This window comes from Cyanobium sp. CH-040, from assembly GCF_024346135.1.
GTDB lineage: Bacteria > Cyanobacteriota > Cyanobacteriia > PCC-6307 > Cyanobiaceae > NIES-981.
The window spans coordinates 1-57671 of record NZ_JAGQCJ010000014.1; the positions used below are offsets into that span (position 1 = coordinate 1).

Here is a 57671-nt window from a genome sequence, read left to right on the forward strand (position 1 = left end):
CACGGCCTCCGCCTTCTGCTGCGCCGTGAACCGGCGACGGGTCTTGGTGGGGTTCGACATCGATGGACAGTCTGGTGGTCAGGACGTGACCCTTGTCGACTTGTCCTCAGAATCGGGGGAACCCCACCTGGCGCATCGAGTACACGTGAAAAGGCTCGGGCCGGTTGGTGTCGCTGGCCGGCTCGGCGGGGTTGGGGCGTCTGCCGAACAGCTCCAGCGTCTTGGCTTTGGGGGTAGCGGTGAAGGCCACGAAGGTGATGCCGGTGTCCTTGGCGCGGGCGGCCATCTGGGCGGCCAGCACGTCGTCCATGCTCACCTCGCCACCATCGTTCAGCTCGGCCAGCTCTTCTCCGCTGAGCACGGCCTTGAGTTTGGCGGCGGCCTCTCCGCTCTGGGAGCTGTGCGCCTCATCGGCGATCACGGCGAAGCGTTTGCCCTGGGTGGCCGACAGCTTGCGCACCTCCTCCAGCGCGAAGGGGAAGGTCTGGATGGTGCAGACCACGATCTTCTTGTCGCCGGAGAGGGCCTCGGCGAGCTTGCTGCTCTTGCTGCCCTCATCATTGGTGATGCTGGCCACCACGCCGGTCGTGCGTTGGAAGTCGAACAACGCCTCCTGGAGCTGGGTGTCGATCACGTTGCGATCGGAGACGACCAGCACCGTGTCGAACACCTTGCGGTTGTCGTCGTCGTGCAGTTCGGCGAGGAAGTGGGCAGACCAGGCGATCGACTTGGTCTTCCCTGAACCGGCCGAGTGCTGCACCAGGAACTTGCCTCCCGCACCCTCAGCCAGCACAACAGCCAGGAGCTTGCGGGTGACATCCAGCTGGTGGTAGCGGGGGAAGACCACCTCCTTGATCTGCTTCTTCTTGTCGCGGCTGGCCACCAGATAGCGGCCAAGGATCTCCAGCCAGCTGTGGCGTTCCCACACCTCCTCCCAGAGGTAGCCGGTGCGGTAGCCACGCTCGGGGTCGAGAGGGTTGCCGGCGCCGCCATCGTCGCCACGGTTGAAGGGAAGGAAGGTGGTGCCTGGGCCGAGGAGCTTGGTCGTCATGCGCACCTCCCGGGTGCTCACGGCGAAATGCACCAGGGCACCACTGGGGAAGGAGAGCAGCGGTTCTGGGCTCTGCCCCTTGGGCCTGGGGTTGCGATCGAAGCGGTACTGATCCACCGCATCGTCGATCGACTGCGTGAAGTCGGTCTTCAGCTCGGCCGTGGCCACCGGGATGCCGTTGAGGAACAGCACGAGGTCGATGCTGTTCTCGTTGTGAGTGGAGTAGCGCAGCTGCCGCATCACCCTCAGCCGGTTGGCGGTGTACCGGCTGAGGATCTCGGGGTTAAGGGCGAGGGCCGGCTTGAACTGGGCCAGCTGCAGCGGCTTCCTGAGGCCAAGGAGGTCGATGCCCTGGCGGAGCACGTCCAGGGTGCCGCGCTGATCCAACTGAGCCCGCAGGCGGTTCAGCAGGGTGTCGGCCGCATTGGCGCCATGATTCTTCTGCAGCACCTCCCAGGCGTCGGGTTGCGTTTCCTGGACCCAGGCCAGCAGGTCGGCGGGGAAGACAGCACGGGCTCGGTCGTAGGCAGCGGCATCGCCCTCGGCATAGAGCCAGCCATGAGCACGCAGGTGCTGAGCGATCTCGGCTTCGAAGTTGATCTCCTTGTGAAGGCTCATTGGTGCCCCACCGTGAGGGTCTTCAGCACATGCCGTAGGGCCTGCTCCAGCTGGGTCATTGCTTCAACCAGCTTCGCCTGAATGGCTGGCCACTCCTCCTCGGGCGATCGATAACCGCCTGGGAGATCAATCCGGAGGCGACAGGCACGGCGACTGTCGAGTCGCTGCCAACTGACCGGAAAGCTAATGGCGTTGTCGATCTGGGCCTGGGAGACCAGTAGCTCATCGAAGATCCGAGTGTTCTCCTCCTCAGCATCCTTACCGCGATCGATGTACAGTTCTGCTCCGCACTCGCTTTGGGTGACGACGTAATTCAGGTTCAGCCCTCGGATGCCTGAAGAGACACCAAGCCATGAGTAGGAACCTGGAGTGATGTGGGAATGAAGCTTTGCGCCGGGGTGTGCGACCAGAGCAGTCCACCAACGCTTGCGGATGTCGTATCGCTCCGCCAACTCCTGCTTGGCTCGCCCCGTTTCCTTCGCCTCTTCTGATGGGCCGACGATCAAGGTGAGGAGAGGTGCTGCAGGTGAATCGCCAATCCGCACAGCCTCGACCTTCACTAGATAGAAGTCCGCATTGCCCGACTCATTCAGCCAAGCCATGGCAGCAACGTGTTCTGGCCTAGGTTCGGAAACGATCCAGATCCCACCCCTGGCGCTTCGGGCGGTGAGGTAGGTGATGAGCTTGCCCAGGTGGTCGTGGTTGCTCTTCTCAAGTTGGTTCTCGATCACATAGGTCGTGCCATCCTCGTCCTCAGCGACGAGATCAATGCTGAACGAACCCGCTGCCTGCTCCCGATCTGCCGTGACGAGATTGAGATCGAGGGAATCGTTGAGAATGTCGATGTTCTCCTGTAACCATTGGGTGAAGTCGTACGCTTCATGTTTCCAAACCTCACGCAGAGGAACCCGTTGGAGCTTGCCGATCGATGCGTGGATCATGCGGCAACCTCAGCTGGAACGACACCACGCACGTCGATCTGGCCGCTAACGGCGGCGGAGATCAGAGCGGAGCGGCGCTCCTGCAGGAGGGCAACAGCTCTGGAAGCATCTGTCATCAGGTCATCAAGGTCCTTTGTAATAGCGGCAACCTTGTCGACGATTGCGTCTTGCTCACACAACGGAGGCAGAGGAGTGACGAGAGTTTTCACATCAGGCATTCCAATTGTCTTAAGAGTGGCCCCTGCCGTCAGTCGATCAAGCTCCGCAGTCATCGAACGCAAACGCAATAACAGGTATTCAGGCCTTAGTTCCTCACTGCAAACCCAAGCGATGAAGTGTTGGGAAACTGCCATTGGCCTAGTGGTTATGGCACAGCGGCCGATAGTTGCATCGCGTGAGAACACAACTACTCGTTCGGGCAATAGCCTAGCGGAAGAATTTTCTATGCCAAGCGAATTGATCGAGTAAGCTGTTTCGGTGATGTAGTCATGATCTCTAAGATAGCCAGTGTCATTCAGGGACACCCAGGGGATGTCGCAGTTCTGCCAGTAGGCATTAATCTTCCGATCAGGTGTATGGCCACTCTCCATGCGAGCAACGTGCTTCATTCGCTTGATCTCCCAATGCTCCGGCACCTTCCCCAGCCACTCCACCCCTGAGTCCTTCATAGGCACGTCTGGGTTCAACCCCTTGGTGACGGCATGGGAGATCGCGGCCTGGCGCTTCTCTTGGAGCAGCTCGATCAGCTGCTGCTGCTCGGCGATCAGTGCGTCGATCTTGGCGGTTTCGTGGTCGAGGAACGATAGAAGCTGGATCTGCTCGGCTTTCGGCGGAAGGGAAAGCGCAATTCGACCAATTATTCCTGCATTTAGGTTTGCAAGCCCAGTCGTAGAACTTGAATAGTAGTTAAACTGATGTCGAGAGATGTCACTATTTAGCCAGTACCAAACAAGTTTTGGAAGCAACATCGAGCAGGGTGTGATTCTCTGCATGAAGTTCGAGTAGCAACAAGACAGCGCCTCGACTTCGTCTGTGACAAGGGAAGTCTTTCCAATGTGTAGACTGCTACCGCTTGATTTTGTAATCACCAGGTCCCCAGACTTAAGGGATGCTCCTTTTTTCTCTTTCTCGGACAGATAGCGATATGCCGGCTGATCGATTACCCATAGTCCGTCAACGGTCTGCTCTGTAGAGCGCAGAACAATTGTGTCACTCCTTCCTGTCGGCTCCTCTCCCCAAACCCCACCATTATTAGCAGTCAAACAGTTCTTGAGTTGTTTGACCTCCCAATGCTCCGGCACCTCTCCCAGCCACTCAACGCCGCTATCCTTGTATGCCGGATACCTGGGAAAGCTCATGCCGACAGCCCTCCGATCATCTCCAGGATCCGATCCGTCACCTGCTTAAGCTCTGCGTCGATCACCTCCAAGGGCCGGGGTGGGGTGAACACATAGAAGTGGCGGTTGAAGGGGATCTCGTAGCCGACCTTGGTCTTGTCATGGTCGATCCAGGCATCCGGCACGTGGGGTAGCACCTCCCTTGCGAAGTAGGTCTCCACGTCTTCGGAGAGCGGCACGTTCTCCGTATCCCGCAGGCTACTGTCGGCCTGTGGCTTCCCCTTCGCCTTGCCCCGCTGGCCCAGCACCACGTTGCCGGCCTCGTCGCGCAGAGGCCGCTCCACCGTGATTGTGCGGTAGCCGAAGTCCTCGTTGCGGAAGATCTTGCTGATGGGCTTGCCGTCCTTCTCCACTTCCTCGAAGCGACCGAAGACCTGGGTGATCTCCTCGATGTGCTCAGGGCTCAACTCCTTGCGCTTGCTGCCCAGGCTCTTGCGCATCTTCTGCCAGAAGCCGCTGGCGTCGATCAGCTGCACCTTGCCCTTACGCGCTTCAGGCTTGCGGTTGGACAGGATCCAGATGTAGGTGCTGATGCCCGTGTTGTAGAACATGTCGGTGGGCAGAGCCACGATCGCCTCCAGCAGATCGTTCTCCAGCACGTAGCGGCGGATCTCGCTTTCGCCTGAGCCAGCTCCCCCGGTGAACAGTGGCGAGCCGTTCAGCACGATGCCGATGCGGCTGCCGCCTTCGCTCGCTGGGCGCATCTTGCTGATCAGGTGCAGCAGGAACAGCAGTGACCCATCGCTGACCCTAGGCAGGCCGGGGCCGAAGCGACCCTCGTAGCCCATCAGCTCGGCTTGCTTGCGGATCTCCTTCTCGATCTTCTTCCAGTCCACCCCGAATGGTGGATTGGAGAGCATGTAGTCGAACAGCAGCTCCTGAAGGCCGTCGTCGCTGAGCGTGTTGCCGAAGATGATGTTGCGGATGTCCTGGCCCTTGATCAGCATGTCGGCCTTGCAGATCGCGTAGGACTCCGGGTTCAGCTCCTGGCCGTACATCACCAGCCGGGCCAGCGGGTTGTGCTCCACCACGTGCTCCTCGCTGACGCTCAGCATCCCGCCGGTGCCCACGGCCGGGTCGTAGAGGGTACGCACCACACCCGGCTTGCTGAGGGCGTCGTCGTCTTCGATGAACAGCAGGTTCACCATCAGCCGGATCACCTCCCGGGGGGTGAAGTGCTCCCCGGCGGTCTCGTTGGATTCCTCAGCGAACCTGCGGATCAGCTCCTCGAACACGGTGCCCATCTCGGCGTTGCTCACCACCTCCGGGTGCAGGTTGATCCCCGCGAAGCGTTCGGTGACCAGGTAGAGCAGGCCGGCCTTGGCCAGCTTGTCGATCTGGGTGTGGAACTCGAAGCTCTCGAAGATGTCCCGCACGGCGGGGGAGAACCCCTGCATGTAGGCCCGTAGGTTCTCGCCGATGTGGTCCTGGTCCCCCATCAGCCGCTTCATGTCGAGCGGTGAGGTGTTGTAGAAGAGCAGGCCGGCCCTCTTGAGCAGGAACGGCTCGGGGTTCAGGCCGGAGGCTTCCCGCAGCTCCTTCTCGGCCAGCACGTCGGCCTTGGTGGCCTCCAGCACACAGTCCAGCCGCCGCAGCAGGGTGAACGGCAGGATCACCTTGCCGAAGTCGCTGCGCTTGTAGTCGCCCCGCAGCAGGTCGGCGACTGCCCAGATGAAAGAGGAGAGGTTCTGCTTGCCGGTGGGCTGGGGGCCGACTGGTGCTGAAGCTGCCGTCATGCTGCGCTGAGGAGTGGACTGAACCGAGGGACCTAGTGAGGGTGGCGTGGCCGCCCCAGCCAGCGCAACAGAGCCCCCGCGCCCCCTGCCGTTCACCACGATGCCCTTGGCCACCAGCTCGGCCTTCACAGCGTCGTAGGTGGCCTCGTCCCAGTCCAGAAGCGCCCGCAGCTTGCCGTTCCCGGCTTGGCCCTGCAGGGCCTCCAGGGCACCGAGGAACTCGTCGAGCTGCTCCTGGTCGGGCATCAGGTGGGGGGTGACCCTGTGGGCATTTTGAGGAGGCCGGACGGATCTGCCTGCGATCAGAGCGACTTTGTCGGTTCCCACTGCATGCAGATGGGCAACCGCTAATCCCTGATGGATCTCTGAACCGACGCGTCCATCCAAACAGAGTCCTGGGCCATTCTGGTCAGCATTGTTACTCTTCTGATCCATTAAATTCTCAGGCTCGGGGGCAATGACACTGCCTAAGGCCATTCAGGCCATTAAGGCACAGCGCCTTGCAAGACTGCAATTATGGCCGACCTGATCAAAGTCTCAATCCGAGGCATCGCTATAGAGCGAGTGACAAGACTCTTGAGTTAGACCTGAGGCAATTGACTATGAGGTATAGCCCCTTCTCTTGACCAGAGAAATAACGGCAGCGATAGTCTCAGTCAATTCGGATCTATCTGGGGCCGCTTATTTCTGCTAGCTTCTGGCTATTGCAGCAGATGCATCCTCGGCCGGGCGCACCCTTCTGGTCGACGACTTTTGCTGTCGGCAAATAAGCACTCTGTCCTAATTGAGCTATGACTGAACCTGGTAACGACACCTCATCTGAATCTGAAGAACACAATTCATCTTTATTTGAAGGGGAGCGTGTCTTCGACCTCTGGAAGCGAGGGGTCTTCCCCTCCCACTGGGCGATCATTCCTGTAGCAGGAAAGGACACCTACGTCTCAGGCTGGCAGAACGAAGCACTGTCTGAGAAGCAGTGCGAGTCTGAATACCGCGCCAAGAGCGCCTATCGCGGGCTCGGGGTGGTCACCGGTCGCCTCTCCCATGGCCTGGTGGCGATTGACATCGATGGGCCCGAGGCTGACGCGAGGCTGAAAGCCGTGCTCGGGGATGCCTACGAGCCGCTGGGCGAGGAGACGACGATGTCGTGGACGTCTGGAAAGCCAGGTCGGAGGCAGATTCTGTACCGGCTTCCGGAGTTCTTGTATAAGGAACTGGATCACGTCAATAAGTTAGTTTTGCGTCTGGACGGCACTTGGGGGCTGGAGCAGGACGACCTCCAGACCCGCAAGGCGGCTGAAAACGACTACGAAGAGGTCGTTATACGCTTCAACAAGTGCCAGAGCGTTCTTCCAAACAGCCCGCATCCAGATACCAAGAAGCCGTACCGGTTCCTGAACTACAACGGGGGCAAGCCTGCTGAGGCCCCAGCCTGGCTGTGCGATGTGATGGGCTCGTTCCGCGAGCCTGTGGAGTTCCTCTCCGAGGAGGATCTGCGTGACCTGACCGACGAGGTTGGAGAAACCCTGCTGCCGCCGCCTCAGATCCGAGGCTGGTTCTTCAAGAAAGACGGCCCGGTCCAGAACGCATTGATACCGAGGCTGGAGGATCTGATCTTCAAGCACCCGAACTTCAAGAGGTGGAAGCCTCGCGGGGGTTCCCGGCCTCAGATGATGAACTACTGCCCCTGGCATGGTGGCTCGTCGGGGACAGCGTTCCAGTTCAACCCCGAGAACGGTTGCTGGGACTGCAAAGCCTGCGGGGTTGGTGGTGACGTCCTCGACTTCGTCCACAAGGTGGAGACCGGGGACATGGCTGTGGGCAAACCCACGGGCCCCGCCCTGGAGAAGTACGTCCAGCGGATCGTGACCGAACTCGGGTTCCACTACCCGGATGATGCGCTGCCGGTGCAGAAGACCACCGAGGTGCCGAAGGTCACCATGGGGGCGGATGAGTTCCTTGAGCAGTTGCTCAAGATCTACAAGGACAACAAGAACCCGGCTGTCCAGTTGGACAAGATGGCCCTGCTGGCGCTGGAAACAGGACGCCGGATGTCTGGCTTCCAGTGCATGGAGGCTCTCAACGAGTACCGCTACTTCAAGAAGAGCGAGGAGGCCAACAACGCTGAGTGGTGGGAGGGGGTCCAGAGACTCAACCCGGTGATCCCCGATCTACTGGTGAAGCCCTCCCAGGTGATCCTCCATGCCGCAGGCGGGCTCGGGAAGACCTCAACCTGCCTGGCCCTGGTCAGAGCGATCCTGAACCGCAAGACGATGAAGGTCCGGGGCCTCGATGTCGAGGCAGCCGAAGGCAACGTCCTCTGGATCAGCAACGACCAGTCGGTCGGAAAGCTGCTGCAGGACTGCGAGGACAATGATATTGACTACAAGTCACATCGGTTCATTGTCAAGAGCTACTTCCAGCTCAACCATGTGCAGAAGATGCGGGAGTGGATCCTCAAGTACAAGCCAATCTTGGTGGTTGTAGACAGCCTCGGGAGTGCCTCCACCCGCATGCAGGCCGAGGAGCACAAGAAGGCGTTCGCCATGCCTCTCTACGAGTACGCCGCGATGAACGGCAGCAACGACGAGGACGGCTTCCCGGCGACCTGCTTCTTGTGGATCCACCACGACAACGCTCAGGGAGAGCTTCGGGGGACCCGCTACCTGGCCGCAGCGGTGGATGAGACCTGGCACCTCCGGAAGCCCACGGACGAGGAGCTGGAGAGCCTCAGGGAGCGGGGCAGGAAGGCGGAAGCCTGCCGGATGATCCAGATCGGGAAGTCCAGGCTCGGGAGGGAGGGGGACCTGTTGGTCAGCGAGAGGAATGTGGACTTTGAGTTCACGTTGGATGACTACACGCCAACGCAGAGGAGGGAGAACAACGGGCAGGGGGATCCGGATCCTTACACGATGGTGCTGAAGGTCTTGAAAGACAGGACCGAGGATCCGGAGAATGATCCAATGACGGTCGCTGAGATCTATGACGAGATCAAGTCGATGTGTATCGGGCTCGGGTTGAAGGTCCCTTCAGACAGGAGCGTGAGGAACTGGGTCGGCCGGTGGGTCAAGAAGGGGCTGGTGAAGGAAGGGAAGAAGCGGGTCTCAGGTGAGAAGGGGCGGCCAGCCCCCACCTACCGGGTCAACAGCTCCTCCCCCCTATATATGCACGATTATGAAGGTATTTTTTCCGAAAATACCCCAAATCAATTGGGGGAGAAGGGAAGTGATTTTCGGAACGACCCCAATTTCGGAAAGGCAGATCTTTCCGAAAATGCCCCTGATTCCGAAAATCCCGAGGACGTTCCAAGCGTCTCGGGTGGGACTCCCGAGACCGGTCAGGCATTTTCGGAAAGGGCGGCCGAAACCAGTGAGACCTGGGAATCGTTCCGTAAATCAGATCCCACGCCCCGCAATGGATCTCAGGCAATTTCGGAAAAAGGAGCGGTAGAGGCACATATAGGGGGGTCTGGCCCCGAGAACGGCGAGTTCTACCCGGATGGGGTCACCCCGGTCTGGACCCCTGGTGGGGCGCCCATGACCGAAGACCAGTTCATGTGGGAGTTCTTCTACGACGACATGCTTCGAGATCTGGAAGCGGAGCGGCGGGCTGAAACCAAGAATGGGGAGGCTTTGACACAGTCGAGCTGTGGGTGAAAAATCCCAATCCTGCCTCGATAATCAGTCATATCCATCGCGCTGAGAGTCGATTCCAGACTCAACTATTGACTCGGTAAGAGGGTTGTTGGTTAGAAAGAACTCGACTCAAACGGCCAGTCACTGGACTTAGATGTCAAGAGTTGAACCGCAGGGTCATCAATTCCTGTCGAGCGACTGCATTCCACGCCCTTGAGAAGTTGACAAGATCATCATCAAGGTGTTATCAATGAGCCCTGTTGTCTCAGGCAGTCTCACCCACGGATTGGCCTCCATTGACTCCTCAGATGTCCAAGCAACACTGGCGAGTTGTTGTTATGATCGAAACACCAACTCCTTGAGCCTGCCATGCCCAAGGTCTGTCGATCGGGCCAGGCTCGGACACTGACGCCCGCTGAGCTTGAACGGCTGGTGATGGCGATTCCATCCATGCCTGTACGGACCCTCTGCCAGGTCATGCGCTTCACAGGATCGCGGGTGCGGGAGACGACGCTCCTCACTTGGGCATGCCTGCATCACGATCGCATCGTCTTCAGGCGCGTGACCACCAAGACCAGCACCACCAGGGAGCCCCTGATCGGGCCGAGGCTGGCTGCTGAGCTCGTGGCCTACAGGGAGTGGTGGTGCACACTAATCGGAACCGCTCCAAGGCCCTCCGAGTACGTTTTCCCTTCCAGGACATCTACGACACAGTCGATCAGCCCTCAGGCGGTCGACAAGGCCCTGCGGAAGGCCATCAGGGTGGCAGGTCTGCCAACTGGTTGCAGCACCCACACTTTCCGGAGAAGTCTGGCGACTACCATGGCCATGCAGGGGATTGATTTGAAAACCGTTCAACGGTTTACCGGCCACACAAACCTAAACATGCTGGCTCGATACATTGATGTTTCCCCCGAGCGCGAACTGTCAGCGTTAGCAACTATTGGGGGGTAACTCCGTGCCTGCCTAGAGGTTCTGTCTCCTCAGGTTGCTCACAGACAAGGGGATGTGAAGCAACTAGGGGTTGGGCCGCGACAAAAACCTCGACCCCACGCAACGCTACATGGCCTGCCCCACGCCCACGTGACGCCGATTAGGAGTTTGCAAAAAAGCCCTTTTTTAGGTCGCATCTTTCCTTCCCGCGGTCTGATTTCTGCCTGACTCAGCTGATCTAGCTGTGTCAGGTGTCCGGAGCCCTCAGTTGCGCTGTCTGGGGGACTATTTCTGCTCCTCCGCTGCCACCGTCTGGCCACACCTCTGGGCAACTGGATGTTCATGACGCCTGCAGAGTAGGATTGAGAGGGTTGCCCAGCCCGATGAGGTTGTAGGCGATCACGTACAGGCCAAATACGGCGCTGACGTTCTCCTGGCCGCGCAACTTGAATTGCCGCAGGCCTGCGCACTACTTGATCCAGCCGAAGACCTTCTCGATCCCCCGGCGGGCGTTGATCGACTGCGTGTAGCCCTTGTGACCGGTGGTGCGGCCATCGATCGCCGAGCCGCCGGGGCGAGCGGTGTTCTGGGCCACATGCGGCGTCACGCCCAGCCGGCGCATCTGGGCCACGAACCCTTGGGTGTCGTAGTTCTTGTCGGCGCCGATAGTCTTCTGGTGGGCCCCGCTCAGATCCGCGGCCATCGCCCTAGCCGCCTCCCGCTCGCCGTAGCCGTCCGCCAAGGTCACGCGACAATCAACGATCAGGTCATGGCGGTTGTCCATGAGCACGTGGCCCCGACAGCTGAGAACTGCTGGATGGACGATGGACTTGCGGGCCAGCAGGGCGTCGGGGTCGGAGCTGGAGCGGTGGGTCTCGTTGCTGAGCTTGACGCCGCGAAAGTCTCCTTTGGCTCGCTTCTTCCCTGCTTTGGGTTGTCCAAATCCCTCTCCCGGCCCCGAGGGTGGTGGCGGTGGGTCGTCCTAGCCATCGATCCGCTCCAGTGAGGCATGGGAGGCCCAGGCCTGCAGCAGGGTGCCATCCACCGAGAAATGCTCGTTGCTGAGCAGCGGTTTCACCTCCGGAGCCCCCATCAGCTTGTCAAGGAACCTGCCCATCACCTGCTCGTTCAAGAGCCGCTCACGGTTCGTGGTGAACGTCGTCGGGTGCCAGATCGGATCATCGGGACTCAACCCCACAAACCAGCGGAACAACAGGTTGTAGTTGAGCTGCTCCAGCAACAACCGTTCGGAGCAGATCCCGTAGAAGGCCTGCAGCAGGGAAGCCAGCAGCAACTGCTCCGGCGGAACCTATGGCCGGCCCTCGAAGGGGGAAAGCTGGCAGAAGGTGGGGTTGAGGCGATCGAGGGCCTGATGAGCCAGCTTCCAGATCCGCCGCAGTGAATGGTTGGCCGGGATCCGCTCCTCGATCGACACGTAGGAGAACAGGGAGCCGCTGCGCTCCTGTTGACCTCGCATCAACGACTGAGCAGTTATCCCATTTTGGCAGTGGCGGCGGGGTGTTTCCGCGAACTCCTAATGAGCTCTGGTGGATATCTGTCACCCAACCTATCTATCACTTCTCATCACGTGGTCGTATTTGGTTTTCTAGGTTCTCCAGAAGGCTCGAGCGACTTTTCTGTCGACCGACACCCGTACAAACGAAAGAGCTCTATTACGATTTGCATCAATGCATTGCTGGAATTCCAGGTTGCCTACAATTGCTTCGAGACGCAGGGATTTTGCATGGCACGTGTTATCATCAAAAATCAATCTCCTTTCGCTACGATCAACGACATAAAGGCTGGGCTTAACGCAAATGGATCATGTGATCCTAGTCTCAAATACCTTGGTAGATTCGAGCTTGCTCCGGACGAAGAACGAGAGGTAGCACTTGTCGAGGAGAACACCGACCTTTACTGGAAAAATGTCCAAGAGTATTACTGGAGGCACCAGGCTGTAACCGGATCTGATGACATTGTCAATCTTGTAGCCTCGAGCATTGTCCAGTCCAGTATGCAAGTTGATATCTGTAATCGTGAAAGCCTAGTCTCAACTTCTGATCAATTGGCCGCCGCATCGGCAAATCTTTATCGCGATGGCAGATCTCCGGATATTTTTGCAAGCCTTGATGTTGGCAACGGCATCCTTTTTTCCATTGTCGGACGCAATCAAGATGGGTACCAGATCCGGCGCAATGGCACAGTGATTAGCTATGAGTGGCTATGGCCTCACGCTCGTGATCCTGGCAAGCTGTATGTTAATGAGATATCTACGCAGCTTGTGAGTAATGGCGCCAATATTGCCTTTACATGGGGCAGGAATGATGATCTCATGTTTGCCATAGCAGTTCGAGGCAATAGCGTATTCTCTACCATAGGCGAATATTGGAAGCACCGAGCAGATAATGCAGTCAACGTTAAGCCAGTATGGGCAGGAGAAGGTTTGGCTCGCTTCTCACGTTTTGATGTTGACGAGTTTCTCAGATTTCAAGGCAACCGCTGGGTCAGATTGTAATTCTCTATCTCGGCTTTCCATTTACATGAGTTACCCTGGCTGGATGGCTAGGCCCCGTGCCGGTGTGGACTACTCGAAGTCGTTCGGGGAGATACAGGCGGGTTTCCGTACGGATGAGGACTGTCTGGCGTGGCTGCGCTGGCCCTTAGGGTTCGTGTCTACCCGTCTTGCGGTCACGCGGGCGGCTGGCAGCTCGTTGATGGCCGGTTCGAGTGTTCTGGCTGTTATGCCCGCACCTCGATTACGGCGGGCACAATCTTCGATCGCACATGCACGCCGCTGACGGTGTGGTTCAACGCCTGCTGGCTCTTCGCGAGCGCCAAGGACGGCATCGCCGCGTTGAGCTTGAGGCGCACCCGGGAGATCGGCTTGATTCAGACCGCGTGGATGATCCTGCACCGGCTGCGCTCGGTGTTGGTGCGTCCTGGACGGGAACGGCTGACAGGCACCGTGGAGGTCGATGAGACCTTCATCGGCGGCGAGGAGCCGGGACTACGGAGTTTGTTGCCAATAGGGCTCCAGGCCAGCACTCGCAGCGCAATCCGGCTGCGCTGATCTCGGTTGCCCTGGCCGTTTTCGTCCTAAGCCCCATCAATGTGGTGCGCATGCAGCCCGCGCCGATGCCGGCAAGGCTGTTTGCCCTCATCCCGTCGCTACTGCCAGCGCCTGCTGCTGAGATTGCCTGAACCTGAACAACTTGAGCAGGTTGTGCGTGGCGGCGATCAGGTGCCACTCGCCGTTCACCTTCTCCAGGCCGCGCAACAGAAAGCGCCGCAGGCCTCGCCCTTCCTTGATCTGGCCGTTCACCGGCTCCACGATCGCCTTGCGCTGGGCGTAGAGCGCGCTTCCTTTCTTGCTCCGGAGCCTGCGGGCCATGCGGGTCCTGGCATCGGCATCCTTGTGTGCCCAAACGGGCCATTCACAGGTGCAAGGCAGCAGAAATGGGACATAAGATCACCCTTGTTGGGCACAGATCAATCCCTGAGCACAGCTAGAGGAGCCAATCAGGCGATGTCTGATCTCAGGAGCCGACCAAGACATTGTTCTAAGAGCCTCCAAAGGCTGAGACCCCATCAAGTTATTACGTTTTGCGAAGCTTTTGGAGCTGGCAAGTTCCGAGAAAAAAAGATCTCTAGCATTTATTTAGTATCCAATTCTACAAACAAAAATGATTGAGTTTAACGGTGTTAAAGTGTATGAGCAGGATGACCCTGCCCCTCCAGTCCCTTCCGGACTCGATCCAGACATCAAGGTTTATTCTAAATTTGGTTTCAAAGCTGTCTGTATCGACGATGAATATTTTTGGGAAGCAGCAACCGAGATAGACTTTCGACAATCCGAGGCAAAGCGCCTAGGATGCTCTCCCGAAGATATAACTGTCAATATTTCTTCTTCTTGCAGCAATGCAACTCCTACTAGCTGCAGCGGCTTGTGCGTAGGCCCGCAGCCTTTCTGCACAAGAGTTTACAACCCTGACACAGGCCATTATTACTGCACATGCAGATAATTGGTTATTGCGTTCAACTGAAAACCCTTGGTTCTTCCCTTGACCGAAAATACATTTTACTAAGCGAGGCCTTGACAATTCACGGTCCCCGTTGAGTTTTATCGCGAGGCTACTTTTATGCCTTGCTGACATTTCTCGTTGATCAGTTGTCGAAGCTTTCCCTAATCGATTCGTCCGTGCTTTTACAGTTGTGTGAGTTGAGTAGAATATGTGCGCGGCAAGCCAACTATCGCTAGAGCCGACACCGCCTGCTAGGGAAACCCTGGAAAACCCAGCCTGACCACGGGATAATGGTGCTGTGATCACAGGTCAGGACTTGGTTGATGGGCGGTAAGCAGCTGGGATTTGGCGATTACGAGCAGACCACCGCCAAGAAGCGCACCAAGCGTGAGAAGTTCCTGGCTGAGATGGACGCGGTGGTGCCCTGGCAGGCCCTGATCGCTCTGATTGAGCACCACTACCCCAAGACCAGCGGCAAAGGCGGCCGTCCGCCATACCCGCTGGCCACAATGCTGCGGATACACCTGATGCAGCAGTGGTATTCGCTCAGTGATCCAGCGATGGAGGATGCCTTGATCGAAGTGCCGACGATGCGCCGGTTTGCGGGAATCGACATGCTCAGCGACCGGATCCCCGATGAGACGACGATCCTGGCCTTTAGGCACCTGCTGGAGAAGCACAACCTCGGCGAGCAGATTTTCGAGACCGTCAAGGTCCATCTCAGGGAACGGGGTATGGCCATGAAGCAGGGCACGATCATCGATGCCACCTTGATCGCCGCCCCCAGCTCCACCAAGAACAAGGCTGGTGAGCGGGATCCGGAGATGCACCAGACCAAGAAGGGCAACCAGTGGTATTTCGGCATGAAGATCCACGCGGGCGTGGACAAAGACTCAGGCCTGATCCACTCCGTCGTCACCACTGCCGCCATCGTGCATGACCTCGCCCCAGCAGCTGAGCTGCTGCATGGTGGGGAAAAGGTGGTCTACGCCGACGCTGGTTACCAGGGAATCGCCAAGAGGCCGGAGATGGCAGGCAAGACAACGGAGTTTCGGGTGGCCATGCGTCCCGGTAAGCGGCGAGCACTGCCCGATACACCTGATGGCCGGCTGGACGATTTGGTGGAGACAGCCAAGGCCCACATCCGCGCCAAAGGTGAGCATCCATTCCGGGTGATCAAGCAACAGTTCGGCTTTCAGAAGACCCGCCTGCGCGGCCTCGCCAAGAACCGCTGCAAAATCAACGTGCTGGCAGCACTGACGAATCTGTTCCTCGCACGGCGTCAGTTGCTTGTGTCTTCATGATCAGGGGAGTGGTGTGCCCGTATGAGGCCATTCACGGGTGCAGGGCAGCGCAAAAGGGGCATAAGATCACCTTGATTGAGCACAGATCAGTCCCTGAGCACAGCCGTAGGAGCAATCCGGCGGTGTCTGATCTCAGGAGCCGCTCAAGCCCCTGTTGCTTAGAGCTTCCCTAGGCTTTCGATGCACGTCGACAGAAAGCTAATGGATAATGCGGACTCGCTCCGAGAATGGGTAACACTCGTGATCGCAGCCTATGGCGCGCTCCTCAGCACGTTGAATTTCTGCCAGAGACTTAGGGACAAAGAAGAAAGGCTTATGCTCGTGCCAAGCAATTTGCAATTCGCGTGAGGCGTTGTTCGCCCTGGCATACATGCTATCAATGCAGGCGAGACAAGTATTGGAATTCGCGATGTGGGCTATTGCAACAAGTGGGCGCTAGCCAGGCGTCGAGCCAAACGAAGAAATGCAGTAAAGGAAAGCCTGTGGTGGCTATACACAGCTCCCGGAAGTGAATGCTGCATCAACCCTGCAGATCCAGTGATTCTACCAAAGAAAGCCATAGACATACCCTACGTAGGGCCAATCAGCAAAGACTCAGGCGAGGAGTTAGACTACTTTTATGTTCAGACGACCACCGGGAAGATGTTCAGGATTGAGCTATCCAGAATCCACAGAGAAATACTTGCTCTTTGACTTGAGAGTTTTGTGATCAAGGCCGCTGAAGCAACTCTCGGAGGGAATTCGCGGTGACCGTCCAGTTGAACCTGGTATGAGGCCGTCACAGAATTCTGGACCCTAGTGGTCAGCTCCTAACACTCCGCACAAGCCTGCGTCTAGGCATTAGAGAACATGCCTCGCCAGGTGGCCGACTGAGTGAGGATTCCAAGCCAATACTCCTCCACACAGAGAAGACCTGGACGGTCGCCCTACGAGAAAAGTATTTAAACGAGGAAACAATAAGTCTTGCCGTACTTTGTATTCGGAAACTTGGCCTGACCACAGGCCTTCCTGAGACACAGTCGTGAGATGATTCAAGGGCGCATTTTGAGTTAACCAGCAGATCCTAGAAGTCGGGCGAGAGCATCAAGATAACATTTGGCCACCCTTTCCGCCTGGTTTTCAAGATCCTCAATAATACTAGAGGTTACCTCGGCATCATTCTGGAGCCTCTGGATCCCTATTAACTCTAAGCTCTCGAATCCAGATAAGGAGTCCGAAAGCCCATGGAAGGCTCCATTGAGACCTTCGAGTATCTCAAAAATGGCATCATTTAGCTCCTGGAGATCATCAAGCTGCTCATAGTCGCCATGGACTTCGCACAGCGAGAGGATATGATGCCATGCTTCATCTCTGCACCTTCTATGCTCAGTTCGCCAATTCTCCACAACGTTAAGTCTTGTCCATGAACCGTGACGCATCCTACGCGAAGTTACTTCGCCTCGGCACGGCCAGCTGCGCGAGATCATCCGGCTGGCCCCACGCTTAATCGGGTTAGGAAGCTGGCCGGACTGGAGCTGGGACGACGCAACCTGGCAAAGCAAACGTCTCTAGAATCATAAGTTTGGGAGGCAGGGCAATTCCCAGATGTTTGTAACAGTCGGGGAATGGAGGCTGCGCCAACAGTTGTCAGTTGACAGGCCTTGGTGCGTAGGTCATAGAGTGTATTCCTGCCAATTGGGATTTTTGAAACAACTCAGTTGTGTTTACCCAGCCGTGCGCTGGTGTGTCCGGTGTGCGATGTAAAGTCCCCCTTGGCTCACTGCATAGCGTCGTCCTTTGCCTGTGTATAGTCATGGGACAGGCAGAGACACTGCAGAACAGATAGATGCAAATGTAGAAAGAACGCGAATACCTTTATGTCGACGCAAGCTTTTTCTAAGTGTTCAACTTTGGGTAGGGACTCATAGCTGCACCAAAAGGACCAAATGTCAACTCCCTAGCTGTTCTGTCTCAGCGGGTTGCTCAGGCGCCAATGTGGGCTGAGAATGCTACGCCTTAAGGTGCGACGGACCAACACCGACCTCAGGCCTGCATGCACTCCAAGGCCATGGCACCCCTATCTCAACATAGACGCATGCAACTCTAATGCGCGCGGCGACGAACACTTGTCCAGGCAGCCTGTTCCTCCCTTATCTTCTCAGGGCACCAAAGAACACGACTTGTCCTGCCTGGCAGTGTTTTAATAAAATGAACACCAGGCTTTAGCTTTCCAATCTGGCGAAGCCTATAGAGCGAAGCGCGCGAAATACCAACTTCAGCAGCGGCCTTCTCCGCACTCACCCAAGGCCCCGCATGTACTGCGGATGTCATGTGAAAGGTAAGTAGAGCTTGACAGCCTTCTGGAGATAGCGTCATTGCGCCGCTTTCGGCTGCGGCACCCTGCCTCACGCAGAGCCTAATAGGCGTTTGCCTCACATCAGGCCCAGGCCGTGGGTTGCTGATGCGCCCGCCAGGAAGGACATCTGGCGTCCATAAACCCTACACGGGCCTGTCTCATTTCGTCAACTGCCGGTGGTTGAGACCCCTCCGGATGGCTTCGTCGATTGTCACCTTATCGACCCAGGAGCCGTAGACCGACTGATGCGTATTGACAGAGTGGCCCATCAATGCAGCAGCAACCCTGGGGCTTAGTGCATAGGTCTGATGTGCTCTTAGGGCGTAGCCATGCCGGAAGCCGTAGACAGTGCAGCCCATTCGTGCAAGTCGCTGCCAAGCCTCCTGGCGCACGAGGTAACGCCTGGCGGCATCGGCAACCCCTCCACCAAACGGGGGCAGCGCCTCTCCCGCCGTCAGCCGCTGCCGCAGCTCCCACTCCTCCTCCCACTCAGGATGAAGCGCCCTCAGTGGCCGAGGCTTGGTCACCCCGCCCCCGCTCCGCTTCTGGTAGTCACACCAGAGCTGACCATCGGGCCGGAGGCGCAAATGCAGTACTTCGACAGGCCGCAGCCCATAGGCAGCGATCAGCCGCAGTGCGTAGCCCCACCGCTGGCCAGCCGCATCACCGGGCAGAGCCTCCAGCAACCCCAGGATCTGCTCGTCGGTGAGCGGGACTGCCACCTCGTTCTTGGCCAGGGCTTCGCCAACGAAGCGGGTCAGGCTGCTCGGCGGTGTCCAGCGATCAGGCGGCAGGAGATCCTCGTCACAGGCCCAGCGCAGCATTGCTGCAACGTGCTGCACGGCGATCTGACGGCGGCGGGAACCTGCATCCCACTTTTCCCCGAGCTTGGAGAGCAACTCCTTGGCGTTGCTTGCCCTCTCGACCACTTGGACCAGCCGCTTCTCGGTCTGCCTGTAGTCCTTCGCCCAGGTGGTGGGCTTGATCCGCCCGCTGCGGACCTTGTCCTCGCCGAAGCGGGTCCAGAGGGTGAGGAGGTCAGGGTTTTCCGCTGGAGGTGTGGGAGCCACCTTCTGGCCTCCGGTGAAGGGGGCCGCTGCCTCGGCCAGCGACGCTCCGCCTACAACCTGCTCGGCGATCCGCTCCACGGCCGCCTGAATCTCCCGAGCCTGGGCCGGAACCCACGCGAACGGCAGCACTACAGAGCGGCGGCTCCCGTCATCAAAGCGGACGAACAGCTTCGCCTTGCCCCTCATGGGGCTGATGCTCCAGGCTCGCCCGACGGAGACGAGGAGGTTGGCCCGCAGCCCTCGCACCCACAGAGCGGAGGCCGCATCCTGCTGCTTGGACGCCATGAGAGCTGATAGCTGTGAGAGCTGGGTGAGAGCTGAGAGGAGCCTAATCGGGACGGACAGCGACGAGCTGCGACAAGCGGGCCGCCAGAGGCACCCCAGTGACCAGAAGCCTTGCGGCGCCAGATATCAGGCCCCATCAGGCATGACAGGCAATCACCACGTATGGTGGTGGGCGGCGGGGCGTGGCGCAGCTTGGTAGCGCGGGTGCTTTGGGAGCACTAGGTCGCAGGTTCGAATCCTGTCGCCCCGACTGACTTCTCAGGGATCTGCCCTCCACAGTGCGCACAAACCGCGCAAACCGGTAGGCCGATCCTTGCGCTGTTTCCTGGCGGGCTCCGGAGGCCGCAGAGGTGGGCGTGCAGGTTGCCTCAGTGTGCGCGGGGTGGCGCAAGGGCTACGCAAGCGGTTCCGCCGCGCTCCGCCGCCCATGCGCTCACCCGCGCGGTCACTTCGGCGTCCTTTGCGCCCTTCACCACGTCCGCATCCACCACCAGCCGCAGGAAGTTCGATGGCGCGAAGATCGAGGCAGGGTGCACCTGCGCCCGACTCCTCGACTTCGATGGTTGCGCCGTCCATGGTCAGGGTGGTGGTGAGATCGCCGGCGTGCAGGAGCGATTCGATCAGGTCGCTTGATGGGTCCTGGCGCAGACAGTCCAGGAACAGCTCGCCCTCGTCCCCGGGAGTTCGCCGAAATCACCGGATCCCTCTTTGGCCATGAACAGCACCAAGCCAGGGTGCTTGGCCGGCTGCACAAGCGCTGCCTGCACCGCCCGCGACAGGCGGCCATCCTCGGCCCATCCAGACGAGGTGCAGCATTGGTAGCAACAGCTACATTTCATGTCCGGAGCCCGCCCGGCCCGTGCGCCGCGCCGCCGGCATTCCTAGGACTCAGGAAGCAGCAGAATGGGCATGGCCACGAGCGACTTCCCTCGTCACTTCGAGGGCAGCCTGGATGAGTTCAAGCAACGGCAGCTCCTGTTCGCGCTCACCCGCCAGCTCGCCGAGGCCCAGTTCCTGCGCGGCGACCGGCAGCGCACGGAGCGGCTCTGGCAGGAAGCCGCGGCCGAGAACATGGATCCGGAGCGGATCATCGCCCTGCTCTACGGCGTCGAGGACCTTGGCGACACCGCGGCCATGGACGAGCTGGATCGCCCCTTCCGTGACCAGCAGCGGCAAGCCGCCCTCAGGGCCCGCTCACCCCTCAGCCGGCTGTCGCACTTCACGCAGCGTTATCCGGCAGCTCCCCACCGCCAGAGAACCGCAGCGCGGGCCATGGCATCAGCTGGTCGCAGCCACTGACCCGTGCTGTTCCGCTGCTGATCACGGTCCAGGCGCTGGCGGCCACGGTGTGGACCGGGGGCCATCTGGCGCTGGCCGGGGTTGTCACCCTGCATCGCAACATCTGCACCGGCTACGTCATGCCCCGGCCCGCTGCCCCCCGGGCGGATGGAGGCAGCGCAGCACCCACCACTTCTTGATGGTGGAACCTGCAGATCAGGAACACGATCAGGCAATGGGTGTTGATGCTCATTGCTTCGCACAAACGGCTGATCCGGCGTCCTCTTCATGGTCTTTGCAGGTCACAGGACTTGCCTCATGGGCAGCGCGGCCTATCTTGAGAGCGGCAAGGTTCAGCCCCGGTGAGCTCCCTGGGGCTGTTTTTCTTTCTCGCTGCTGCCTTGCTGTCTGTACCTTGCTGTCTGTAGAGGTGAAGGTCTTCCCCTAGAGACAAATCAGCCCTGTCCAAGTCTATTCCGCAAATAGCACCTCAACAGGCTCACTGCCGTCCAGCCTGAAGAGCCGCGCCAGGGATGGAGCCGCCGCCGCTCCTGCCCACCCCACGCAACGCCAGGATGGGCAAAACAGGACTGCCGCCGTGTTTCTGAACCCGTTCTGCCCCCTGAGCACCGCCAGGGTGCTGACCCTCAAGGCCACGGTGCTGCTGCTGCTCACCCTGCTGATCAAGGCCAGGGTGCAGATCAAGGCAGCCTCAGCCCTGGGCATCGTCCTGCTGCTGCTGCAGACCCTGGTGTTCCTGGCCGTCAGCGGTGGCCTGGTACTGGCCGCCGGTGGCGCAGCGCTGTTCGCGGCACAGCAGCGCCGGCCGGCGGCAGGCTGATCGGCAGCGATGGCCGTTGAAGTCGCCCTGGCGATGCTGCAGCGGCACGGACGCTGGCTGATGCAGCTGCGCGACGAGATCCCCACCATCGTCGCCCCCGGCTGCTGGGGGCTCTTCGGCGGGCATCTCGATCCCGGCGAAACCCCCGAGCAGGCCCTGCGCCGGGAGCTGCTGGAGGAGATCAGCTGGCAGCCCCCCAGCCTGGAGCTGGCCATGGTGCATCACATCCACCGGCGCACCGCCCATGTGTTCCGCTCTGAGCTGTCGGTGCCGTTGGAGCAGCTGCGCTTGCTGGAAGGCCAGGACATGGCCCTGGTCAGCGCCGAGGAGTTGCTCGCAGGAACGATCTGGAGCAGCCGTCTGCAGGAGCACCGCCCCCTGGCCGATGGCCTGCTGGAGGTGATGCAGCAGGTGCTGGTGGAACCGGCCTGAAGCCAACACGGCCCGGCGCGTGCGAGAAAGCCGGGGACGGGCGGCAGTGGATCCGGATCTCCGGCGACACCTGGCTGTGAATGTGCTCCAGCAGCTCCGGCAGGCCAGGAACCGCACCGGCATGGGCCATCGACCTCAGGGGGGGGCATGGTCAGGGCCACCGGGTCAAGCCATTGGCCGTGTCCACTGCAGCGGGGTGCCGCTGGTCAAGGGGGAACCGCCCTGCTCGCCCCACCGTTGGGCTCAGCGATCCGCCAGCACCAGCACCACCACCGAGCGCTGCTGGCGGGGCCCGTCGAACTCACGGAAGTCGAACTCACAGATCTTGTAGATCCCGAGCAGGAGAAAGACCTGCTCATCCACCTCGGCCTTGCGTGCACCATGGGGATGAAGCGGCGAATCTCCAAAGACTTACCAGACGTGAAGGAGATGCGGGATGAACCCTGCCTCCCGGAGGCCCTCGATCAGCTCAAGCAGCGCCGCCAGGAAGACGAAGACCGTATCGTTGATGATGTGGCGGCGAAAGAGGACGGGATTGGCCTGCCACTGCCGGGGCTCGGAGAAACGCCTGAAGGAGGGGAAAAAAGCGGGCGTCTCCCGCACATAAGCCACATAGGCATCGCCAAACAGCTCGCGCAAGCGGATCCCTTCACGACGGATGATTCCGGGGTAATAGATCGCAAAAATCAGCCCGAAGAGCAGTGGATAGAATAGGGTCTCAGTGCAGAGGCCAATGCCAATCACTCCCAGGGCACTGCAGAAATACAGCGGATTGCGACTGAGAGAGTATGGCCCTTCAGTGGTAAGGATGGAATCCTTGCGGCCCGAAAGATAAAAGGAACACCAGATGCGGCCCGTGCAGGCAATCGCCACGAACACCAGGCCAAGCGCATAGAGAAGTGTTGCAAACGCGTCGTAATGCAGCTCCCAGTTGCTCTGGGTCATCCCGGCAATCAACAGCAGCAGGAGTCCCATCGCTTTGGACAGGCGGGTCCTGGCCCGTTCCCAGCGGCTCTTACCCGGAGATGCAAGCTTCTTGGATGCAAGGGAACTGTCGACCATCAACGCTTCATCTTCAATCCCTCAGCCTAATGGCCTGGCAACCTGCTCTCGATCGTGCCAAGCCGAAGCCCAGCATCCAGGCGAGGAGAGAGGCCTGGAAGACTCGTTCATGATTCGCTCCCGACAATCAACTGCCGCACAATCCATGGCGACATGATCTGCAGGAGCTCGCGGTGATGGTCAATCCATAGGGGCGGAGGCGCCCTGGGCAGTAAGGCCAGGCATCGCCGGCATGACCAGCAGCAACTTCCACATCCACCGTCAGCACTGAGGCCACCGTCATGGTGGCGTCAATCATGCGAGCGACCTTCAGGCTCCTGGGATCCGGGGCCACGTTGACGGCACACCCACCGGCAGGCTGCTGAAGAAGCAAGCCACCAACGGCACCATGGCACCATCGCGCGCAACGTTCAACTCTGGCCAGTGCAGGTGAAGCGATTGACACTCAGCCTGAACCCGCCAGGCCGGGAAAACCCCTGCCCAGCCCCGCATACAACATCTGCATGGCAATCGAGGCCAGAGATGAGGGGGATGCCCAGGCAGTCAGAGACCAGCAGAGTGACCGCCACCGTGACAGCACAGATTCGGGCGATGGCCAGCTCGCTCTTGCGGTCTCCGGTTGTGAAGGAGAGAGAGATTGGCAGATTGCCTATCGGATTGGCGACCAGGAGCAGACCCACGGACGTCGCCGCAAGGGGCATAAGGGGAAAAGCCGCGCATCATGGTTCCAGCTGTGTTGTCCGCCCAGCAGTCAACGCTTCACAGCCAGCGCAAGTTCTGAGCATGCAATTCATCCGCATGGGTAGGGTCATGGTCGGACGAGGAAAAGCCATCTGATTCACCCATCAGCAGCGCGGGGAGGTCTTCCTTCTGGCGGGGTGGGCGAGGGGGTGGCAGCGGAACGCAGCTCAGGCCGTCGGCGGCAGGAGCGAGCAGGGCCTCCAGGTGAGCCATGGCTACTGGCGGATGGGCTGAAAATCTGGCCCCCTGCGTCCCACCCAGAGGGCCTGCCAGGCTGGCGCCATGACGGATGGGGCCAAGGCACCCGCCAGGAGAACCGCTTCCTGGTTCAGCCGGATCACGATGCCCAGGTCGGTGCCGCTGAACGAACTCCGCGTCTTGCATGACCCCCACCCATCCCAGTCCCGCCTGCGGCATCTGTCGGCTTCACGACGATGCCGCCAGTGCCGACGCCTACGAGATCGCGCGCACCGAACTCTGGCTGCTGCGGCACCATCCCGACCCGGCCCCCCTGGCCGGCTGGCTGCTGCTCGATGCTCGCCGCCACCTGGCCGGCCCGCTGGCCTTCAGCGACCGGGAGGCACTCAGCTGGGGCCAGGCCGTGCGGCATGCCAGCCAGCTGGTGCAGCGACTCACCGGCTGCGATCGGGTGTATGCCATCGCCTTCGGCGAGGGAGCGCCGCATCTCCATCTGCACCTGATCCCTCGCTGGAGCACCGATCCACGCACGGCGGCCTGGAGCGTGGCCGACCTCTACAGGGCGGTGGCCGCCGGCCAGCGGCCAGCTGCCGATCCCCAGCGTGTCCAGGCACTGGTCGCCCGCAGCCGTGCGTGGGTCGAGAGCAGCCAGCTGGAGCAGGTCACGCCCCCATGACGACCCTGCTCCCGCAGTGCACCAAGGCCTCCGGATTCAGGCCCGGCGGCGGCGGCGGCATGGAGGTCGGAGGGAGAGGGCCAGTCGTGGCGATGGAGCCGAGGAACCACCGCCCTTGTTCCCTCCTCAGCGTGCGGGTTCCACTGGAAGACGGAACATGACCGATCCCTACGCCGGATGCGTGGATGTGAACGGCACGCGGCTGTACGTCGAGGTGGCGGGGGTGGGAGATCCGCTCGTGCTCATTCATGGATTCGCGCTGGACGCCCGCTACTGGGATGGGCAGTTCGAGGCGTTCTCCCAGCACCATCGGGTGATCCGCTACGACCGCCGCGGCTACGGACGCTCGGCCAATCCCACCGCTGAGCCCTACTCCCATGTCGACGACCTGAAGGCACTGCTGGAGCATCTCGGCGCCGGGCCGGCCCATGTGCTCGGCCATTCGGACGGCGCCTATGTGGCGGTCGACTTCGCGCTGGAGCACCCCTGGTTGACGCGCTCCCTGATCGCCGTGGGCAGCGGCGCCCGGGGGGTGGACTGGCCCACGGATCTGATGGCTCCCGTCGAGCGGGTGTTCAGCGCCGCCCGTGAACAGGCACGGCGGTTCGGACCACGGGCCGGCAACGAGGCTTTCCTCACGATCGAGATCCTCCGGACCTCGCTGGAGAATCCCGCAGTCTCAGCCCGTCTGAGAACCCTGTTGCTGGACTATCCGGGCTGGCACTGGTGCAACGCCGATCCGGAGATCCCCCCCGATCCACCTGCCGCCCAACGGCTTGGCGAGCTCGGGGCACCGGTCTGCCTGATCGTCGGCGAACGCGAGCATCCCGGCAATCTGCTGGAGATCGGGTTCACCTGCAGGCACATCCCCCAGGCCCGCCTGGTGGTGATTCCAGGCGCCGGCCATGCCGTCAACCTGGAGGCACCCGCCCGTTTCAACGAGACCGTGCAGACCTTTCTGGAATCGGCCGGACCCGGGCAGGCCAGCGCCAGCTGAATTCAGCGCCAGCGCTGCCGCAGCAGGCGCAGACCGTTGGCGATCACCAGCAGGCTGGTGCCCATGTCCGCGAACACGGCCTGCCACATGGTGGCGCTGCCCAGCAGCGTCAGCACCAGGAACACCCCCTTGATCCCCAGCGCCAGGGCGATGTTCTGCCAGAGCACGCCCATCGTGCGGCGCGACAGGCCGATGGTGTCCACCAGACGCATCGGGTCGTCGTCCATCACCACCACATCGGCGGTCTCCATGGCCGTGTCGCTGCCGGCGGCGCCCATGGCGAAGCCGATCGCCGCGCCGGCCAGGGCCGGGGCGTCGTTGATGCCATCACCCACCATGCCCGTGGGGCCGCGGCGCTGCAGATCGGCAACCGCCGCCAGCTTCTGCTCGGGCAGCAGCTCGCTGTGCACCTGTTCGATGCCGACTTGCCGGGCGATCACCCGGGCAGTGAGGGCGTTGTCGCCGCTCAGCATCACCAGCTCCAGGCCCAGCTCCCGCAGGCGCCGCACCGCCGTCGCGGCACTGGGGCGGGGCTGGTCGGCCACGGCGATCAGGGCCAGCACACCACGCTCATCGGCCAGCAGGCTGACGCTGCGGCCCTGCCGCTCGTGGCGCGCCATCCGCTCCTCCAGCTGCGCAGGCGCCAGCCCCAGCTCTGCAATCCAGCGGTGGCTGGCCAGGCGCAGCGCTCGCCCGGCCACAATCCCGGCCACGCCGCGCCCGCCCGCGGCGCTGAGCGCCTCCACGGGCAGCCGTTCGCCATCGAGGCCGGCGGCGATCGCGCGGGCGATCGGGTGGTCGCTGCGGCTGGCCAGCGAGGCGGCCCACTGGCGCAGCTGCTCGATCGGCACCCGGCCGTCGATCGCCTCGAAGGCCTCCAGGCAGGGGCGCCCGGTGGTGAGCGTGCCGGTCTTGTCGAACGCCAGGGTGCGCAGGCGCCGGGCCTGCTCCAGGTACAGACCGCCCTTGATCACGATGCCGCGCCGGGCCGCGGCGGTGAGGCCGCTCACCAGGGTGACCGGGGTGGCGATCACCAGGGCGCAGGGGCAGGCGATCACCAGCAGCACCAGGGCGCGGTACACCGCCTCGAGCGGCGTCAGTCCCAGCAGCGGCGGTGCCAGCAGCGCCACCGCCAGGGCGAGCACGAACACCGCGGGGGTGTAGCGCGCGGCGAAGCGATCCACGAAGCGCTGGATCGGCGCCCGCGAGGCCTGGGCCTCCTCCACCGCATGGATGATCCGCGCCAGGGTGCTGGTGGACACCGTGCTCGTGGCCTCGATCTCCAGGGAGCCGGAGGTGTTCAGGCTGCCGGCGAACACCGGATCACCCCGTTCCTTCTCCACCGGCAGGCTCTCTCCCGTCACCGGCGCCTGGTTGACGGCGCTGTGGCCGCTGCGCACCAGCCCGTCGAGGGGGATGCGCTCGCCGGGGTCCACCCGCAGCCGCTGGCCGACGGCCACGGCACTCACCGGGATGCGACTCCAGGTGCCGGGCTGCAGCTCGGCGGTGGTGTGCTCGGGGGCCAGCTGCATCAGGCGGCGGATGGCCTGGCGGGCGCGGTCCGCGGCCCGGGCCTCCAGCGCTTCCGCCAGGGCATAGAGCGCCATCACCATGCCCGCCTCGGGCCAGTGGCCGACCGCGAACGCGCCGGTGACCGCCACCGTCATCAGGGCATTGATGTTGAGCCGGCCCTGACGCAGGGCCGCCAGCCCCTTGCCATACACCGGCAGGCCCACCAGGGCGATGGCCGCCGCCGACAGCGCCAGCACCAGTCCCTGCACCGCCAGGGCCGGCGGCAGCAGATGGGCTGCTTCCGCGCCGGCAGCCAGCACCAGCGCCGTGGTCATCCGCACCCAGGGCAGCGCCTGAACGCTCGGAGCCGCAGGGCCAGAGGTCGTGAGCGGCCGCGGTGGATAGCCCAGCCGGCGCAGGATCGCCTCCGCTTCCGCCAGCGCCGCGGCATCGGCCCTGATCGCCAGGGTGCGGCTGGCCAGCTGAAAGCGCAGCTCCGCGATGCCGGCCACATCCCGGAGGGCATGGCGGATCTCGCTCTCCTCACTGGCGCAGTCCATGGCCTGGATCTGCCACAGCACCGCAGCCGGCTGTTCCGAGCCGCAACAGGAGGGCGAACGGGCCATGACGTCCGGAGCGCTGGTTCTCAGCTTCACCCCTGGACGCCTGGGGCACCACTCAGTCGGCGATCACACCCTGGCGGCGGAACAGGGCGTCGAGGTAATGCTGCACCACGGCGGGCTCCTTGCAGCCCTGCTGAAACAGGAACCCAGCCACCGCCGACTGCAGCAGCCGGTACTGGTCCCAATCGGGATGCGCAGCGATGAACCGCCGCATGGCGTCGTACAGATCCTCCGGGAACTGGTTTTCCACACTCACGTGGGGTGCCATGGCATCCGGAATCGCCGTCATTCAGGCAGTCGCGCTGATCCCCTCCATCAGCCCACAGCAACCGCCTGGGCGTCAACGGCCGAACCAGGCATGAGATCCACCCGGATCACGGCGGGATTCCTTGCGGTGCAGTCGCTCTCAGTGGTCTCCGGTAGCGGGCGCGACAGCAGCTGCCCCGCTGTCAAGGGCTTGGCGTTTTCCCCGCTCCCTGGCGCAGGAACTCATGGCGCCGTGAGTCTTGCCTGAAGGCCTGGGGAAAACCTGCGGAAAACGGGTGTCTCCAGGGGAAGCACGTGACCCTTCAGGGCTGCTGATCGGTGCTGTCGCCCCAGCCAAGCAATCGCGATCACCGCCTGTTTCAGGCCGCAGCGGCTTGACGAATCGGGCCATCGCGGTCGGAGCGGAAGCGCACCAGGGCGGCAGGCGCCGCCGCCTGCAGGCCGGCCAGCAGACGCTTCAGCACGGCGGTGCTGAGCGGCGCGCCGTTGCCCATGCCCTCCCGGCTGCTCACCAGCACTCCTAGGTCGCCTCCCGGACGGAACTCCAGCAGCACCTGCACCGTCAGCGCCCGCGGGCCGGTGGTCAGGGCAATCGAGGTGTTGCGGCTGTCCAGCCAGGTGAAGGTGCCGCCCAGATCCCCGGCCAGAGCAGCCATCGCGGCCCGCAGCCGCTCGCCATCGGCGGCAGGGGCGAGCAGAGCTTCCAGGCGGGCCATGGCGCAGGCAGGTGACCAGCCATTGTCACGGGATGGCGTGATCCCTGCCAGTGCTCTGCGGCCTGATCGCAGCTCGAGCGCAGGCGCACCCCTTCTCTCGCCCGAGATCAAATCCTTGCCCTGCCCGAAACCGTGGCCGATCGGCCCGGCAGCGCTGGAAGTCAGGAAAGCTCCAGCAGCTCCTGCAATCGCTCCCGCATGCGATTCACGTCCTGGCGGCGGGGACTGCGCACATAGCCCCTCTGCTCCAGGCAAACCATCCGGCCCTGGTAAGCCAGAGTGGTCAGACAAACAGCCAGCAGTGCTTCACTGATCAGCGACAGAGTCCTGAGTTCCAAAAGCCGAATGCGACGGAGTGGCATGAGGTTAAAAGCTCTATTTCAAGGCTCTGATGCCTAATTCACACACGCATGTTGCCGTTGAAACAGCTACCGGTAGTGCGCCCAGGATCAACGCATGGGTACGGCCACGATGCGCCCGCAGGCAGGATGGAGACACGGCAGCGGCAGCCGCGGAACCTGACCGCCACCCTGCAGGCGATGGAGCAGCAGCTGCGCCGGCATTCGGCCCTGGAGGATCTGGGGCCCCTGTTCGGCGCCGAGCCCCAGGGCCGCCAGCCCTGAAGCCGAGCACGGGCAACACGGTGCGCCAAGAACTGTGCACCAAGAACTGTGAGCCCGCCGTGATCTCCTGCGGAAGGCGACGCACCTTTGGGGAGGATTGGCCGGCAGGCACCCGCACGCATGTTCTTTCACATTCGCCACGCCCTCCGGTACGCCTACGGGCGGGCGGTGTTCCTCGAGCCCACCACGCTGCGGCTCACCCCCCGTAGTGATCCAGCCCAGCGGCTGCTGCACCATGAGCTGCGGGTGACGCCGGAGCCGAGCGGCAGAACTCGCGTGCTCGAGGCCGACGGCACCGAAGCGGTGGTGCTCTGGTTCGCGGAGGTGCAGGAGCAGCTCACCCTCGAGGTGGACATGGTGGTGCGCACCCTCAGGGAGAACCCCTTCGACTGGATCATCACCCATCCGGCGGCCCTGGGCCTGCCGGCCTCCTACCCGCCGGATGAAGCCCTCTCCCTGGCGCCCTGCCTGGAGGGTGTGACGCCCATCGCCCATCCGGTGCGGGAGTGGGCGGCGGAACTGGCGGCAGCGGTGGACGGCTCCGCCAGCGCCTTCCTGATGCACCTGGCCGACACGATCCACCACGATTTCCATCACATCGGCAGACCCGACGGCGAACCGATGCAGGCCGTGGAAACGCTGCGCAGCCGCTCCGGTGCCTGCCGCGACACCGCCATGCTCTACGTGCAGGCCTGCCGCAGCCTGGGCCTGGCCGCCCGCTTCGTGAGCGGCTACTCGATGCACCACCCGGAGGAGGTGAGCGAGCACGAACTGCACGCCTGGGCCGAGGTGTATCTGCCCGGGGGCGGCTGGCGCGGCTACGACCCCAGCCTCGGACTGGCGGTGGCCGACGGACACGTGGCGCTGGCGGCAGCCCCCGACCATCACCTGGCGGCACCCGTGAGCGGCCGCTACCGCGGCACGGGGGTGAACTCCTCGATGCGCTACGCGGTGGAGGTGCGCGCCGCCGAGAGCCTCGAAGCGCTGAAGACGCTCGATCGCGACCATCCCCTGCAGATGCCGGCTCCGGAGCAGTGGCTCAGCGGCGAGGCCGCGGCAGGCACCGGCACTCAGGAGGATCCGAGCGAAAACTGACCTGACGCGCCCGGAGAAGCGGCTGCGGCGAGCTGGTCCAGGAGGTTGCCCAGCAGCAGGCGGTTGCGCGCTTCGATCACCTCGCCCCAGCGGTCCAGATCCGCCATCACCCGCTCCACCCCATCCGGGCCGTGGGCCCGCCGCACGAACGCCGGCACCGCCGCCACCCAGGAGCGGGCCAGGGCCGGGGTGATCTCGGCGTGGAACTGCAGCCCCCAGGCGCTGGGGCCGATGCGAAACGCCTGCTCCCGGCAGGCCAGCGACGATCCCAACACCACCGCCTCCGCGGGCAGGCGCACGCGGTCGCCGTGCCAGAAGAACACCGGCTCGCAGACCTGCAACCCAGCCAGCACGGGCTCCCGATCCGCGGCGGCGAGCCACTGCACCGCGCCGCAGCCCACCTGGGGCAGGGCCCTGGGCGGGTCCCCCTGCAGCAGGGGTTCCACCCGGCCGCCGGCAGCATGGGCGAGCATCTGCGCCCCCAGGCACAGCCCCAGCACGGGAGCCCGCTGCCGCAACCGGGCGGCGATCAACCCCAGCTCGGCGCCCATCCAGGGACAACCGGGATCCTCCCGGTCGGCCACGCCCATTGTGCCGCCGAGCACGACCAGGATCTGACCCGGCACCTGAGGCGGTGGCAGGGGATCACCGCGATGCAGGCGGCACAGCCGCAGGGTCCAGCCCCGCGCCGCCACCAGCTCCGGCAGCGAGCCTGCACCCACCAGCTCCTGGTGCTGCAGAACGAGGATCTCGGGAACGACACGTGCCGGCATGACGGTTCGCGGCCACGATCGGGACAGGAGTCTTCATTCTCATCGCTTTCACCAGCGCTGGATTGGATATCGATCCCGGTGAGCCTGGAGAAGCTCCGAAGATCCTGCGGCTCAGGTGGAAACGACCATGCCCTCCCGAGCAAAGGTTGTCTCAGGGAACACATCGCGACAGGACCTCTCGGCGGCGCGGAGAAAATCATCGTCGTGATCCGGGTCGTGGTGTGTAACCACAAGCTGCTTGACATTGGCCCTCATGGCCACCTCAAGAGCCTGTTCATAACTACTATGACCCCAGCCCCTTTTAGAGGGAAGTTCGGCCGATGAATATTGGCCGTCATGAATAAGAAGATCTGCGCCCTGAGCAAGCTCCACAATGTTTTGGTCGATGGTTTCTCCGTGCTCGATATCTGTACAAAACACAAAGGACTTGCCAGCTCGCTCGTAACGGTAGCTGTATGCGCCGCCTGGGTGACTATGCCTGACTGCCGTCAAGACGACAGGAACATCGTCTGGGGGGACAAGCGTTTGAGTACTATTCTCCATCAGCAGAAAATTAAAGTGGGCACCCATGTCTCCGAGAGCGACGGGGAAATAGATTTCCTGCATTTGCACAGCAAAGATATCCCTGAGTCGACTAACCTTTTCACTGCCACCCTTGGCCAGAATATTAATAGTCATTTCAGGGTTGTAGGCAGGCGCGAAAAAAGGCAGGCCCTGGATATGATCCCAGTGAAAATGCGTAAACGCCAAAAAGATATCTTTTTGATCGGTGTCCATGGCGAGAAAGTCGGAGCCCAGCTGCCTGATGCCAGTTCCAGCATCGATGACACCGATTCGCCGTGTCTCTGGTGCCATGATCTGAATGCAGGTAGTATTCCCACCAAATTCAATGTACTTGTCACCTGAGACGGATATTGAGCCGCGAACACCGTAAAATTTAATCTGCATTCGTCTGGCCGGCACGGCTTGGCGACTCCTCAATGTTAGCGATTGCCATGAAAGGCACAAGTCACAATGGCCACCAATCGACAGGCGCCGGGTTGGTGCACCGAATCCTGGATGACAGGGGCTCCATTGATGAATGAGTCAGCTGTGCCGATGGTCGCCAAGGCTACACGCCGGGGCTCGCATGAACGCAGGTGCTCTCCTCAAGTGGGGGAAGGTTCTCTCAGGTCGCGATTGCACAGGTCGCGATTGCAGGGATCAACAGGCTGGACGGCCGAGGAGAACCCAGAAGATCCGATCAGGGGAGAATAAGGCTTGGGAAGGGCAGTGATCGGTAGCGATGCCACAACATTACCCCGATGCCACCATGATGATCACGAACCAGCAATAGAGTGGTGTCATGCAGTTTAATCCGATAAGAGGAGAGAATCGTGAAGCCTGCAAAGTCAGAGCTCGGCGAAACCGGATCGAGCACGTCGCGACGGTACGCTTCGCCTGCTGAAGCGAGCCAACAAGGATATTCCAACTGTGCTGGGGCACTGCCCATGGGACCCTGGAGACGGCTGCACATTTCGCCGACACTGGCCTCCCTGCTGACTGGACTTGTGATCGTGTCAACCTTGATCACAGGTGCGGCTGTTCTCAGAGGATCCAGGATTCTGACCAAAGAGCGACAGGAGGAGCGTCTGAGAGACATTGCTGAATTGGTTGCAGCAGAACTCGATCCAGATGAGCTGGCCAGAATTCAGAATCCCGATCAGATGGACGAGTCCTATTTCAGATTAATCAATAAGCGGTTGGTGGCAATCACAGAGAGCTCGAATCGCCCGAGGCTGAAAGGAATCAAATATGTCTATATCGTGAGAAAGGTGAAAGGAAAACCCATGGACAGATACTCAAGCTATGCAGTCGTGGTCGATGGCACTGCTCCCACTGAAGAGGGGTTTCTTGCGCCAGGGCAGATCATGCCAACATCCGACAGCACCGATGCACTGCACAGGGTGTGGGAGGCAAAGCAGTTTGTAATCGATCGCCATTTTGTTAAAGATCAGTGGGGAACCTGGCTTTCAGGCTATTTGCCATTGGAAAAGCGGGATGGCAGTTTTGAGGCAGTCTTAGGTATTGACATTGATGCCGAGAGTATCAACGAAGAGAGGCTTCATATCCTGATGCATTTAATGCGCGGTTTCGGAGTCGGACTGGTGCTGATCCTTCCTGGTGTTGTGCTCTTCGGTCGACGTCTGGCACGACCCCTACAACAGATTGAGCACCGTCATCAAGCTCTTTCAAGCCTGGATCTGGAAGGCCCAGAGATGAATAGCCCAATTGAAGCTCAGTGGATTCAGGAAATCCATGCGATCAACAGGTCACTACAGAAGATGCAAGGTGCGCTGGGAGCATTCAGCCGCTATGTACCTGTTGATCTGGTGAGAAGACTTGTCATCGGTGATGGGAGTATGTGCCTGGATGGTGAGACGCGTGAGTTGGCAATCATGTTCAGCGATATCGTTGGCTTCACAAGTCTTTCTGAGAATTTAACGCCAAAAGAAACATTGTCCTTGCTCAATGAATACTTTGAGATTTTTGATCGCACATCCAAGGAGACCAATGGAACCCTGGATAAGTATATTGGTGATGCAGCCATGGTGTTCTGGGGAGCACCCGAACCAGTTCCCAATCCAGCGCTTCAGTGCCTCGAAGCTGCGTTGCGTTGTGACAGGGAGATCCAGATGCTCAATAAGACGTGGCATCTTAAAGGATTCAAAGTAACCTTTGAAACTTGCTTTGGGCTTGACTTTGGAGAAGTCGTGGTCGGCAACATTGGCTCAAACGATCGCGTAAACTATACGATCGTTGGTGCAAGGGTTAATCTCTGCAGTCGCCTGGAACACCAGAATCGTGTCTATGGAACCAGGGTCCTTGCCACTCGGTCTTTCATTGATTCGCTAGGACCGCATAAAAACAACTATACAATTGTAAAGGTAGATGTCTGTCGCCTTCGCGGCTTTCACCAGTCAGTGGAGGTGTTTGAAATCCGTGGCCATTACACTCAGTCTTCGCCGGAGGAGCGGCACTTTGCAGATGTCGTTGAGAAGATCTGGAGCCGACCGCGAGGCCTGGATGCAACAAAAGACATCGAGCTACTGGATTCATTACCAAACAGATACCAACAAATTCCCTATATACGGCAGCTAAGGAATTGTCGGACTCCTCCACATAGTTCTGTCAATATCAGAGACTCCGGGAAAGCATCCGAACGAGATTGACAACCTCAAAGATCACGGCAACCATTCGTCTTTCATTCAGCAGTAACCCCATACACAGTCAAACTTGACCCTGCCGTCGGAAGGGAGAAGCAGAGTACGGCGGACTAAATTCTCATGTTCAAAGCTCTCATCAGCATTGAGAATTACAAACTTACAATGGATAACTTCACCCGCTGTCTGCGTAAAGGGAACTTCAGCAATCCAAGTGTTCCGATTGACGTATTCCAGTCCATACGCTTTGCTTAGATCCCATTCGCCCAGTTCAGGGCAATCACCGGTAATACAGAGCGATTGTCCCGGTCTGGTTTCAACACCATTGAGCTGAAACACCGCAACAGTCTGACCACATACTCTTGATCCGGCATTGACAAGCACATGCATGGAAGCGGGTTTCAGCTGCAGATCCACAAGACTGCCATCACGTATAGGAAAGGACTCACCACTGATCACGCATTGATGCTGTCCATCTGGGATCGTGAGGTGCTTGACAGTGATCGTGGCTTGCTCTCCCTTGTTAAAAAGACACAGCGCCCATGAATCGCGATAGCGTCGTTCAAAGATATAGATATCTTCCGAGAGAAAACGCTCCTGACAGCCACCAAGACTGAGTGCTTGGACTGTTCGCCGAAGTCGCGACATCGCCGCGACCAGCTTGAATAGCCTAGAATCCGTGTCAAACGACGCCATCATTGGGCGGTTATAGGGATCTTGCCCGCCATCAGTGTTGTTGACAAGATATTGCTCAGTACCATAGAAGAGACAGGGTACCCCGCGAAGGGAAAACAGCAGAACGGTTGCCATTTCCAACATCCTCTCGTCAGGACATATTGAAAGGAAGCGTGGCATATCGTGGTTGTCTATAAAGGTAACCAGCTCGTTTGCTCGCTTGTATACATAGTCAAAGCTAAGCAAATATTCAACGAGCCTAAAGCCACCAGATTGCTGACCGGAGAATGCAAATCTGATGGCATCACAAAGCCCAAAGTCAAGGATTGACATGCCAGTATCGTTGGCATACGCAACAGTCCGAGGATCCCATGGCTTACCAAATCCATATTCACCAAACATGAAGAGATTTGCTCGATGAGCCTTCATGTCTGAGGTGAACTCCTGCCAAAACCAGATCGGCATGTGCTTAAGAGTATCAACTCGGAGAGCATCAACACCCACATCAATCCAGCTCTTGATTGCAGACTTTATGAAGTTACGAAAGTCGATGTTCTTCTCATTGAATGTTGCCAGTCCAGCCATCTCACCATGGATCAACTGGAACTCGTCGTCCCAGTCGGTTATTTCAGGATAGTGGTAGTAGAAGTTCTTGTCATCATGATAGAAGTCAGCAATAAGCTTCCCATCGTCAAATACCTTCCCTTTGCTGCCGTTGATATCAGGCGAACTGTGGTTGCAAACGACATCCAGAATCAACTTGAGACCGGCCCCGTGAAGTGCCGCTACCAGGTCGGCCAAAGTCGATGAACGATCTAGCGTATTGCAATCATCGTGACGTATAAAGCGCGGGTTGATTCTACGAAAGTCTTTGGTCCAATAACCATGCATGGGAGCACGGTCAAATTGCATATCGTCTACCTGTTCAAACAGAGGCGAGAGCCACACGGCGGTTACGCCAAGTTCTTTAAGATAGGGTACTTTCTGAATGATGCCATCAAGATTGCCGCCCCAGTACTTACCCCAATGCAGCCACATTTTGTCATACAGCCCTTCTTTCTCTCCTCGGTCCCATAGACCTGCCAGCTCCTCCTCATCACTTGTAGCATCATAAAAACGATCTACAATGACAAAGTAAATTACCTCTTCCCGGAAGTCAAGTTCACTAGTCGAGAGGTATCCAAGTTCTGATGCTGCCTGAGTGGCGCGATGCTCAGCCATCTGTGAGACCGTGCGCAGGGGTCATTCCCAAGCTATGGGCATTGCATCAAACAATCGCAATCTGCAATGATTGAACGCAATCCAGCAGGGGCGGACAGCCGTTCGAGCCAGACACCTATCGACCTCATGTCAAGTCGACAGAGCAGACCATCCAGCCTCTGCAGATATGGATGACATCGTCAAGGGCTGATCAAGGGGTAGGACACGATGAGGTCGCCCAACCATCCAACGCCACCGGAGGCCAGCAAGCCTCACAGCACTCGGAGATTGCTTAAGGACACGTCCTCGCAATCAACGGATTGGAGCTCGAAAATATTATGCTTGGATCTGTTGGACTTCGCCAGCGCACGGGTCGTCTCAACCACTGCCATGGGCGACTCCCAGATTGATCACGGCCCCCTCTGCAGCCGCACTCACCCTGGGCAGACCGATCCGATCGGCGAATCCTCGGCGGAGCTGCTCCAGGGACTCATCGATGATCAGATCTGTTCGCATGGGGTCATGGTGTGTGAGAACCACATGTTTCACTCTCCCCAACCGGCACAGTTCCACAACATACTCGCCAACACTGTGACCCCATCCACGCTTGAGACTAAATTCGCCAGCATTATACTGAGCGTCATGAATTACGAGATCGGCATCTGCCAGGAATTTTGCATGGGCGTAATCCCGTGGGTCAAGGATCTGACAGGAAGTTGAAACCTCATTGCCACAGGGTTCATGATCACACGCATAAACCAGAGCCACGCCATCAGCCTCAATGCGATAACCGAGTGTTGGACCAGGGTGGTTCAGAGATCGTGTGGTGACGGTCGCCCCACCAATCTGGAACGTCCCCTCCTGAAGATCATGAAAGTGAAGTCTGGCCGTCAGCTGATCCAGCGTGATCGGGAAGAATGGGGGCGACATCTGAATGGCAAAGGCCTCCCTGGCTGTTCCCTCCAAAGGTTTGGGAGCATAGATGTTCCAGAGACCGTCAGGTGCATAAAGAGGAGCAAAGAATGGCAAGCCCTGGATGTGATCCCAGTGCAGGTGGCTGACAAGAATATGGCCTTGCTGCGACGGCGGCGATGAGGCCATCAGGCTTGCACCCAGGCCACAGGCACCGCTACCGATGTCAAGGATGAACAGTTCTCCCGCTTCGGTGCGCACCTCAACACATGTTGTGTTGCCGCCATAGCGGAGCGTGTGCGGCCCAGGCGTTGGAATCGACCCCCTGGTTCCCCAGAACCTGACCCACATGGCCAACATGGCAAGACAGGACAAATCTAGGGATATCAGCTACAAAATCCAACTCCTGCAGAGGAAGAGAAGACTTGCGCTAGGTTCCGTCGAGGTGTGTGGCGTTGAGCAGTTTGATGCGCCGCCGAACCAGTCCGCATGGATCCAGCAAGGTGGTGGCATATTGCAATCAGCTTGTCGCGATCCAGAGACCTGACCGTGACGAGCCTGGTTCAGGGTTGACAGACCCGGGGAGACGCCGGGGAGGTGGAGTCGGGGACTCTTGACAGGCAGCTGCAGCCTTCACAGAGGGCAACCGGCGGCAGGGGCAGGACCGGAACGATCCCGCCCCTCGGACTCACTCCTCCTCGTCGGCGCCGCCGATGGGAACCAGCTTGATCTGCTTGCGGCCCAGCTTGATCTCGAATTCGTCGCCGGGCTGGAGCCCCAGCTGGGCGGTGTAGGCCTTGCCCACCAGCAGGTTGCCGTTGAACTGCACCTTGGTGACGTAGCTGAGCTTGCGGCCGCCCTTGCCCCGGCCCTGGCCGGCGCCATCGCCGAGACTCACGCCCTTGGCTTCCAGCAGCGCCTCGTAGAAGGCGGTGAAGTTGAGGCGCTCGGTGCCGTCCTTCTTGGTGCTCACATAGCCGCATTCGCGCACGAGCTCGGATTTTGACGCGTCGCCAAGCTCCTTCACCCGGGCGAGAAGTTCCTGTCCAGTCAGCATGGTTGACCCCATCAACATCCCGAGCATAGCCAATCACCGGACGATGCCATCCCGGCCGGATCGCCAGAGGTGGATCCGGATTCGGTTGATGCCTTGATCCGCCGCATCTGCCCCGTGGGGGAGTGACCTGTGATGGCGCAGGGCATACCGCGAACCGGACGCATCCGGCGGCCCTTCGCTGAGCGGAACCGCCGCCCAACGCCCCACCCGGGCGCCAGCGGCGCCGTCCCATGCGCGCGGTGAGCATGCTGCAGAACGGCAGCACCTGCCCATAGAGCCATCCCCGGATGCGCGGCGGTATCCGCAGCACGAGGGATCCGCAAACGGATTCCACTCCACACCGGTGCAGTTTGGTCTGGCCTGGCCTGAAGCGTGCCGCAGACACCATGCGCTGAGGCCCTGATCGGGGGACATGCAATCCCCACCCCTGCACCGGGGTTCAGCTGAGAGGATGGGGCGGACCCGCCCGCAGTTGGCCCGTGACGTTCAGCGCCAAGACCGAGTACGGCCTGGTGGCCCTGATCGAGCTTGCTGCCGTGGAGGCGCAGGGAACCCCCCTGCAGGTGGGAGAGATCTGCCGGCGTCAGCAGATCCCCGATCGTTATCTGGAGCAGTTGCTCACCAGCCTGCGCAAGGCCGGAATCCTGAGCAGCGTCCGGGGCCCCCGGGGCGGCTTTCGCCTGGCCCGGGCGCCGGGCGAGATCACCGTGGCGGAGGTGATCACCTGCCTGGAGCGAGGCTCGCAACCGGAGCGCCAGGGCGACCGCAGCAGTGCGGCCTTCGGCGCGGTGACCAGCCTGGCGCGCCAGCTGGAGCAGGAGCGCAGCCGGTTGCTCAACGCCACCACGTTGCAGCAGCTGCTCGAGGAGCGCGATGCCAGAGAACAGCCCCAGCAGATGTTCTACATCTGAGCGTCAGCCGGTTCCGGGGTAGGCATCATCACGTCGATGACAGCGGCCCGGATGACCGCGATGCCTGAGCTCTCACCATGGCCGTTCTGCTGATCAGCCTGGGCTCGATCCTGCTGCTGGCGCTGCTGGCCACGGCGCTGGCCGAGCGCGCGCCGCTGCCCCGGGTCACCCTGCTGCTGCTGCTGGGGGTGATCAGCGGTGCGCCCGTGCTCGCTCTGATCCCTGCCCAGCTGGTGGCGCAGTTCGGGGTGATCGCCAACATCACCCTGCTGATGGTGGGCTTCCTGATCGGCGGCAAGCTCAGCCACCACTCCCTGGCCCATGAGGGCCGCCAGGTGGTGCTGATCTCGCTGCTGGAGGCCGTGGGCACGGTGGCGAGCGTGGGCATGGGATTGATGCTGCTGGGGCTGGACTGGGCCCAGGCCACCGTGCTGGGCTGCATCGCCGCGGCGACGGCACCCACCGCCGTGCTCGACGTGGTCGCCCAGCTCACCGGCGGCAGCGGCCCCCGCCGCCGGTTCGCGGACCTGCTGCTGGGCATCACCGCCCTGGACGACGTCTGGGCCCTGCTGCTGTTCGGGATCGGCCTGGCCCTGGCCCGGGCAAGCCAGGGCCAGGACCCCTCCCCCCTGCTGCCCCTGCTGTGGGCCTGCCGGGAGCTGGGCGGGGGCGCGCTGGTGGGACTGGCGGTGGGACTGCCGGCGGCCCTGCTCACCGGGCGCATCCGCGAGGGACAGCCGATGCTGCTGGAGGCGCTCGGGATCGTGCTGCTCTGCGGCGGGCTGGCGGCGCAGTTCCAGGTGTCCTACCTGGTGGCCGCGATGGTGATGGGGGCGGTGATCGCCAACCTCGCCCGCCATCACGACTACCCCTTTCATGCCATCGAGGGCATCGAACTGCCGTTCATGGCCCTGTTCTTCGTGCTGGCGGGGGCTTCGCTCGATGTGGGCGGCCTGCGCCGGATCGGGGGCGTGGGCCTGGCCTATGTGCTTCTGCGCTGCCTCGGCAAGGTGGGAGGGGCTGCGACGGGGGCTCGCTGGGCCGGCACCGACCCACTCACCCGGCGCTGGGTGGGAGCTGCCCTGCTGCCCCAGGCCGGCTTGGCCGTGGGCATGGCACTGGTGGCTGCCGACCAGCTGGGGGAAGGGGCCGCGCCGGTGCTGAGCCTGGCCATCGGCTCCACCGTGGCGTTCGAGCTGGTGGGGGCGCCGCTCGTGCGCCTGGCGCTCAGCCACTTCCGCGACACCCCCGAAGCGGTCGGCTGAACGGACTGCATACACTCGGCCCCAGCACCCGCTACCGGAGTGATCCCTTGGCGAGGAACCCAGCCCAGGCAGTGCTTCGCGGTGGGTCTGCCGGCCGGCGTCGGCTTGCCGGCTCGGCCGCGGCGGCGCTGATGGCGCTGCCCCTGCTGCTGGGCTGCCGTCCGGACCAGCAGGGCGGAGGGCCGTCGTCTCCCCCGCTCACGGTGGCCACCACCGCAGTGGCCCCCACCGCCTTCAGCACCGCGATCGACACGATCAGCACCCTGGAGGCGATCGAGGAGGTGCAGCTCTCCTCCCAGGCGGACGGACGCATCCGGGAGCTGCGCGTGCGCCAGGGCAGCCCGGTGCGGGAAGGGGACCTGCTGCTGGTGCTCGACCAGATCCAGGCCCGGGCCGACGTGGCCCGCCTGCAGGCCCAGGCCCGTACCGATCAGATCAACTACCAGCGCTACGCCTATCTGGCCCGACAGGGAGCCGTGAGTGCCGAGCAGCGCGATGAGTTCCGCCTGCGGGCGGTGGCTTCCCGCGAGCAGCTGGAGGCGGCCACGGCCGACCTGGGCTTCCGCAACGTGCGCGCCCCGATCAGCGGCATCGTCGCCGATCTGGAGGTGAAGGTGGGCGATGTGATCGAGGCCAACAGCCCCTTCACCCGCATCGTGCGCAATGACCGCCTGCAGGCCCGGCTCGAGGTGCCGGCGCTGCAGGCCGAGCGGGTACGGCCGGGTCAGGCGGTGGTGCTGATCGACTCGGAGACGGAGCGCGAACTGGCGCGGGGGCAGCTGAGCACGGTGGATCCGCTCATCGACGGCGCCAGCCAGTTCCTGCTCGCCAAGGCCGAGTTCGACAACAGCGCCGGCAGCCTGCGCAGCGGACAGCGCAGCCGCGCCCGGCTGCTGCTGGAGGAACGCCAGGAGCTGGCGGTGCCCTTCCAGGCGGTGACCCAGCAGTCCGGCCAGGCCTTCGTGTTCGTGCCCGGCAGCCTGGCCGACCTGGAGCGCAGCCCGGGGCGGGTGGATCTGCAGCGCCTGCGCGCCCTGCCGCCCGACACCCGCTTCGCGATCCAGGTGCCGGTGCGGCTCGGCTCCCTGCAGAACAACCGCTACCCGGTGCTCGCGGGCCTGAGTTCCGGCCAGGCGGTGATCACGTCCAACCTGATCAGCCTGCGCCACGGCCAGCCGATCCAGGTGAGCGGGTCCGCCTCGGCGGACACCGCGTCCTGACAGGGCGGCCGCCCCGGGGCTAGAACCGCAGCGTATGGTTCCGCCCCCGCCCGCCACCGTGACCCGCGCCCCCATCGGCGACAGCCTCGGGGCCCGCCTGCGCCAGCTGCACAGCCAGCTGCTGGAGGTGGTGCCGGCGGTGGACCGCATCGGCTGCGCCCTCTACGACCCCCGCGACGACCTGCTGCGCACCTTCGTGAACAGCACCCGCAGCGGCGTGCCGATCGAGGCCTACGAGTGGCGGCTGGCGGAGACCTCCGCCCTGCACCGGCTGGCCAGCGTCGGGGGCAGCCGCGTGATCGACGACATCCCGGCGGTGATCAAGGGCGACACGCCCCACTCCCGCTGGCTGCTGGAGCAGGGGTACCGCTCCTCCTTCACCGTGCCCCTGGCCCACCGGGGCAGCTTCATCGGCTTTCTGTTCTTCGATTCCCTCCAGCCGGCGGCCTTCACAGCACCGGTGCAGCGCAGCCTGGAGCTGTTCGCCGTGCTGGTGACGCTCACGATCGGCCAGGAGCTCGACCTAGTGCGTTCGATCGCCACCTCGGCCCAGGTGGCGCGGGAGTTCGCCAACCTGCGCGACACCGAGACCGGCGGGCATCTGGAGCGCATGGCCCACTACGCCCGCCTGATCGGCCGGGAGCTGCAGGCCAGCCATGGCCTCAGCGATGAGTACATCGAGCATCTCCACCTCTTCGCCCCCCTGCACGACATCGGCAAGATCGGCATCCCAGACGAGGTGCTGCTCAAACCCGGTCAGCTGGACGCCGAGCAGCGCCGCCTGATGGAGAGCCATGTGCACATGGGTGTGCAGCTGCTGGAGAAGCTGATCGCCGATCTCGATCTGCAGGAGCGGGGCGAGGTGGCCATGATGCGCAACGTGGTGGCCGATCACCATGAGTGCCTGGACGGATCGGGCTACCCACGTGGTCTGCGTGGCGAGGAGATCAGCCTGGAGGCGCGCATCATCGCCGTGGCCGACGTCTTCGACGCCCTCACCAGCCACCGGCCCTACAAGTCCCCCTGGACTCTGGAGGCCGCCCTGGATCAGCTGCAGCGGCTGGTGGAGCTCGGCAAGCTCGACGGCGACTGCGTGGCCGCCCTGCGGCGCCGCGGCCGTGAGGCGGAGGCGATCCGGGACCGCTTCCGCGACAGTGGACCGTGATCGGGGCCACAGTGGGATCAGTCGCGGGGCAGCCATGGGACTACGCACCGGTCTGAGCAGCGGTCTACGCAGGGGTCTACGCAGGGGAGTCGGGCGCTGGCTGCGGCGCCTGGGGGAACGGCTCGATCCCCAGGCGGTGTCCGAGATCGGCCTGGGCAGCCGCAAGCTGCCGGCCCTGGGAGAGCTCGATGCGGGGCCTGCCGCCGGCGATGAGGCCATCCCGTCGGTGCCCTGGCAGGGCGTGCGGGAGCGGGCCCTGGGCAAGAGCCTGGTGACCCTGCGCTCCGAAGCCCTCTACAGCCTGGGGGCCCTGCATGCCGCCCACCTGGCGGCGGCGGCCGTGTTCGACGACCGGCGGCTGGCGGCGGCGATCGCCCAGCGCAGCGGCGAGACGGTGAGCGACGAGACCCTCACCAAGCTGGCCGAGGCGGCCTCGATCTGGCACCGCGACAGCGCCTCGCTGGGCATGGCGCTCACGGCCGTGGGCTCCACCCAGGTGCCCGACATGGTGCTGGCCGAGGCCCTGCAGGTGGACGAGCAGGAGGCCGAGGCCCTCGAAGCGATGACCGAGGGCTATCAGATCGAGCTCAAGCGCCAGATCCTCGAGGAGGCCGATTCCTGAGCACAGGAACGCGGGCGACTGATCCTCAGCCGGTCATCTGATCCACCCTCATCAGGGCTGAGCCCAGCAGCTCGCTCACCTGCTGCAGCTGGCCCTTGCTGCCCATCACCACCAGCAGCTGGCCCGGCTCCAGGCGCTGCTCCCGGCCCGGATTGGCCACCAGATCCTGCTCAGGAAGCCGGTAGCTGGCGCCTCGGTACTGCCGCTCGTTGGTCGCTTGCCGGCGAGGCTGGCGCACCGCCAGCACCAGCGCACCGGTGCGCCGGCCCAGCTCCAGGTCCCCCAGGCTCATGCCGTTGAGCCGGCCCAGATCCGTCGGGTCGTCACTGAGCAGGAACTCCTCCACCTCGCAGTCGCTGCCGGCCAGCAGATCCATGAAGGTCACGGCCATGGGTCGCAGGGCCGTCGCCGCCATCATCCGGCCGCCGCTCACGTACGGACTCACCACCTCATCGGCGCCGGCCAGACGCAGCTTGCGCTCGGCCTCGTCACTGTCGGAGCGGGCGATCAGGCGGCAGACCGGCGCCAGCCCGCGGGCGCTGAGCACCACATAGAGGTTGGAGGCATTGCTGGAGAGGGCCGCCACCAGGGAGCGGCAGCGGTGGATGCCGGCCTCCAGGAGGGTTTCGTCGAGGGTGGCGTCAGCCGCGAGCACCGGCAGCCCCTCCTGTTCGGCGGCCTCGCGGCGCTCCGGATCGGTCTCCACCACCAGCAGCTCGACGCCCTCGCGACGCACCTGGGCGGCGATCTCCCGGCCGATGCGGCCATAGCCGCAGAGAATCACGTGATCTTGCATGGTGTTCAGCCAGCGACGGAAGCGGCGCTCGCGCAGGCGCCGGAAGTAGCCCGATTCACTCAGCCCCAGCACGCCCTGGATGCTGATCTGCACCACCACCAGGCCCCCCAGGATCAGCAGGGCGGTGACCACCCGGCCGGAGGTGGAGAGAGGGTTGACCTCCCCGTAGCCGATGGTGCTGAGGGTGATCGCCACCATCCAGTAGCAGTCGCCCCAGTCCCAGCCCTCGGTGAGGCGGTAGCCCAGCGCCGCCAGATTCACGAGCACCGCCAGGGCAACCGGGGCTCGCCAAGGTCGCCGGATGCGTGTGGAGGGGGGACGGCGCCGGCGCCAGGAAGGGGGAGCCATCCGCGGAAGGGGGGCCTGTGGATCCGCTGCTCCGGACCTGCGGGCCATTAAACCAACCCTGCCCAGGCAGCATGGGACCCAACGTGCGGGTCCACACCCGGGCCCCAACCATCGTCTATGGACCAGGACTGGATGGAGGCGGCTGCGGCCCGCGCCGAGGCCCGGCTGAGCGGGGCGGGGATCGAGCTCACCCTGGGGGGGGAACCCACCTACGTGCCGCTCGAGCCGGAGGGGGCCGAATGGAGCGTGGCGGCCGATGGCCCCACCAAGCTGCCCATGGCCCGCGCCATGGCCCGGGCGATCCAGCGGCGCACCTGGCCCGGCAGCACCCTGATCTACTGCAGTGGCAAGCGCTACGAGGGGGAAGTGAATCCCCGCTGGGCGCTGCGCCTGGTCACCGGACTGGACGGCAGGCCGATCGCCCCCTGGCCCGTGCCCGACGGCGAGGGTGATCCGCTGGCGGCGGACGCCGCCAAGGACTGGCTGAAGCGCCTGGGCCAGGGTCTCGGGGTGCGCCTGCACTCCAGGAAACTGCGCGATCCCCTCGATCCCCAGCGGCGCGTGTGGGCCGTGCCGCTCACCTGGGACGGGCAGGCATGGAGCAGCAGCCGCTGGGAGCTGCCCCGCGAGCGGCGCCTGCTCACCCGGGCGCCGGGCCCTGCGGGGCTGCGGCTGCCGCTGGAGCACTTCCCCGCCACCATCCCCTGCCAGCTGCTCACGCTGGAGATCGATGCCGAAGGCTGGAGCCTGTTCCTGCCGCCGCTGGAGCGCCGGCCCACCGAAGTGCTGCTGCGGGCCATCAGCGACCAGGCCCGCGGGCATGGGAGCGGCGGTCCCCTGGCGCCCCCGGAGTTCAGCGGCCTGCTGCCGGTGGATGCGGCGGAGGGCTGGGACGTGCTCGGCCTGGCGGCCGATCCGGGGGTGCTGGAGATCAACCTGCCGGTGTGCGCCGGCTGGAGCGCCTACCGCCACTGGATCCGGCTGCTGCACGAGGCGGCGGCCGAGGTGGGGATGCGCAGCTGGAAGGCCGGCGCCGGGGGCGGCCAGGAGGGCACCGGCGGCGGCAACCACCTGCTCTGGGGCGGGCCCAGCCTCGAGCGCCATCCCTTCTTCGGTCGCCCCGCCTGGCTGGTGGGGATGCTGCGCTATTTCCAGCACCATCCCAGCCTCGGCTATCTCTTCAGCGGATCCAGCGTCGGTCCGGCCTCCCAGGCGCCGCGGCCGGATGAGGCCCTGGGAGGCCTGTTCGACCTGGAACTGGCCTACCGCTTCCTGGAGGGGCTCGGCGGCGGCGACCAGCGCCAGCTGATCGGCGAGACCCTGCGGCACCTGCACGCCGACCGCTCCGGCAACAACCACCGCAGCGAGATCAGCCTCGACAAGTTCTGGAACCCCGGCACGCCGGCCGGCTGCCTGGGGCTGATCGAGTTCCGGGCCCTGGAGACCCTGCCCGAGCCGGACTGGACGGCGGCCATCGCCCTGCTCTGGAGCTCGCTGGCGGCGATGCTGCTCAGCCCCGAACGCCGGCCGGCGCGGCTGCGCGACTGGGGATCGGCCCTGCACGACCGCATGCTCCTGCCCTCGGCCCTGTGGCACGACCTGGAGCTGGTGCTGGCGGATCTGGCGGAGGCGGGCCTGCCCCTGGCCGCCGAGCCCTTCCAGGCCATCTGGCGCTGGCGCTTCCCGCCGCTGCTGCACTGGCAGGGCGACGATCCCGGCGAGCACATGGGCCTGCTGCCGGCCCTGGAGCCCTGGCCGCTGATCTGCGACGTTCCGCGGGAGGGGGGCTTCACCAGCCGCTTCGTGGACGGCTCCCTGCAGCGCTTCGAGGTGCAGAGCAGCGCGGCCTTCCGGCGGCGGTTCCAGCTGCGGCTCAACGGCCGCCCCCTGCCCCTCGGCGAGGCCCCCCTGGCGGTGCGCTACCGCCAGCACCGCCTCTACCCCTGCCTGCATCCCGGCATCGCGCCGCACCTGCCGCTGGTGCTGCAGCTGATGGGTGCCGAGGTGGCTGAGGCCGGTGAACCCAGGCAACCCCTGGCCCAATGGGCACTGGAGAGCGCCGAGGGTGGCTGGCAGCCCCAGGCCCCGAGCCGGGTGACGGCCGCGACGGCCGCCGCCTGGCAAGCCCTGGAGCCTGGCCTGTGCACGGTGGATCTGCGCCTGGAACCCGGGACGCACCGCTGAAACCGGGGGAGCCGGGCGTGATCCCGAAGTTTTCCCACAGCTCTCTGGCCCCACGCCCCCCGACACACCCACCCTGAAGAGAGCAACGGCGGCGGAGCCCCCCGGCATGGCGGAGAGCATGGCTGGATCCACGGTGATGGAGCGCGAGCAGCCTCTGCCGCCGGAGGTGCTGCGCGAGAACGGCCAGCGGGAGGTGTTCTGCGGGCTCACCTCGATCGTGTGGCTGCACCGGCGCATGCCGGATGCCTTCTTCCTGGTGGTGGGCTCGCGCACCTGCGCCCACCTGATCCAGAGCGCCGCCGGCGTGATGATCTTCGCCGAACCGCGCTTCGGCACTGCGATCCTGGGGGAGCGGGATCTGGCCGGTCTGGCCGACGCCAACGAGGAGCTTGACCGGCTGGTGGCCCAGCTGCTGGAGCGCCGCCCCGAGATCCGCACCCTGTTTCTGGTGGGCAGCTGCCCCAGCGAGGTGATCAAGCTGGATCTGGCCAAGGCGGCCGAGCGCCTGGGCCAGCAGCACCGGGGCCGGGTGACGGTGCTCAACTACAGCGGCAGCGGCATCGAAACCACCTTCACCCAGGGGGAGGACGGTGCCCTGCAGGCCCTGATCCCGCTGATGCCCACAGCCGAGCAGCTCGCTGCCGCGCGGGCTCAGCTGCCCGACCAGCTGCTGATCGTGGGCACCCTGGCCGATGCGGTGGAAGACCGGCTCGTGAGCCTGTTCCGCAGGCTCGGCATCGAACGGGTGGCCAGCCTGCCGCCGCGGCGTTCCACCGAGCTGCCGGCCGTGGGCCCCGGCACCAGGCTGCTGCTGGCCCAGCCGTTCCTGAGCGGCACGGCACGGGCCCTGGTGGATCGGGGCGCCGAACTGATCCGCGCCCCCTATCCCTTCGGGGTGGAGGGCAGCCGGGCCTGGATGGCCGCGGCCGCGGCCGCCTTCGGGGTGGGGCAGGAGCGGGTGGCCGAGGTGCTGGATCCCCTGGTGGAGCGCGGCCGGCGCGCCCTGGCTCCCCAGCGCGAGGTGCTGGCCGGCAAACGGCTCTTCCTGCTGCCCGATTCCCAGCTGGAGATTCCCCTGGCCCGCTTCCTCTCCCGCGAGTGCGGCATGGAGCTGGTGGAGATAGGCACCCCCTATCTCGACCGCCAGCTGATGGCCGAGGAGCTGGCGCTGCTGCCCGTCGGCACCCGGCTGAGCGAGGGCCAGCACGTGGACAACCAGCTGGCCCGGGTGCGCGAGGCGCGTCCCGATCTGGTGCTCTGCGGCCTGGGCCTGGCCAACCCGCTGGAGGCCGAGGGCATGGCCACCAAGTGGTCGATCGAGCTGGTGTTCAGCCCCATCCACGGCATCGACCAGGCCGGCGATCTGGCCGAGCTGTTCGCCCGTCCCCTGCGGCGCCGCGCCGCCCTCTCGTTCGCCTGATTCGCCCGCTCGCCTGATGGAACTCACCCTCTGGACCTACGAAGGCCCGCCGCACGTGGGCGCGATGCGCATCGCCGCCTCGATGGAGGGCGTGCACTACGTGCTGCACGCACCCCAGGGCGACACCTACGCCGATCTCCTGTTCACGATGATCGAGCGGCGCGACAAGCGTCCGCCCGTGACCTACACCACCTTCCAGGCGCGGGATCTGGGCGGCGACACCGCCGAGCTGGTGAAGCGCACGATCGCCGAGGCGGTGGAGCGCTTCCAGCCCGAGGCCCTGCTGGTGGGCGAGAGCTGCACCGCCGAACTGATTCAGGACCAGCCCGGTGCCCTGGCCGCCGGCATGGACCTGGGCGGCGTGCCGGTGGTGAGCCTGGAGCTGCCGGCCTACTCCAAGAAGGAGAACTGGGGTGCTGCTGAAACCTTGTATCAACTGGTGCGGGGGCTGCTCAAGCCCCAGCTGCCGGCTCCGGGCACGCCCAAGCCCGATCCCACCCGCTGGCGCGCCGAGGGCCGGCGGCCGCGGGTCAATCTGCTGGGCCCCACGCTGCTGGGCTTCCGCTGCCGCGACGACGTGCGCGAGATCACGCAGCTGCTGTCCTGCTACGGCATCGATGTGGCGGTGGTGGCGCCGCTGGGGGCGCGCCCGGCCGACCTGATGCGCATCCCAACGGCCGACGCCAACCTCTGCCTCTACCCGGAGGTGGCGGGCACGCTGTGCAGCTGGCTGGAGCGCAGCTTCGGGATGGCGGCGGTGCGCACCGTGCCGATCGGCATCGGCGCCACCGTGGCCTTCCTGCGGGAGCTGCACACGGTGCTGGGGATGGAGCTGCCGGCCGAGCTGCAGCCCGGCGCCGACGGCGTGTGCGAGGCCGAACGCCGCTCCCGCCTGCCCTGGTATTCGCGCTCGGTGGATTCCACCTACCTCACCGGCAAGCGGGTGTTCATCTTCGGCGACGCCAGCCACGCCATCGCCGCCGCCCGCGTCGCCAGCCGCGAGCTGGGCTTCCAGGTGGTGGGCCTGGGCAGCTACAGCCGCGAGCAGGCCCGGGAGGTGCGTGCTGCGGCCAAGGAGCTGGGCCTGGAGGCGCTGATCAGCGACGACTACCTGGCCGTGGAGGCCGCCATCGCCGAGGCGGCCCCCGAGCTGGTGCTCGGCACCCAGATGGAGCGCCACAGCGCCAAGCGCCTGGGCATTCCCTGCGCCGTGATCAGCACGCCGCTGCATGTGCAGGACGTGCCCGCCCGCTTTTCACCCCAGATGGGCTTCGAGGGGGCCAACGTGATCTTCGACAGCTGGGTGCACCCGCTGATGATGGGGCTGGAGGAACACCTGATCGGCATGTTCCGCCACGACTTCGAATTCGTGGAGGGCCACCGCAGCCACCTGGGCGAAGCTGCCCCCGCGCCGGCACCGGCACCGACCCAGGAGGCCGCGCCAGGCCATCCCACGGCCATCACCCCGGGCAACGGCGAGCTGCGCTGGACCGCCGACGGCGAGGCGGAACTGGCCCGCATTCCCTTCTTCGTGCGCGGCAAGGTGCGGCGCAACACCGAGGCCTTCGCGCGGGAGCGGGGTCTGGCCTGCATCGACGGCGAAACCCTCTACGAGGCCAAGGCCCACTTCAGCCGATGAGCTGCGATTGGTCACCGATTGGTGACAGCGCCGGTGGCGATGTTTCGGATTGCACCAGTGCCACCCAGGCGGTGATGCCGGGGTCTTGGATGGCACCAGGCCGCGCGGATCTGCCAGGCCTCTAGGTATTTTCTCCCAGCTGTTTTTTTCTCCCAGCTTTCCCCCAGTTTTCTCCCGGCAACGTTCTCTGAGAACGCGCTCCTCCGCAGCCGTTTCTGCCGGCAGCCCGTTCTGCCAGCAGCCCCTTCACCCAGCCACCAGGTCTCCCAGCAGCCATGACCACCACCCTTCAGCCCCCTGCCTCGATCGGAAACCCCAGCGACGGCGAGGGCAGCGTGCAGGTGCATCAGGACCCCGCGCTGCACATCGAGGAGGGCGCCCTGGTGATCGCCGTCTACGGCAAGGGCGGCATCGGCAAGAGCACCACCAGCTCCAACCTTTCGGCGGCGTTCTCGAAGCTGGGCAAGCGGGTGCTGCAGATCGGCTGTGATCCCAAGCACGACTCCACCTTCACCCTCACCAAGCAGATGGTGCCCACGGTGATCGACATCCTCGAGACCGTGGACTTCCACACCGAGGAGCTGCGGCCGGAGGATTTCGTGTTCGAGGGCTACAACGGCGTGATGTGCGTGGAATCCGGCGGGCCGCCGGCCGGCACCGGCTGCGGCGGCTACGTCACCGGCCAGACGGTGAAGCTGCTCAAGGAGCACCACCTGCTCGAGGACACCGACGTGGTGATCTTCGATGTGCTCGGCGATGTGGTGTGCGGCGGCTTCGCGGCGCCGCTCCAGCACGCCCACTACTGCCTGATCGTGACGGCGAACGACTTCGACTCGATCTTCGCCATGAACAGGATTATCGCCGCCATCCAGGCCAAGGCGAAGAACTACAAGGTGCGTCTCGGTGGCGTGGTGGCCAACCGCTCGGAGGACACCGATCAGATCGACCGCTTCAACGACCGCGTGGGCATGAAGACCATGGCCCACTTTCCGGCGGTGGATGCCATCCGCCGCTCACGGCTGAAGAAGTGCACGATCTTCGAGATGGAGGCCACCCCGGAGGTGGAAGCGGTGCAGAACGAGTACCTACGCCTGGCACGCAACATGCTGGAGGCGGTGGAACCGCTGGAGGCCGAATCGCTCAAGGACCGCGAGATCTTCGACCTGCTGGGCTTCGACTGACGCCGGGCTTCAGGGGGTGGAGCCCAGATCCACACAGCCCTGCCGCTGGAACTGATCCACCTTCTCGCCCAGGCGATCGGCCGTCTGGGCCACCTGGTCCACCAGCTGGCCGTAGGTGGCGGCGTAGCGGGCGTAGGCGTCGGGATCGGCGTTGCGCAGCGTCTCGGCCTGGGCGGGATTGAGGCGGATGGTGCGCATCTCCCGCAGGCGCACGTCGAACTCCCCGCGCTTGAGCGCGCCGATCTCGGCGCGCAGCTGGGCGCAGGCGGCCACGGCCCGCTGGTGGTACTGGCGGCGCAGCTGCCAGGCCAGCGCGAACACCCCCAGCACCGCCAGCAGGGCGGCCAGAACCGAGAGCCTGGCGCGCAGGGTGAGCGGTGGCGGTGCCATGGGTCTCAGATCTCCGCGGCCGCCCGCTCCACCAGCCGACGCGCCACGGCCTGCGTGCCGGTGTGGCGGTAGGTGTCGGTGAAGACGTCGAGGAAGGTGGCCAGCTGATCGAAGCGGCCCTGCCAGGGCCCGAGGGTGGTCTCCAGGGCCCGCACCGCCTTCTGGCCGGTGAGGCCGAGGCCGCCCACGAAGCCGCCGGCCCAGCCCAGCCAGGTGTCCACACCGCGGCGGATGAAGTCCAGGTGGGCCGCCTCGCCCCGTCCCGGGATCAGGGAGGCCATACCGGCATATCCCGGCAGCTGGCGCAGGTCCGCCTGGCCCACCTGGCCGAGCAGCGCGTCCAGCCGCTCCAGCGCCTGATCGCCGAGGGGCAGCAGGGCGTCGAAGCACACCAGCGCCGCCATCCGCACCCGCGCCTCGCTGCCGTACTCCGCCAGGGCGGCGGCGAAGTCGCCGAAGCTGTCGCCCGGCAGGCCGTTCACCTGGGTGAATGCAAGCAGCTCGGCGGCCACCTTGAGCCCCAGATCGGCCGCCTGCAGGGTGTCGCTGGCCGGCGTGAGGTCGGCCACCCGCCGCAGCAGCGGCACCGCGCCGCCCACATTGGCCAGCAGCCGCAGCCCGCCGGCGGCCTGCTGGGAGCGGTTCACGGCCTCGTAGAGGCTCAGGGCCCGCCCGTAGCCCTCGTGACGGGCGCGGCTGAGGACATCGGCCCGGGCCCGCACCTGGGCGATCAGGGCCGGATCGTCGCTGCCCATCACCTCGCGGATCAGGGCGTCGGCGGAGGTGATGTTCTGCCAGTCCCCCGGCACCACCGTGCTGATGCCCCTGAGGGCCAGCACGGTGAGGTTGCGGCGGGGCAGGCGCTCCAGGCGCTCGAGAACGGTGGCGCTCATGCGGCCTCAGCAGCGGATGGGAAAGCGGGCTGGGGAACGGGTTGGAGAGCGGGGCCGCGGTCGGCCTGGCGGCGGGGCAGGGCCGGCGCCTGCAGCGCCGCCAGCCCCTTCAGGTCGAAGGCGTCCAGGAGCTCATGGCGCTGGCTCACGTCCAGGCCGGCGCCCTGGCCGATCACCTTCACCTGGAAGCGCTCGGCCACCAGCAGGGCACTGGCCTGGGGGCCCTGCTCCACCACGGGCCAGCCCTGGATGCGGTCATCGCTGGCGCTGAACTTATCCCGGGCCTCCGGGGCGGTGGCGGTGTCGGAGATGGCCAGCAGGGCCAGGGTGGCGTCGCCCTGCTTGAGGCGGGCCTCGCTGAAGCCCCGCTTCTCCTGGGTGAACACCAGCTGCTCGCCGGGGCCGGCCGGCGGGAACAGGCGGTTGAAGGCGGTGCCGTTCACCACATGGGCGGTGGGCACATCGGCCACTGTGCCGCCCGGCAGCCACTCGCCCAGCGGCAGCAGCACCAGGCCGGCGAGCAGCAGCCCCCCCAACAGCAGGAGGCCCAGCCCCCAGCGAACGACACGCCCCATGGCAGCAGCGCAGATTCCGCGCCCTGCTTAGCCGCGGCCGGAGCCTGGCAGTGCCGAGGGCGTGTGGATCGTTGCAGATCTGCTTGGATTCAACGCGACGGCAACGGCCAGCGATCGGGGGGTCCAGTGAGCGTGACCAGCGCGCTGATCGACGCCCTGCGCAGCCCCGAGGCCTACGACCATCCCGTGGACAGGATCACGGTGCTCGAGACCCACATCTCCTGGGTGCTGCTCACCGGCCCGGTGGCCTACAAGCTCCGCAAGCCCGTGGATCTGGGCTTCGTGAACTTCACCACCCTGGAGCGCCGGCTGCACGACTGCCGCGAGGAGCTGCGCCTCAACCGGCGCCTGGTGCACGACCTCTACCTGGGCCTGGCGGCCGTGGTGCCCACCGAGCAGGGGCCGCGCCTGCGGGAGCTGGCGGAAGACCGCAGCGACGCGGAGATCCTGGGAACCCCGCTGCAGGAGGTGGCGGTGCGCATGCGCCAGTTCCCCCAGGAGGCGCTGCTGCCGGCGGCCCTGGCCCGGGGAGAGGTGAGCGGGGCGCACGTCGACGACCTGGCCGAAACCCTGGCCCACTTCCACGCCACCGCCGCCATCGCTCCCGCCGACGGGCCCTACGGCACCCCGACGGCGGTGCGGGAGCCGGTGGAGGCCAATGTCACCTGCCTGCGGGAGCGGGCCGCCGCCGCCCTGCAGCCACGGCTGGAGCGGCTGGCTGCCTGGAACGCCGCCGCCTTCACCGGCCTGGAGTCGCTGCTGCGCCAGCGGCTCGGGCAGGGCCGGGTGCGGGAGTGCCACGGCGATCTGCACCTGGGCAACATGCTGCTGCGCAGAGGCCGGATCGAGGTGTTCGACTGCCTCGAGTTCAGCCCCGCCCTGCGCTGGATCGACGTGATCAGCGACCTGGCCTTCCTGGTGATGGATCTGCAGCAGCGCGGCCATCCAGGCCTGGGGTCCCGACTGCTCAACCACTGGCTGGAGTGCAGCGGCGACTACGGCGGCCTGGCCCTGTGGCGCTGGACCGTGAGCTACAGGGCCCTGGTGCGCGCCAAGGTGGCGGCCCTCAGCGGCGACGGAAGCGGCGACGGCCCCGTGGCGGCCTACCTGGCGCTGGCCGAGGCCGCGATCACCCCGGCCCCCCAGGCCCTGCTGATCTGCCATGGACTGTCCGGCAGCGGCAAGTCGCACCACACCGGCCCCCTGGCCGCCGAGCTGGGAGCCATCCGCCTGCGCTCCGACGTGGAGCGCAAGCGGATGTTCGGCCTCTGGGGCATCCCAGCCCGGGCCAGCCGCAGCGGCGACCCCTACGCCACGGAGGTGAGCGAGGAGCTGTTCGGCGAGCGTCTGCCGGCCCTGGCGGCGGCGGTGCTGGCTGCGGGCTTCACGGTGATCGTGGATGCCTGCTTTCTGCGCCGCTGCGATCGGGCCGCCATGGCGGCGGTGGCGGAGCGGGCCGGGCTGCCGCTGCTGATCCTGGAGTTCAGCGTACCGGCGGCACTGCTGCGGGAGCGCATCGAGCAGCGCCAGCGCCGCGGCCGCGACCCCTCCGACGCCGATCTGGAGGTGCTGGAGCGCCAGTTCGGCTGGGATGAACCCCTCAGCGCCGCCGAGCTGCAGCACACCATCCCGGTCACGCCGGCGAGCGCGGTGGACGCCACGGCGGCGGCGGTGCGACCGCGCCTGCGCCTGGCCGCCCCGGAGCCCGGCAGGGCATGACCAGGGATGCAACCCTGGAACGACCGGTCCACCTGGTGCATCGCTATCCGGCCAGCGCGCTCGTGCGGGCCGGCTCCGCAGACCCATGACTGCCGCCCCACCCCAGCCCGCCAACGTCCCCAGCCCGCGCACGGTGCTGGTGAGCGGCGCCAGCCGCGGCATCGGCCGTGCCATCGCCGAGCGCCTGCTGGCCGATGGCCACCGCGTGAGTGCCGGCGTGCGCGATCCGGCCAGCGTGGCGGCGCTGGGCGCTGAAGAGCCGGATCGCCTGCTCATCCAGCCCTACGAGGCCGGCGCCGGGGACGACGATCCCCGCGGCCCCCGGGCCTGGGTGGAGGCCACCGCGGAGCGCTGGGGTGGCGTGGATGCGGTGGTGCACTGCGCCGGGGTGTTCTCGCGGGTCGGGCTCCTCCATGCCGACGGGGAGGAGGAGGAGATCGCCCGGGTGCTGGACGTGAACCTGATGGGCCCCTGGCGGCTGAGCCGGGCGGCCTGGCCGCTGCTCGCCGCCAGTGGCGAAGGGCGCGTGCTCACGCTGGTGTCGATGAGCGGCAAGCGGATGAAGGGGCGGCTGGCCGCCTACGGGGTGAGCAAGTTCGCCCTGCTGGCCCTCTGCCAGGCGATGCGCAACGAGGGCTGGGACGACGGCATCCGCGTCACGGCGATCTGCCCCAGCTGGGTGAACACCGACATGGCCGCCGCCGTCACGGCGATCCCCCGTCAGGCCATGACCCAGCCGCAGGACCTGGCCGCCAGCGTCAGCCATCTCCTTTCCCTGCCCGCGGCGGCGGTGCCGTTCGAGTTCAGCGTGAACTGCCAGCTGGAGGCCTGAACCCCGTGGCCAGTGCAACCCGCCAGCACCACTACCGACTGCTGCTGGTCGCCTGCATGGCGATGCTCGCCATCTTCACCTTTCCCGATCCCTGGAACCGGCTGGCCTCCCCCGGCTATCTGGCCCTGGGAGTGGTGATGCTGAGAGCCCTGGGGGGGGGCGGCGAGCGGAGCCGCCGGGGCACCCTCCACCGGCGGCTGTACCGGGGCACGGGCATCGCCACTCTGGCCGTGGGCGGGCTCTGGCTGCTCACCCCCCTGGAGTTGCGCGACACGGGGGTGCCGGTGGTGGTGCTCTGGGTCCTGTTCAGCCTCTGGAGCGCCCAGCGCCTGATCCATCAGCTGGGCAAGGAGCGCAGCGTCGACGAGGCGGTGCTGAGCGGCGCCCTGGCGGGCTACCTGATGCTGGGTCTCTCCGGCGGCATCCTCAGCGCGGCCGTGGAGACCGTGGCCCCCGGCAGTTTCACCGGCGTCGACCTCACCCCGCACGGGCCTGACGGTCTGGATCCGGTTTGGAGGCTCGACTTCGTGAAGCTGAACTACTTCGCCTTCGTCTCGCTCACCACCACCGGCTACGGCGACATCCTGCCGATCACGCCTGCGGCGCAGATGCTGAGCATTGCCCTGGCGGTGGCCGGCAACAGCTACCTGGCCATCGTGCTGGGGGTGCTGATCGGGCGGTTCAGCATGCGCGGCAGCGATGACCGGAACAGCCATGACCGCGATGGCCTCGACGACAGCCGCGACTGAAGCCAACAGTGCCCGGAGCAGGCGCGGCGGCTGGTTGTGAGCAAGGGTGACCGGTCGTTGACCGGGCACGGGCTGGTGCACAGAGTGGAGCAACGGCCCCTGAACGCTTCGCCGGGTTCTCCCTCCTCGACTCCATGACTTCGCTCCGCTTGCTGGCGTTGCTCGGCTCCGCCATCTCGCTCGGCACCGTGGCCCTCCCCAGGGCCGCCGGCGCGCAGACCCTCTACTCGCTCGACACCACCTGCAGCATCCAGCGCATGGCCCCCGTGCCCTGCGTGGTGGAGGCCGTGGACGTGGGCGACGCCACCGAATACCGGCACCGGGTGGGCAACCGCACCCTGGTTTACCGCGTGTTCGATGAGCCCTATGTGCGGATCGAGGCCCTCAATCCCACCAGCAACACCTGGGGGCCGGTGCGCAACGCCACCATCCGCTTCTCCGCCAACGAGCTCTGCTTCAACGACCGCGCCTTCTGCGTGGTCAACCCCAACTACCTCAACAGCGTGCGCGAGGAAGGGGGCCCGGCCCTGGCGGGCCGCGACCGGATGGGTCTGAGTTTCGGCAGCAACGGCCGCACCGAGATCGCCTGCTTCGACGACGGCTGCACCCGTCTGCTGGAGGCCATCAACCGATGAACCGCGTTCTCCGAGTGGGCACTCTGGTGGGGCTGAGCCTCTGCCTGGCTCTCGAGCCACTGCCGCTGATGGCCGGCTCCGGTCCTGGAGCCGGTACTGCCGTTCTCTCTGAAGACCTGCTGCTGGCCCGTCGGGGTGGCGGCGGCGGTGGCGGTGGCCGCGGTGGCGGTGGCGGCCGTAGCTACGGCCGCAGCACTGGCGGCAGCCGCAGCTCCTCCGGCCGCACCGGCTTCGGCAACTACAGCAATGGCGGCAGCGCCTTCCGGGGCAGCAGCAAGCCCGCCGGTGGCTTCAGCAGCGGCAGCAAGAAGGCGACCTCCTCCGGCAGCCGGCAGGTCCAGGGTGGCCAGGGCTCCGGCAACCGACAGCAGAACGCCTCCTCCCGTCAGCAGGGACGTCAGGACCTGGCCGGAGACCGCCAGGGTCAGCGCTCCGACCGACAGGGCCAGCGCACCGACCAACGCAGCGATCGGCAGGGTCAGCGTGCCGACCAGCGCGGCGATCGCCAGGGTGAACGCACCGACCGCACCGAGATCCGCCAGGAGAACCGCACGGACCGCTCCAGGAACCGCCAGGACGAGCGCAGCGACCGCGTCTCCGACCGCACCGACCTGCGCCGCGACCGCTCCGACAACCGCTGGGACAACTACTGGTCGGGCTGGGCCCGGCCGGGCTGGGGCTATGCCCGCCCCTGGAACTACGGCTGGTATGGCGGCTGGAGTTCTCCCCCCTGGGGCTGGTGGGGCGCCAGCGCCGCGGCCTGGGGCGTCACCGCGCTCACCACCGCCGCGATCATCGACGCTGCCGTGGATGACGCCATCACCGATCAGGTCACCTACATCGCGGTGCCCAACACCAGCTATGAGCTCTACTACCCGAGCGTGGAACCCGCCGGCAGCCAGGGGGTGACCTTCGTGGT

At 64.1% G+C, this 57671-nt stretch carries 47 protein-coding genes, 1 tRNA gene and 1 pseudogene (1 of these 49 running past the window's edge); 28 read left to right on the forward strand and 21 right to left on the reverse strand.

All coding sequences use genetic code 11. The annotated features are described in order from the left end of the window. Positions 1-106: 106 nt before the first annotated feature. From KBY90_RS11980 to KBY90_RS11995, 4 genes are read right to left on the reverse strand one after another with little or no spacing between them, the layout of a single operon-like run. Positions 107-1669 (reverse strand): type I restriction endonuclease, encoded by a 1563-nt coding sequence (locus KBY90_RS11980; protein WP_254968883.1) that lies wholly within the window; start codon positions 1667-1669, stop codon positions 107-109. Next, the gene (locus KBY90_RS11985) at positions 1666-2610 is read right to left on the reverse strand and encodes a DUF4268 domain-containing protein (protein ID WP_254968884.1); all 945 of its coding nucleotides are present in this window, start codon (positions 2608-2610) and stop codon (positions 1666-1668) included. The genes KBY90_RS11980 and KBY90_RS11985 overlap by 4 nt, the downstream gene beginning before the upstream one ends. Next, the gene (locus KBY90_RS11990) at positions 2607-3968 is read right to left on the reverse strand and encodes a restriction endonuclease subunit S (RefSeq protein WP_254968885.1); all 1362 of its coding nucleotides are present in this window, start codon (positions 3966-3968) and stop codon (positions 2607-2609) included. The genes KBY90_RS11985 and KBY90_RS11990 overlap by 4 nt, the downstream gene beginning before the upstream one ends. Continuing rightward, positions 3965-5989, reverse strand: coding sequence for a class I SAM-dependent DNA methyltransferase (locus tag KBY90_RS11995; RefSeq protein ID WP_254968886.1), 2025 nt, complete (start codon positions 5987-5989; stop codon positions 3965-3967). The genes KBY90_RS11990 and KBY90_RS11995 overlap by 4 nt, the downstream gene beginning before the upstream one ends. A 545-nt stretch (positions 5990-6534) precedes the next feature. Here KBY90_RS11995 and KBY90_RS12000 point away from each other — a divergent pair. After that, positions 6535-9399 (forward strand): bifunctional DNA primase/polymerase, encoded by a 2865-nt coding sequence (locus KBY90_RS12000; protein ID WP_254968887.1) that lies wholly within the window; start codon positions 6535-6537, stop codon positions 9397-9399. Positions 9400-9747: 348 nt separating this feature from the next. Continuing rightward, positions 9748-10332 carry a tyrosine-type recombinase/integrase gene (locus KBY90_RS15195; protein ID WP_396122582.1) on the forward strand — a complete coding sequence of 195 codons (585 nt, stop codon included), beginning with the start codon at positions 9748-9750 and terminating at the stop codon, positions 10330-10332. A gap of 319 nt (positions 10333-10651) precedes the next feature. Here KBY90_RS15195 and KBY90_RS12005 read toward each other — a convergent pair. Further along, positions 10652-11788 (reverse strand): annotated as a pseudogene (locus KBY90_RS12005) (IS5 family transposase). Here KBY90_RS12005 and KBY90_RS12010 point away from each other — a divergent pair. Further along, positions 11777-12826 (forward strand): hypothetical protein, encoded by a 1050-nt coding sequence (locus tag KBY90_RS12010; RefSeq protein ID WP_254968888.1) that lies wholly within the window; start codon positions 11777-11779, stop codon positions 12824-12826. The pseudogene KBY90_RS12005 and the gene KBY90_RS12010 overlap by 12 nt on opposite strands. Before the next feature lie 129 nt (positions 12827-12955). Next, the gene (locus tag KBY90_RS12015; protein ID WP_254968889.1) at positions 12956-13381 is read left to right on the forward strand and encodes a hypothetical protein; all 426 of its coding nucleotides are present in this window, start codon (positions 12956-12958) and stop codon (positions 13379-13381) included. 87 nt (positions 13382-13468) lie between these two features. Here the strand turns inward: KBY90_RS12015 and KBY90_RS12020 are convergent, their stop codons facing one another. Further along, entirely contained in the window at positions 13469-13765 is a 297-nt protein-coding gene (locus tag KBY90_RS12020; RefSeq protein ID WP_396122587.1) for a transposase, read from the reverse strand. An 891-nt stretch (positions 13766-14656) separates the two neighbouring features. On the opposite strand from KBY90_RS12020, the gene KBY90_RS12025 reads away from it, so the two are divergent. Next, positions 14657-15637, forward strand: a complete 981-nt coding sequence (locus KBY90_RS12025) for an IS5 family transposase (RefSeq protein WP_254968890.1) — start codon at positions 14657-14659, stop codon at positions 15635-15637. 2493 nt (positions 15638-18130) lie between these two features. Here KBY90_RS12025 and KBY90_RS12030 read toward each other — a convergent pair. After that, complete coding sequence (locus KBY90_RS12030; RefSeq protein ID WP_254968891.1) at positions 18131-19327, reverse strand: hypothetical protein; 1197 nt, start codon at positions 19325-19327, stop codon at positions 18131-18133. A 176-nt stretch (positions 19328-19503) separates the two neighbouring features. Between KBY90_RS12030 and KBY90_RS12035 the strand changes: the two genes are divergently transcribed. The 4 genes from KBY90_RS12035 (at position 19504) to KBY90_RS12050 (ending at position 21878) form a co-directional block, all read left to right on the forward strand. Continuing rightward, positions 19504-19577 (forward strand) — tRNA-Pro (locus KBY90_RS12035). A 659-nt stretch (positions 19578-20236) separates the two neighbouring features. Beyond that, complete coding sequence (locus tag KBY90_RS12040; RefSeq protein ID WP_254968892.1) at positions 20237-20626, forward strand: hypothetical protein; 390 nt, start codon at positions 20237-20239, stop codon at positions 20624-20626. Between the two features lie 577 nt (positions 20627-21203). Further along, positions 21204-21446 (forward strand): hypothetical protein, encoded by a 243-nt coding sequence (locus KBY90_RS12045; RefSeq protein WP_254968893.1) that lies wholly within the window; start codon positions 21204-21206, stop codon positions 21444-21446. A gap of 9 nt (positions 21447-21455) precedes the next feature. Then, a complete protein-coding gene (locus KBY90_RS12050; protein WP_254968894.1) occupies positions 21456-21878 on the forward strand; it encodes an NUDIX hydrolase in 423 nt (140 codons plus the stop codon). Positions 21879-22289: 411 nt separating this feature from the next. On the opposite strand, the gene KBY90_RS12055 is transcribed toward KBY90_RS12050, so the two are convergent. Together KBY90_RS12055 and KBY90_RS12060 are read right to left on the reverse strand one after the other, a co-directional pair. Further along, complete coding sequence (locus tag KBY90_RS12055) at positions 22290-22940, reverse strand: isoprenylcysteine carboxylmethyltransferase family protein (RefSeq protein ID WP_254968895.1); 651 nt, start codon at positions 22938-22940, stop codon at positions 22290-22292. 759 nt (positions 22941-23699) lie between these two features. After that, entirely contained in the window at positions 23700-23894 is a 195-nt protein-coding gene (locus tag KBY90_RS12060) for a hypothetical protein (protein ID WP_254968896.1), read from the reverse strand. A 169-nt stretch (positions 23895-24063) separates the two neighbouring features. Between KBY90_RS12060 and KBY90_RS12065 the strand changes: the two genes are divergently transcribed. Together KBY90_RS12065 and KBY90_RS12070 are read left to right on the forward strand one after the other, a co-directional pair. Continuing rightward, positions 24064-24555, forward strand: coding sequence for an HIT family protein (locus KBY90_RS12065; protein ID WP_254968897.1), 492 nt, complete (start codon positions 24064-24066; stop codon positions 24553-24555). A 157-nt stretch (positions 24556-24712) separates the two neighbouring features. Next, the gene (locus tag KBY90_RS12070; protein ID WP_254968899.1) at positions 24713-25552 is read left to right on the forward strand and encodes an alpha/beta fold hydrolase; all 840 of its coding nucleotides are present in this window, start codon (positions 24713-24715) and stop codon (positions 25550-25552) included. A gap of 2 nt (positions 25553-25554) precedes the next feature. On the opposite strand, the gene KBY90_RS12075 is transcribed toward KBY90_RS12070, so the two are convergent. From KBY90_RS12075 to KBY90_RS12085, 3 genes are all read right to left on the reverse strand, one after another. Beyond that, positions 25555-27690, reverse strand: coding sequence for a cation-translocating P-type ATPase (locus KBY90_RS12075; RefSeq protein ID WP_254968901.1), 2136 nt, complete (start codon positions 27688-27690; stop codon positions 25555-25557). 52 nt (positions 27691-27742) lie between these two features. After that, the gene (locus tag KBY90_RS12080) at positions 27743-27976 is read right to left on the reverse strand and encodes a DUF2811 domain-containing protein (protein ID WP_254968903.1); all 234 of its coding nucleotides are present in this window, start codon (positions 27974-27976) and stop codon (positions 27743-27745) included. Positions 27977-28313: 337 nt separating this feature from the next. After that, a complete protein-coding gene (locus KBY90_RS12085) occupies positions 28314-28670 on the reverse strand; it encodes a hypothetical protein (RefSeq protein ID WP_254968904.1) in 357 nt (118 codons plus the stop codon). A gap of 488 nt (positions 28671-29158) precedes the next feature. On the opposite strand from KBY90_RS12085, the gene KBY90_RS12090 reads away from it, so the two are divergent. Then, entirely contained in the window at positions 29159-29293 is a 135-nt protein-coding gene (locus KBY90_RS12090; protein ID WP_254968905.1) for a hypothetical protein, read from the forward strand. Between the two features lie 120 nt (positions 29294-29413). Continuing rightward, complete coding sequence (locus KBY90_RS12095; RefSeq protein WP_254968906.1) at positions 29414-30388, forward strand: transglutaminase family protein; 975 nt, start codon at positions 29414-29416, stop codon at positions 30386-30388. Here KBY90_RS12095 and KBY90_RS12100 read toward each other — a convergent pair. Together KBY90_RS12100 and KBY90_RS12105 are read right to left on the reverse strand one after the other, a co-directional pair. After that, entirely contained in the window at positions 30364-31161 is a 798-nt protein-coding gene (locus tag KBY90_RS12100; protein WP_254968907.1) for a type 1 glutamine amidotransferase, read from the reverse strand. The genes KBY90_RS12095 and KBY90_RS12100 overlap by 25 nt on opposite strands. A gap of 111 nt (positions 31162-31272) precedes the next feature. Further along, positions 31273-32109: an MBL fold metallo-hydrolase gene (locus tag KBY90_RS12105; protein WP_254968908.1), complete on the reverse strand. Its 837-nt coding sequence runs from the start codon at positions 32107-32109 to the stop codon at positions 31273-31275. Positions 32110-32717: 608 nt separating this feature from the next. Here KBY90_RS12105 and KBY90_RS12110 point away from each other — a divergent pair. Further along, positions 32718-34373, forward strand: coding sequence for an adenylate/guanylate cyclase domain-containing protein (locus tag KBY90_RS12110; RefSeq protein WP_254968909.1), 1656 nt, complete (start codon positions 32718-32720; stop codon positions 34371-34373). A gap of 36 nt (positions 34374-34409) precedes the next feature. Here the strand turns inward: KBY90_RS12110 and KBY90_RS12115 are convergent, their stop codons facing one another. The 3 genes from KBY90_RS12115 to KBY90_RS12125 form a co-directional block, all read right to left on the reverse strand. Then, positions 34410-36260 (reverse strand): alpha-amylase family glycosyl hydrolase, encoded by a 1851-nt coding sequence (locus KBY90_RS12115; RefSeq protein ID WP_254968910.1) that lies wholly within the window; start codon positions 36258-36260, stop codon positions 34410-34412. Between the two features lie 357 nt (positions 36261-36617). Continuing rightward, a complete protein-coding gene (locus KBY90_RS12120; RefSeq protein ID WP_396122583.1) occupies positions 36618-37511 on the reverse strand; it encodes an MBL fold metallo-hydrolase in 894 nt (297 codons plus the stop codon). 328 nt (positions 37512-37839) lie between these two features. Beyond that, on the reverse strand, positions 37840-38208 hold the full coding sequence (locus KBY90_RS12125) for an AbrB family transcriptional regulator (protein WP_254968912.1): 369 nt from the start codon (positions 38206-38208) through the stop codon (positions 37840-37842). A 479-nt stretch (positions 38209-38687) separates the two neighbouring features. Between KBY90_RS12125 and KBY90_RS12130 the strand changes: the two genes are divergently transcribed. The 5 genes from KBY90_RS12130 to KBY90_RS12150 all read left to right on the forward strand — a co-directional run bounded on the left by KBY90_RS12130 (position 38688) and on the right by KBY90_RS12150 (position 43391). After that, positions 38688-39119, forward strand: a complete 432-nt coding sequence (locus tag KBY90_RS12130) for an Rrf2 family transcriptional regulator (RefSeq protein ID WP_254968913.1) — start codon at positions 38688-38690, stop codon at positions 39117-39119. A 77-nt stretch (positions 39120-39196) separates the two neighbouring features. Next, positions 39197-40384, forward strand: coding sequence for a cation:proton antiporter (locus KBY90_RS12135; RefSeq protein ID WP_254968914.1), 1188 nt, complete (start codon positions 39197-39199; stop codon positions 40382-40384). Between the two features lie 131 nt (positions 40385-40515). Further along, positions 40516-41604: an efflux RND transporter periplasmic adaptor subunit gene (locus tag KBY90_RS12140; protein ID WP_254968915.1), complete on the forward strand. Its 1089-nt coding sequence runs from the start codon at positions 40516-40518 to the stop codon at positions 41602-41604. 58 nt (positions 41605-41662) lie between these two features. Then, entirely contained in the window at positions 41663-42769 is a 1107-nt protein-coding gene (locus KBY90_RS12145) for an HD-GYP domain-containing protein (RefSeq protein ID WP_254968916.1), read from the forward strand. 34 nt (positions 42770-42803) lie between these two features. Continuing rightward, positions 42804-43391 carry a hypothetical protein gene (locus KBY90_RS12150; RefSeq protein ID WP_254968917.1) on the forward strand — a complete coding sequence of 196 codons (588 nt, stop codon included), beginning with the start codon at positions 42804-42806 and terminating at the stop codon, positions 43389-43391. Between the two features lie 25 nt (positions 43392-43416). On the opposite strand, the gene KBY90_RS12155 is transcribed toward KBY90_RS12150, so the two are convergent. Continuing rightward, positions 43417-44535 carry a potassium channel protein gene (locus KBY90_RS12155; protein WP_254968918.1) on the reverse strand — a complete coding sequence of 373 codons (1119 nt, stop codon included), beginning with the start codon at positions 44533-44535 and terminating at the stop codon, positions 43417-43419. Positions 44536-44652: 117 nt separating this feature from the next. Between KBY90_RS12155 and KBY90_RS12160 the strand changes: the two genes are divergently transcribed. From KBY90_RS12160 to bchL, 4 genes are all read left to right on the forward strand, one after another. Further along, positions 44653-46719 carry a transglutaminase family protein gene (locus KBY90_RS12160; protein WP_261353285.1) on the forward strand — a complete coding sequence of 689 codons (2067 nt, stop codon included), beginning with the start codon at positions 44653-44655 and terminating at the stop codon, positions 46717-46719. Positions 46720-46855: 136 nt separating this feature from the next. After that, positions 46856-48139, forward strand: coding sequence for a ferredoxin:protochlorophyllide reductase (ATP-dependent) subunit N (locus KBY90_RS12165; RefSeq protein WP_254968942.1), 1284 nt, complete (start codon positions 46856-46858; stop codon positions 48137-48139). Between the two features lie 16 nt (positions 48140-48155). Then, positions 48156-49778: a ferredoxin:protochlorophyllide reductase (ATP-dependent) subunit B gene (locus KBY90_RS12170; RefSeq protein WP_254968919.1), complete on the forward strand. Its 1623-nt coding sequence runs from the start codon at positions 48156-48158 to the stop codon at positions 49776-49778. Between the two features lie 275 nt (positions 49779-50053). Then, entirely contained in the window at positions 50054-50959 is a 906-nt protein-coding gene (gene bchL / locus KBY90_RS12175; RefSeq protein WP_254968920.1) for a ferredoxin:protochlorophyllide reductase (ATP-dependent) iron-sulfur ATP-binding protein, read from the forward strand. A gap of 9 nt (positions 50960-50968) precedes the next feature. Here the strand turns inward: bchL and KBY90_RS12180 are convergent, their stop codons facing one another. The 3 genes from KBY90_RS12180 to KBY90_RS12190 are packed head-to-tail and all read right to left on the reverse strand — an operon-like array spanning position 50969 to position 52817. Further along, a complete protein-coding gene (locus tag KBY90_RS12180) occupies positions 50969-51349 on the reverse strand; it encodes a hypothetical protein (RefSeq protein WP_254968921.1) in 381 nt (126 codons plus the stop codon). 5 nt (positions 51350-51354) lie between these two features. Then, positions 51355-52242, reverse strand: a complete 888-nt coding sequence (locus KBY90_RS12185; protein ID WP_254968922.1) for a hypothetical protein — start codon at positions 52240-52242, stop codon at positions 51355-51357. Further along, positions 52239-52817 (reverse strand): hypothetical protein, encoded by a 579-nt coding sequence (locus tag KBY90_RS12190; RefSeq protein ID WP_254968923.1) that lies wholly within the window; start codon positions 52815-52817, stop codon positions 52239-52241. Before KBY90_RS12190 ends, KBY90_RS12185 begins: the two co-directional genes overlap by 4 nt. Positions 52818-52949: 132 nt before the next feature. On the opposite strand from KBY90_RS12190, the gene KBY90_RS12195 reads away from it, so the two are divergent. From KBY90_RS12195 to KBY90_RS12215, 5 genes are all read left to right on the forward strand, one after another. Then, positions 52950-54536, forward strand: a complete 1587-nt coding sequence (locus KBY90_RS12195; protein WP_254968924.1) for a bifunctional aminoglycoside phosphotransferase/ATP-binding protein — start codon at positions 52950-52952, stop codon at positions 54534-54536. A gap of 85 nt (positions 54537-54621) precedes the next feature. Further along, positions 54622-55368 carry an SDR family NAD(P)-dependent oxidoreductase gene (locus KBY90_RS12200; protein WP_254968925.1) on the forward strand — a complete coding sequence of 249 codons (747 nt, stop codon included), beginning with the start codon at positions 54622-54624 and terminating at the stop codon, positions 55366-55368. Between the two features lie 5 nt (positions 55369-55373). Beyond that, the gene (locus KBY90_RS12205) at positions 55374-56117 is read left to right on the forward strand and encodes a potassium channel family protein (protein WP_254968926.1); all 744 of its coding nucleotides are present in this window, start codon (positions 55374-55376) and stop codon (positions 56115-56117) included. A gap of 134 nt (positions 56118-56251) precedes the next feature. Next, the gene (locus tag KBY90_RS12210) at positions 56252-56752 is read left to right on the forward strand and encodes a hypothetical protein (RefSeq protein ID WP_254968927.1); all 501 of its coding nucleotides are present in this window, start codon (positions 56252-56254) and stop codon (positions 56750-56752) included. Next, positions 56749-57671, forward strand: the 5' portion of a protein-coding gene (locus tag KBY90_RS12215; protein WP_254968928.1) for a hypothetical protein. Its footprint extends 130 nt past the window's final position; 923 of the gene's 1053 nt are visible here — the first part of the coding sequence; the start codon lies at positions 56749-56751; the stop codon falls past the right edge of the window. Before KBY90_RS12210 ends, KBY90_RS12215 begins: the two co-directional genes overlap by 4 nt.

What these genes read in the sequence shown, in the direction of transcription:
- KBY90_RS12030 (WP_254968891.1), bottom strand. Translation starts at nt 19,327, where the DNA reads ATGGCGTCCAAGCAGCAGGATGCGGCCTCCGCTCTGTGGGTGCGAGGG.
- KBY90_RS12090 (WP_254968905.1), top strand. Translation starts at nt 29,159, where the DNA reads ATGGAGACACGGCAGCGGCAGCCGCGGAACCTGACCGCCACCCTGCAG.
- KBY90_RS12070 (WP_254968899.1), top strand. Translation starts at nt 24,713, where the DNA reads ATGACCGATCCCTACGCCGGATGCGTGGATGTGAACGGCACGCGGCTG.
- KBY90_RS12055 (WP_254968895.1), bottom strand. Translation starts at nt 22,940, where the DNA reads ATGGTCGACAGTTCCCTTGCATCCAAGAAGCTTGCATCTCCGGGTAAG.
- KBY90_RS12000 (WP_254968887.1), top strand. Translation starts at nt 6,535, where the DNA reads ATGACTGAACCTGGTAACGACACCTCATCTGAATCTGAAGAACACAAT.
- KBY90_RS12080 (WP_254968903.1), bottom strand. Translation starts at nt 27,976, where the DNA reads ATGACGGCGATTCCGGATGCCATGGCACCCCACGTGAGTGTGGAAAAC.
- KBY90_RS12100 (WP_254968907.1), bottom strand. Translation starts at nt 31,161, where the DNA reads ATGCCGGCACGTGTCGTTCCCGAGATCCTCGTTCTGCAGCACCAGGAG.
- KBY90_RS11980 (WP_254968883.1), bottom strand. Translation starts at nt 1,669, where the DNA reads ATGAGCCTTCACAAGGAGATCAACTTCGAAGCCGAGATCGCTCAGCAC.
- KBY90_RS12095 (WP_254968906.1), top strand. Translation starts at nt 29,414, where the DNA reads ATGTTCTTTCACATTCGCCACGCCCTCCGGTACGCCTACGGGCGGGCG.
- KBY90_RS12060 (WP_254968896.1), bottom strand. Translation starts at nt 23,894, where the DNA reads ATGGCTCACCTGGAGGCCCTGCTCGCTCCTGCCGCCGACGGCCTGAGC.
- KBY90_RS12190 (WP_254968923.1), bottom strand. Translation starts at nt 52,817, where the DNA reads ATGGGGCGTGTCGTTCGCTGGGGGCTGGGCCTCCTGCTGTTGGGGGGG.
- KBY90_RS12135 (WP_254968914.1), top strand. Translation starts at nt 39,197, where the DNA reads ATGGCCGTTCTGCTGATCAGCCTGGGCTCGATCCTGCTGCTGGCGCTG.
- KBY90_RS11990 (WP_254968885.1), bottom strand. Translation starts at nt 3,968, where the DNA reads ATGAGCTTTCCCAGGTATCCGGCATACAAGGATAGCGGCGTTGAGTGG.
- KBY90_RS12200 (WP_254968925.1), top strand. Translation starts at nt 54,622, where the DNA reads ATGACTGCCGCCCCACCCCAGCCCGCCAACGTCCCCAGCCCGCGCACG.
- KBY90_RS12160 (WP_261353285.1), top strand. Translation starts at nt 44,653, where the DNA reads ATGGACCAGGACTGGATGGAGGCGGCTGCGGCCCGCGCCGAGGCCCGG.
- KBY90_RS12075 (WP_254968901.1), bottom strand. Translation starts at nt 27,690, where the DNA reads ATGGCCCGTTCGCCCTCCTGTTGCGGCTCGGAACAGCCGGCTGCGGTG.
- KBY90_RS12165 (WP_254968942.1), top strand. Translation starts at nt 46,856, where the DNA reads ATGGAGCGCGAGCAGCCTCTGCCGCCGGAGGTGCTGCGCGAGAACGGC.
- KBY90_RS12155 (WP_254968918.1), bottom strand. Translation starts at nt 44,535, where the DNA reads ATGGCTCCCCCTTCCTGGCGCCGGCGCCGTCCCCCCTCCACACGCATC.
- KBY90_RS12185 (WP_254968922.1), bottom strand. Translation starts at nt 52,242, where the DNA reads ATGAGCGCCACCGTTCTCGAGCGCCTGGAGCGCCTGCCCCGCCGCAAC.
- KBY90_RS12065 (WP_254968897.1), top strand. Translation starts at nt 24,064, where the DNA reads ATGACCCCCACCCATCCCAGTCCCGCCTGCGGCATCTGTCGGCTTCAC.
- KBY90_RS11985 (WP_254968884.1), bottom strand. Translation starts at nt 2,610, where the DNA reads ATGATCCACGCATCGATCGGCAAGCTCCAACGGGTTCCTCTGCGTGAG.
- KBY90_RS12050 (WP_254968894.1), top strand. Translation starts at nt 21,456, where the DNA reads ATGGCCGTTGAAGTCGCCCTGGCGATGCTGCAGCGGCACGGACGCTGG.
- KBY90_RS12120 (WP_396122583.1), bottom strand. Translation starts at nt 37,511, where the DNA reads ATGTTGGCCATGTGGGTCAGGTTCTGGGGAACCAGGGGGTCGATTCCA.
- KBY90_RS12180 (WP_254968921.1), bottom strand. Translation starts at nt 51,349, where the DNA reads ATGGCACCGCCACCGCTCACCCTGCGCGCCAGGCTCTCGGTTCTGGCC.
- KBY90_RS12210 (WP_254968927.1), top strand. Translation starts at nt 56,252, where the DNA reads ATGACTTCGCTCCGCTTGCTGGCGTTGCTCGGCTCCGCCATCTCGCTC.
- KBY90_RS15195 (WP_396122582.1), top strand. Translation starts at nt 9,748, where the DNA reads ATGCCCAAGGTCTGTCGATCGGGCCAGGCTCGGACACTGACGCCCGCT.
- bchL (WP_254968920.1), top strand. Translation starts at nt 50,054, where the DNA reads ATGACCACCACCCTTCAGCCCCCTGCCTCGATCGGAAACCCCAGCGAC.
- KBY90_RS12170 (WP_254968919.1), top strand. Translation starts at nt 48,156, where the DNA reads ATGGAACTCACCCTCTGGACCTACGAAGGCCCGCCGCACGTGGGCGCG.
- KBY90_RS12150 (WP_254968917.1), top strand. Translation starts at nt 42,804, where the DNA reads ATGGGACTACGCACCGGTCTGAGCAGCGGTCTACGCAGGGGTCTACGC.
- KBY90_RS12125 (WP_254968912.1), bottom strand. Translation starts at nt 38,208, where the DNA reads ATGCTGACTGGACAGGAACTTCTCGCCCGGGTGAAGGAGCTTGGCGAC.
- KBY90_RS12025 (WP_254968890.1), top strand. Translation starts at nt 14,657, where the DNA reads ATGGGCGGTAAGCAGCTGGGATTTGGCGATTACGAGCAGACCACCGCC.
- KBY90_RS12140 (WP_254968915.1), top strand. Translation starts at nt 40,516, where the DNA reads ATGGCGCTGCCCCTGCTGCTGGGCTGCCGTCCGGACCAGCAGGGCGGA.
- KBY90_RS12115 (WP_254968910.1), bottom strand. Translation starts at nt 36,260, where the DNA reads ATGGCTGAGCATCGCGCCACTCAGGCAGCATCAGAACTTGGATACCTC.
- KBY90_RS12085 (WP_254968904.1), bottom strand. Translation starts at nt 28,670, where the DNA reads ATGGCCCGCCTGGAAGCTCTGCTCGCCCCTGCCGCCGATGGCGAGCGG.
- KBY90_RS11995 (WP_254968886.1), bottom strand. Translation starts at nt 5,989, where the DNA reads ATGCCCGACCAGGAGCAGCTCGACGAGTTCCTCGGTGCCCTGGAGGCC.
- KBY90_RS12040 (WP_254968892.1), top strand. Translation starts at nt 20,237, where the DNA reads ATGGCCACGAGCGACTTCCCTCGTCACTTCGAGGGCAGCCTGGATGAG.
- KBY90_RS12105 (WP_254968908.1), bottom strand. Translation starts at nt 32,109, where the DNA reads ATGCAGATTAAATTTTACGGTGTTCGCGGCTCAATATCCGTCTCAGGT.